Genomic DNA, 57671 nt, shown 5'->3' on the forward strand with positions numbered 1-57671 from the left:
TTTCTTGCGCTGCTCATTTTCACCAATTTCTTTAACCAACGTATCTAAGGCTTCTTGGGTATCGGACTGGCGATTTTCAAACTTTTCTTGGACAATTTTGGCACGTTCCGCCATTGCAATGAGAAAAGGGTCATCGGGATTTTCTTCGGCAGTTTTTTCGATGCTTTTGATGAGGTTGATGACTTTGGTGGTTTCACCTCCTTGCTTGTCTTTGATGACTTCGAGGGTTTGAGCATTGATTTCTACAAAATCTGTTACAGTTGCGATCGCTGTTGTGCCAATATGTTTTTGTACGAGTTCATCAGTTTTGCGCTGCAACGCTTTATCGACGTAAACCCTTTTGCTGTAAGCTTTGCGGATTACTTCATAAATAGAGGAAAGGGTGGCGTAATCGTCCATGTAGGGACGTAGGAAAGCATCAGGGGAAATAACTTCATAGAGCATTTCTAGTTCTTTATAGGCTTTAGAAAATGCTTTTCTGCGTTCTTGTTCTCGAAAATGCTCAATAATATCATCTACATCTTTATCGTTAAAATTGTTCTGAATCAAGCTCAAATAAGTTGAGGCTTGCTGCTCCATTTTATTTTTGAATAAAGTTTTGAGCAGTTTCAAATCTTTGATAATAGCGTTGATTTCATCGCTGTCAAAGGCAAGTGCTTTTTCTAGTTTGTTGAAAATGCCTACAAAATCCAGCACAAAACCATGCGGTTTCACCATCTCTTGAGCTTCGCTTTCGTAGGGACGATTCACACGAGCGATCGCCTGTAACAAGGTATGATCTCGCATGGGCTTATCGAGATACATGGCATAAAGCAGGGGAGCATCAAATCCTGTCAACAGTTTCTCGGTAACAATCAGGATTTTGGGGTATTCTCCAAATTTGGCGAAGTTTTTACGGATTTGTTTTTCTGTCTTGTCGTCGAGGTGGTAGGTTTTGAGTTCTTGAGTATCGTTATTGTTTCCGGTATAGACAACTGCGGAGTATTCAGGAGGTAAATATTTATCTAAAGCTTGTTTATATTTAGCACAGGCAGGACGGTCAACAGCGACTAAAAAAGCTTTATAACCTAGTGGTTCTACGTTTTGAGTGTAATGCTTGGCAACATATTTTGCTACCTGATCTACTCTTTGATTACCTTTGAGGAAGTTTTTTAAATTAACGGCACGATCTAAAATTTTATTTAATTCGGCAATATCGCTAATCCCCTCAGTTTCTGCCAAGTTGAGAAACTCCTTTTCCATGAGTTCCTTTGGCACAATTATCTTGCTGGGAGCAATATTGTAGTAAAGGGGTAGTGTTGTTCCGTCTTCAATACTTTCTGCAATGGAATATTTATGCAGATACCCCTTTTTATCGTCTGTGCCGAAGGTTTTAAATGTGCCTTTACCGTAGCTAGTTTTATCTACAGGTGTACCAGTAAATCCGATAAAAGTGGCATTAGGGAGTCCTGCCATTAAGAAAGTTCCTAAATCTCCTCCGGTGGTGCGGTGTGCCTCATCAATCAGAATATAAATATTTTTTCTTAGATTAATATTGGCAGGCATATCGCGGAATTTGTGGATCATGGTGACGATAATGCCACGATAATCATCTTTTAGTAGTTGATTAAGGGTGGTAATGCGATCAGCGTGTTGAACGTTATTCAGTCCTAAGTTAATTAGGTTTCTGAGCATTTGGTCTTCTAGCTCGTTGCGGTCAATCATCAGCAGAATTGTCGGTTTATCGCTCTGTGGGGCTTTAAAGAGCATTTCCGCCGTCTTAATCATTGTGAAAGTCTTACCACTGCCTTGGGTATGCCAGACAAGTCCTTTGCTGTGTTCAGGATCGTGACAGCGTTCAATTACCTTTTCAACTGCGGTGGTTTGGTGTTGACGCAGAATAAATTTTTGCAGAGTTTCTTCTTTCTCTGCAAAGAGAATATAATTTTGCAGGAATTGGAGAATATAGTTAGGTTGACAAAAACTCTTAATTTTTGCTTCTAGTTGACCGATTTGTTCTGCTTTCCAGTTAAAAATGTTGCGCCTGACAATATTCCACGTCACCCCATACGAAAAGCCAATGGCTTCAGTGGCGGTAAAAATCATCTGGGGAACGAATAACTCTGGTGTTTCGGTGTGGTAGCGACGAATTTGATCAACACCTAATGCGATCGCTTCATCTTTAGTAGCGTTTTTGCATTCGATGACGAGGATAGGAATACCGTTGATTAAAAAGACTACATCTTCCCGTGTACCGTACTTGCCGTTATGAATGTAGTATTCTTCCGTTACTTCGTAGGAGTTTTCGGTGGTGTCATCGTAGTTGATGAGTTTTAGATCGAGTTCCCGATTTTCAGGGGCATAAAAATATTTGCCTTGGTTGCGGAGATAAGTTAGGAAGTCTCTATTTCCGTAGATGTCGGCAGGTAGGTTACTCAGTAGCGCAATAAGTACGCCTTGAGCTTCGGTATACTTGGGGTTAAACTGGCGGACTTTTTGATAGAGGGTATCGTCAAAAAACAGGGATGCTTGTTGTGCCTTCTCTTGAATGTTACCACTGTGATTATTAAAACCCCGTCTGGTTTCCGCTTCTTCACGAGATACAAATGTCCAGCCAATTTCTTGAGCGTAAGTAATTATCCTGCTTTGAACAGTTTTCTGTTCCCCTGGTTTTGGCATAAGTTGGGATAGAAGTATAATTTATTTTCGAGTCGTGCGGTAAGTTTGATGAGGGTCATTGGGTTTTTCTGGATTTGTATATTCAAGCAAACCCTCATCAATTAAAGGTTTTAAATGTTTATGTAGCAGATATTTTCGTTCTCGGTTTAATAAAGAGGCTAATTCACTAGAGGAGTAAGGTTGTATCTCACATAATTCAAGGATGATATTTTTAATTTCCTCATGCTTTGTTCGACTACCAATCTTCCCTATTTTTTCTTGTAAAGATGCTTTTCTCGTATCAGGAAATAATTCAAGAGTAAGTTGTTCAGGTATAAAATTGCTACTGTCTTGACTAAGGGTTGAGGACTGTCTTGATAAGGTTTCCCCCTCTACTGTACTACTGTCTTGACTAGGAGTTGAGGACTGTCTTGATAAGGTTTCCCCCTCTACTGTACTACTGTCTTGACTAGGAGTTGAGGACTGTCTTGATAAGGTTTCCCCCTCTGCTGTACTACTGTCTTGATTAAATTTATCTACTTGGGATTGTTCTTTAGACTGAAACTCAGGGTTAAGAGTATAATAAGTTGCTGAACTTTTTCCGTGTGATGCAATTAAACCAATATCCCTCAATCTTTTTAAGTTTTGACTAGCCTTTAGGGTATCTACACCATTGATTAAACGAGAAATGGCATTATTAATTGTTCCTTTTTCTCTCAAAACAACTAATATTTTTGCTTCTTCATCAGTCAGATTATGGATTCTGAATTGTGATAACCATTGTAGGGCTTCTGTATCAAAAAGATTATGAGAAAAAAGAGTAACATTAAATTTATCTAAGTTACGATTAGATTCAAAAGATGGTAAGCTCAAATTAGCTTCTAGCATAGCTTCCAACATGACTCGAATACCTGATCCTTTAGTTTCAGCGAATCCTGTTTCATGAAGCACTGCGGCGATCGCTTCATTACGAATCACAGAACCAGGTTCGCCTAAAGTTTCTCGGCTAAGATTTTTCAGGGAATAACCAGGATTGCGGATTTCTAGACGGTTAGAATACTTAATAATCTGGATAGGACTACGTTGGCTATAGTCTCGGTGCATGACAGCATTAACTATTGCCTCTCTAATAACTTTACGAGGAATGAGAGGAATTTCACTGCGTTGAACACTATCCTCAGCTAGTCCAAATCTTGTAGGTAAGTCATTGAGAACATTTGTTACCAGTCTAGGAATAGCCAACAGTAGTGGTTCACGGATTTCAAGAGTCTGATATCTATCTTGATAGTCAGTGATCCATTCTGTACCTTCAATTAAAATATAATCTACACGATGCAGAGGACAATAACGCCGTAGAGCGATCGCATTGCCAAACAAGATTAATCCAGCAATTGTTGGACAGTAGTGATTTTGATGTTTAACGATGACATTTAAAGAATACAGTAAATCTTGATCTGAATAGTTCAATTCAGGAGCATTAGGTTTAATTTTCGCTCGTGCTTGTCTATAGGCGTTAATAGCTTGGGGTTCTAAATCTTCTAGGGTTGCTTCTAAAATTGGAGTTGTATCGTAGCTAGAAAAACTATTTTCTTGATAAAGACGTTTGATATCTACATCAGTACAACGTTGATCTGTGGAAGAAATACGCCTATATGCTCCCTTTGGCAGTCCTGTACTCACAATATATACAGGCTTTTCTGTGGGTTGAGCTTCAGAAATATATGCAATTAAGACAGTTTTGCCTTCTTTAGTAGCTAACTGGATTTGGGGACGAATAATAATATTAAATTTTTGGCTGCAATGGCTGGTTAAATCTCTCTGGATCTTATCAGGATCTTCAAGCCCTTCTATTTCATACTGATTGCTATCACTATCTTCCGGTGCTTTGATTCCCAAAATCAAATATCCGCCTCTTAATCCAGGTTCGTTAGCAAATGCACTGATTGTAGTTAAGCAACTTTTACCAACTTCTGAGCCTTTTTTGGCTTCGATTTCTACACTTTCGTCTTGGGTGGTAAGGAGTTCCCAAAGTTCATCAAAGGTCAGCATCTTTATTCATCTCCTCCCTATGATACGAGGTTGAGGGCAGAAAGATTAAGGTCATCAACTCGTATTTGGGCAGTCATGAGTTGGTGAAGAAGGATGCGAAATAGGTCTTTTGATGTAGATAGGTTTTGATACGCTGTATTTATTCTTTTATCACATAGATCAAGAGCATAACTAATTTCATTTTGCTCTAATAATGAAGGTCTTATTAAAAGAGTTGAGCCTAACTGCGCTCTATTAATTTTAGGAATACCAGTTCTATCTTGAAAAGATATTGCTTGATTTCTAAAAATATCAGACAAAAGAAAATGAAATAAAAAATTACGATTAAAACACCCATTTTTTGAGCGGATAGGATACATATCAGCACTACAAGTTCCTTCAAAGTCAGGTAATGCGACCTTATTTAAATAAGGTCGGATTTTTGAATAAAGAATATCATCATTATTAAAATAATAGTTGCCACTTGAAATATTCAATTCTTGATTTGTTTGCAGGCATAATAGCCTTCCACTATTAGATTCTATATTTTCAGAGCCAACATGAAGCATTTCGCTATAAGGTTTTTCTTTAGGATTAACCTGACCACTTGTGACACTGATAGCATCAGCAAATCTAATAACCTCCCAACTTTTAGGAATAAAGCCTATTTCCGTCATCTTTTGAGGTTCACCACGAGTTCCCTCGGTGAATAATTTCTGCATTAGGACTTTTTTCAGTTCGGTAGTGAGGGAGATAATTTGCTCCTGTTGTGTGATCGCATCCTGCACCAGTGACAAAATCCATGCAATTTTTCGCTGTTCTTCCAGAGGAGGAATTAAAACATTTAATGTCTTAATTGTATTTGTTGATAAATTAGCTTGTTTCATCCCCTTTGCCGTTAAATACAAAGGGGTTAAAAATATTCTGGATCGTAGAAAGTAAAAAATGTAGTCATGATTAATATCTGCTGAAATAACATCAATTCTTGCTACACGTTGATTTAGCAGTAAATTTTTATCAGTTCTATTTATTTTGACTGTAAAACCATAATCTTCTTTTTCGCTAGTCCCAGTTAATGATATTATTAAGTCTCCCTCTTTTAGAAGATACTTAGAATATTTCTGGGCGTAATAGTCAGGATAAAAAACAGGACTGCGCTCTAGGTCAAGTTTATTTTGATATAGGTTTCCCATCCTTATTAGTTGAGTGTTGGAAGAATCTACAGCGTCGGTAGATTTGAAAGCATATCCATTAAAAATACTTAAGATATTTTCAAATTTAACTATTTTCCAACTTTCAGGAACGAAACCAAAATCTCTATTTTTATAAGACTCATCTGTTTTATTACTTATTTTAAATTCATGAAGATGTTCATCAATTGTGGGAGTTTTTCTTTTCATCATTGATATCTCCCTAAAACTTTCATTAATAATTTATTCGTTTCCGCAGCTTCCTTCTCTAAAACCTCTAACTCCTCCAAAATCTCCGCAATGGGTCTGAAATCCTCCTCTTCTGTTATATGAATATAACGAGATGGCGAAATATTATAATCATTATGGGCAATCTTATCCTTATAGACAATGAGGCTGAATTTCTCCTCCTCCCGCCAAGTTAAAAACGTGTTGGCAATGCGCTCAATTTCCTCATCAGGAATATAATTTTTCGGATCGCCTTTAGCAAATACCAAACTTGCATTGATGAAAAATAGCTTACCTTGTCGTTCTTTCGGTTTAGCTCTATTCAAAAATAAAAGAATACCTGGGGCAGAAGTGTTATAGAACAGATTTTGTGGTAGATAAATCACCCCTTCAATCAAATCCTGTTCTACAAACCACTTCCTAACTTCCTTCTCCTTATTCTTATTAGCATTCCCTGAACCCCGTGACGCTGCACCTGTATCTAAAACGATCGCTGCCTTTCCCGTTTTATCTAAGGATGCCAAAATATGTTGTACCCAACCCCAATCAGCTGATGAACCTGGATAACCTGCTCCTTTGGGGAAACGTCCTAACTCATCACCGTCATAATCTTTCTCTGTGAACCATTTCTGATTCCACATGGGATTAGCCACCACTCGCTCAAACTGAGCTAATTTCCCTGCTTGCATGAATTTCGGATGGCGAAAGGTATCCCCAATTTCGATTTTTCCCTCCATATCATGGATAATCATGTTCATGTTTGCCATTGCCCAAGTATTCGGAGTGTATTCCTGTCCATACAGTTGCAACGGTGCAAACTTTTCCGTTGCACCTTGTGATTCTTGCAATACCAACTGACACTTAATCAACAAACCTGCCGAACCACAACAGGGATCATAAATCGTCATCCCTGGTTCTGGTTGCATAATCTTCGCCATGATTAGCCCTACTTCCTTCGGGGTGTAAAATTCTCCTGCTGACTGTCCTGAACCTTCAGCAAACTTGCGAATCAAATACTCATAACTGCGCCCAATGATATCTGGCTCTACATCCTTTAACCCTAGACGCTTCTCCGAGATTTTTTCAATCAGGTTCGAGAGGCGATCATCATCAAGGTCACGCTGTCCATGAGTTGTGGCATTAAAATCAACTCGATTAATAATCCCATTCAACAAAGGATTCGCCTTAGCAATTTCTCGCAAATAGTCTGTTAACTTCTCCCCAATCTTGTCTGAAAGCTTGCGAATCACTGACCAAACCGGATCATCAGGATTCTGTGGTTGCAGTGGCAAATAAAACCGCACTAAATTATGATCCATTGCCACTAACTTAAACGCCTTGGCACGAGAACCTACCTTCTCAGCAATCCGATTTAGTTCATCATCGAATACATCACAGAGTCGTTTAGTAAAAATCAACGGCAGAATAAAATCCTTATACTTCGCTGCTTCCTGCGCTCCGCGAATACTACAAGCAGCATCCCATATCCAATTTTCTAGGGATTTGTCCCCATTACCATTACGTTCACCCATCTATGTTTACGTAGCTCCTTTAAGCTTTTAATTTTTGTTGTAGTTGCTGATAAATCTCATCCAACCACACCGGAATTACAGGTTTGCCTTCATCTAAAGATGCGATCGCTTTTGTTCTGTCAAACTCCATAAGCTCAAGCGATATCTTTGGCGCACCTAACGGCGATCGCTCCTGTGCTTCTGACAACAACATAAAGCGTCTACCTGTACCCGAACTAAACAACTCTGGCTCTTGGTCTTTCAGTGTTTTCAAAGTTTCGCAAGCAATATCAAAACTCAAACCTACAGACAGCCAATATACCATAGCTGCCAATTCTACTAAATTGGTTTTTGAGTAATAAATACTACGTCCTGTCCCCGTATCACTAATAACAGGAACAACCACCCCTTTTTCCCGCCAATACTGGAGTTGACGGAGTGTACAACCTGTAATTTTAGAAGCTTCCTTACTTGTAAAAAATGTCTCCTGCATAGATTTCCATTTTACAGAAGACTCGTTTAATACAAATATGTTAGTATTGAACAAAATTGTTTTAAGGGTATGAGCCAAATCACTATTCAGTGTCGTCTTGTAGCTTCTGAGCCATCACGTCATCAACTATGGAAGTTGATGGTAGATTTAAATACGCCACTGATTAATGAATTATTGGTTCAGGTAGCCCAACACCCTGAATTTGAAACTTGGCGACAAAAGGGCAAACACCCAGCCAAAATTGTCAAAGAATTATGCGAGCCTTTGAGAACTGATCCTCGCTTCATCGGTCAACCTGGACGTTTTTACACAAGTGCGATCGCCACAGTAAATTACATCTACAAATCTTGGTTTGCATTGATGAAGCGATCGCAATCCCAACTAGAAGGTAAAATGCGCTGGTGGGAAATGCTTAAAAGCGATGCCGAATTAGTAGAAGTTAGTGGAGTTACTTTAGAGAGTCTTCGTACTAAAGCTGCTGAAATACTGTCTCAATTTGCTCCCCAGCCAGATACAGTTGAAGCACAACCAGCGAAAGGAAAGAAACGTAAGAAAACCAAAAAATCAGATGGCGATTGCGCGGAGCGCACGCTACGCGAACGTAGTATTTCTGATTATTTGTTTGAAGCTTACCGCGACACAGAAGAAATATTGACACGTTGTGCAATTAACTATTTACTGAAAAATGGTTGCAAAATCAGCAATAAAGAGGAAAATGCTGAAAAATTCGCTAAACGCCGCCGCAAACTGGAGATTCAAATTGAACGCCTAAGAGAAAAACTAGAGGCACGAATCCCCAAAGGTCGAGACTTAACGGATGCCAAATGGTTAGAAACTCTTTTGCTGGCCACTCTTAATGTTCCTGAAAATGAAGCGGAGGCGAAATCTTGGCAAGACAGTCTGCTAAAAAAATCTATCACAGTACCTTTCCCAGTCGCTTATGAAACCAACGAAGACATGACTTGGTTTAAAAACGAAAGGGGACGTATCTGTGTAAAATTTAGCGGACTGAGTGAGCATACTTTTCAAGTCTATTGCGATTCTCGCCAACTCCAATGGTTTCAACGTTTTTTAGAAGACCAGCAAATCAAACGGAACAGTAAAAACCAACACTCTAGCAGCCTATTCACTCTCCGTAGTGGACGTATTGCATGGCAAGAGGGGGAAGGTAAAAGTGAACCTTGGAAAGTTAACCGCTTAATCCTTTACTGTTCTGTAGATACTCGCCTGTGGACGGCTGAAGGAACAAACCTAGTCCGAGAAGAAAAAGCAGAAGAAATTGCTAAAGCTATCGCCCAAACAAAAGCCAAAGGCAAACTCAACGATAAACAACAAGCTCATATAAAACGGAAAAACTCTTCTCTAGCCAGAATTAATAACCTCTTTCCCCGCCCCAGCAAGCCCTTATATAAAGGTCAATCTCATATTCTTGTTGGTGTTAGCCTTGGTTTAGAGAAACCTACAACACTAGCAGTGGTTGATGGCTCTATAGGTAAAGTGCTTACTTACCGCAATATTAAACAACTACTAGGCGATAATTACAGACTTTTAAATAGACAACGACAACAAAAACACACCTTATCCCATCAACGCCAAGTAGCTCAAATCCTGGCTTCACCGAATCAACTTGGGGAATCAGAGTTGGGACAGTATGTAGACAGATTACTAGCTAAAGAAATTGTAGCGATCACCCAAACATATAAAGCTGGCTCTATTGTCCTGCCTAAATTGGGCGATATGCGAGAACAGGTGCAAAGTGAGATTCAAGCTAAAGCCGAACAGAAATCAGACTTAATAGAAGTTCAACAAAAATATTCCAAACAGTACCGAGTTAGCGTCCATCAGTGGAGCTATGGTCGATTGATTGCAAGTATTCGCTCGTCAGCAGCTAAAGTTGGAATTGTGATTGAGGAATCGAAACAACCGATTCGAGGTAGTCCACAGGAGAAAGCGAGAGAATTAGCGATCGCTGCTTATAATTCTCGCCGAAGAACCTGATTGACAAAAAGCAGAACCTTGAAAATAGAATAGATATAACTAATAGCGCCGCAGTTCATGCTTTGTTCAAAGCCTCTGTACTGTGTAAATGTGGGTTAGTTTGACTGTTGGAAAACAGTCTTGCTTTCTGACCCTGGTAGCTGCCCACCTTGATGCTGCTGTCCCTTGAGGACAGGAATAAGGTGCGCCCCCAGTAATAGAGGTGCGGGTTTACCGCAGTGGTGGCTACCGAATCACCTCCGATCAAGGAGGAACCCACCTTAATTATTTATTTTTGGCAAACCACAAGCGAGGTCAATTTTCCAGGGAGGTTTGCCAAAAGTCCAAATCCCTTGTCTAGTCTGCGTTTTATTTATTGGTATGTTTCGATGATTCGCCTTGAAGGGTGAAGTCGAGAGCAGATTTAGACACCTTTGCCAAAATCACTTTTGGAAGTGTCTCTAGATAAGGGTTTGGTCGGGCGGAGTTTCAACACCCCTCCCGAAGTGGGGCGGGTTGAAAGGACAAAGGTAAAAAGACTTGGAGTTTGGAGGAACTTGTTTCAACACCCCTCCCGAAGTGGGGCGGGTTGAAAGTTCTCCTCCCTCCAGCGTCGCACCACAGGAATACTCAGTTTCAACACCCCTTCCGAAGTGGGGCGGGTTGAAAGACCTTCATGCAAGGATATAAAAAATTTTAGGTGGGTTGAAAGGCGCACTTCGTTCGGGATTTTCCCTGACCGAAACAGTACCAATAAATCAAAGCTATTATAATAACAGCTTCTAATGCCAATACACCTTGATGACTAAGTAATTTGGCAACGCGGACAACAACTTGGCAATACGGACAACAATTTGTCAACGCAGACAAAGAATTTGGCAATCGACAACAATAATCGGGATGACTGGATTCGAACCAGCGGCCCCTTCGTCCCGAACGAAGTGCGCTACCAAGCTGCGCTACATCCCGTTAAAAAATTTATACGCCTTTTTTAGCATAACATAAATAATAGTCAATACAGAAAAGACATCTACATCTATATATATAGATGAATCGGAACGGGATTTGCTTGCTAGGATTAGATTTGTATAACATTCAGTGGTAAAAGCGGATTGTGACTGTAAAACCAGACTGGTTGCGGGTAAAAGCGCCTCAATGGGAGCGCGTTGGTAACGTTAAAGAAATTTTGCGGGATTTAGCGCTAAATACAGTTTGTGAGGAAGCGTCATGTCCGAACATTGGTGAATGCTTCCAAGCTGGTACAGCCACATTTTTGATTATGGGGCCAGCCTGCACCCGTGCTTGTCCTTATTGCGATATTGATTTTGAGAAAAAACCCAAAGCTCTCGACCCCACAGAACCCACACGATTAGCTGAAGCTGTGCGGCGGATGAGACTAAATCATGTAGTCATCACTTCCGTAAACCGAGATGATTTACCAGATGGTGGTGCATCGCAGTTTGTTAAGTGTATAGCAGAGGTGCGCGCGGTTTCGCCTCAAACCACAATTGAGGTGCTAATCCCTGATTTGTGCGGTAACTGGGAGGCGTTAAAGATAATTCTTCAAGCATCACCAGAGGTATTAAACCATAATACAGAAACAATTCCTCGCCTTTATCGACGAGTCAGACCCCAAGGCAACTACGATCGCACCCTAGAATTATTGCAGCGATCGCGTCAAATTGCTCCCTGGCTCTACACAAAATCCGGTATCATGGTCGGCTTAGGCGAAACTGATGCCGAAGTTCGCCAAGTTATGCAAGACCTACGCGCTGTAGATTGCGATATCCTCACAATCGGGCAATATCTCCAACCCAGTCAAAAGCACTTGCAAGTTAACGATTTTGTTACTCCAGAACAATTTGCTGCTTGGCAAGCCTATGGTGAAGAAATCGGATTTCTACAAGTTGTATCCTCACCTTTGACGAGAAGTTCTTACCACGCCGAACAAGTACGACAATTAATGGAGCGTTACCCCCGGAACAAATAGAAACCTAATCAATCGTGTCTCTAAAATTTTGAATTTTGAATTTTTGAACCGGTGCAAGAAACTACCATATTAATTTTAGGTGCAGGTGCTTGGGGTGCATCTCTAGCAAACTTAGCACTAGCCAACGGCCATAGGGTGCGTGTATGGTCACGGCGAGGAACTGAAACACTAGCAGCACTCTTAGAAGATGTTGATATAATTCTCTCGGCGATTTCCATGAAAGGAGTGAGAGAAGTTGCTTCCCAAATTCAATCTCTCACTCCTTCACCAGAAACTATTTTTGTCACGGCTACCAAAGGTTTAGAACCAGAGACTATTTATACGCCATCCCAAATTTGGCAATCATGCTTCCCCAATCATCCAGTAGTTGTCCTCTCTGGGCCAAATTTATCTAAAGAAATTGACCAATCCCTACCAGCAGCCACGGTAGTAGCTAGTCGTATAGCTACTGCCGCCGCTACAGTGCAGCTGGCATTTTCTTCATCTCGTTTTCGCGTCTATACAAATCCTGACCCCATAGGTGTGGAATTGGGGGGTACACTCAAGAATGTAATTGCGATCGCATCTGGTGTATGTGACGGTCTACATTTAGGAACTAATGCCAAAGCCGCTTTAGTCACGCGCGGACTCACAGAAATGGTTCGCATTGGCAATTGTTGGGGTGCAAAGACGGAAACATTTTATGGTTTATCTGGTCTAGGGGATCTGTTAGCTACCTGTAACAGTCCCTTAAGTCGCAATTACCAAGTTGGTTATCAATTAGCCGGTGGTCAAACACTGGCACAAATTCTAGCAAAATTACCAGGAACCGCCGAAGGAGTAAACACTTGTCAGGTATTAGTCCAACTAGCTAGGCAACAAAATATAGTTATCCCTATTACCGAGCAAGTCTACCGATTACTACAAGGCGAAGTTACACCACAGCAAGCCCTTGATGAACTCATGCTCCGAGACATTAAGCCGGAATATAACTGATTGTTAATTGGTTAATAGTCAACCGACAACCGACAACCAACAACTGACAACTGACAACTGACAACAAGTCCCCAATTTAACTCACTACTACTCATCATCCCCATTACTCCTTACCATACTGAGTCCTAAAAAATCCTGAGAAAAAAATTAGAAAATCGTCAGGAAATTACTTATGTATCCCTGTAGATGTGACTATGCCGATAATAAACATAATTTTTACTGAAATATGTTTATACAACATACTCAAGTCTCAGCTAATAACCAACAAGGTGAAAATGCTGACTAGGTAATTCGGAATTTAAAATCTAATCGTAAATTTGAATAGCTATTGGTTCAATCAGACTCTCAACAGCCAACTATAGTTAGGCTGTGATATCTGAAAACAACCACTAAGGTTTTTTTGTAAAAAAAATTTTAGTGAAAACCTTAACCGTGTTAGTTCATCTAGAATCACGGGAACAATAGCAACAGTTAAATAGCTGACCGCAATCTATTGTTACCTGGAGCCATAGAGACGATCTTATGCCAGCAACATCTTTTTACGCAGATGCCGCCTACAATACCCAAAAATCCCGCCAGGCTTTAGACCCTGATATTGCCATTGATGACAGTGATTTGTCGGTGGATGAGATCCAAGAATTGGAGATAGCTGCTGCTGATCCCGCTACTTTTGGTGCTAGCGCTAACCGTCGTAGTACAGACTTAGTACGTCTATACCTTCAGGAAATCGGTCGAGTCCGTTTGTTAGGACGGGACGAAGAAGTTTCTGAAGCTCAAAAAGTCCAGCGTTACTTAAAGTTGCGGGTAGTGCTAGCTAATGCTGCCAAACAGGGAGATGAAGTTGCTACTCCTTATCTGCATTTAATTGAAGTTCAAGAGCGTCTAGCATCAGAACTTGGCCATCGTCCTTCCTTGGAAAGATGGGCTGCTACTGCTGGTATCAACCTATGTGACCTGAAGCCAATTTTATCGGAAGGTAAACGTCGCTGGGCAGAAATTGCCAAGATGACGGTGGAAGAATTGGAGAAAATGCAATCTCAAGGTCTTCAGTCAAAAGAACACATGATTAAGGCTAATTTGCGCTTAGTTGTGTCTGTGGCTAAAAAATATCAAAATCGTGGTTTAGAATTATTAGATTTAGTTCAAGAAGGCACTCTCGGCTTGGAACGAGCTGTAGAGAAATTTGATCCAACTAAGGGATATCGTTTTAGTACCTATGCCTACTGGTGGATTCGCCAAGGGATTACAAGAGCGATCGCTACTTCTAGTCGTACGATTCGCCTCCCTGTTCATATTACAGAAAAATTAAACAAAATTAAAAAGGCTCAACGCAAAATCGCTCAAGAAAAAGGTCGCACTCCTACTTTAGAAGACCTAGCAATTGAGTTAGATATGACACCTACCCAAGTGCGGGAAGTTTTATTAAGAGTACCTCGTTCTGTTTCTTTAGAAACCAAGGTAGGTAAAGATAAAGACACTGAGTTGGGAGAACTATTAGAGACTGACGGCGTAACTCCTGAAGAAATGTTAATGCGGGAATCTCTACAAAGAGACTTGCAACATTTATTAGCTGATTTAACTAGCCGTGAACGTGATGTCATCTTGATGCGTTTTGGTTTAGCTGATGGTCATCCTTACTCATTAGCAGAAATTGGCCGCGCTCTGGATTTATCACGGGAGCGAGTACGCCAAATCGAATCTAAGGCCTTGCAAAAGCTCCGCCAACCGAAGCGCCGCAACCTTATCCGTGACTATTTGGAATCTCTGAGTTAGATAGTTAATAGTCAATAGTCAATAATCAATAGTAAACAAAATCCATACTATAGATTATTGACTCTGGACTATTTAGTCATCACAACCAATTAAGCATAACGGCAGAGCTTGCCACTGGTAACTCAGGAAAACTCATTACCTTGTGATTGGAGTTTATACATTAATTAACATTAATGTGATTTATTCTCGCCTAGTAACTTAACAGCTACTTGTTGCTTATAGGAAAATTTTGCAGTTAATTAAAATGTATTTTTGCAAAGCATTGCTGGAAAACATAAAATAGTAAACATTGATATTACATAAAGTCAATAACTAAGATGCCTGTGTAGCTTGCGATTCACCATTAAGATGGTATATTCTTGAACTAGTAATTTTTGATTTCAAATTGTTAATAATAAGCATTATTACTAGGTTTTTGTAGGTGATTTTCACTAATCTTGATTAAAATTATAATAAATATTCTCAATAAGCGATGTTTGTTGCAAATCACTCCAAATATTTGTTATATTCTCAATTAACAAGCTTTGTTGAGAAAAATTAGTATGACTGTCTACACAAATACTTCGCTCAAGGCAGAATTAAACGAAAGAGGCTGGCGTTTGACCCCTCAACGGGAAACTATCTTACATATCTTTCAAGAACTTCCTCAAGGCGAACACCTGAGCGCAGAAGATTTATATCATCGTTTGGAAGCTGACGGTGAAGGAATTAGCCTTTCAACGATTTACCGGACGTTGAAGTTGATGGCTCGGATGGGGATTTTACGTGAACTGGAATTAGGCGAAGGACACAAGCACTACGAAATTAACCAGCCTTATCCCCATCATCATCATCACCTAATTTGTGTCAAATGTAACTCTACTATTGAATTCAAAAACGATTCAATCTTAAAAATTGGGGCAAAAACTGCCCAAAAAGAAGGTTTTCACCTACTAGACTGCCAAATGACAATTCATGCAGTCTGTCCCAAGTGCCAACGCGCGCTCATGCCACTTTAGCACCTGGGTAAGATAATAAGGGGAAGTGACTCAATAATCCAAAAATGAAGTTTTGAGAAATTCCTGATTAGTCGTTATCGGAGGTAAGCAAACTGTTAAGGAATCATAGTAAAAACATGGAAGCGGATGCTAAAAGCGTCCGCTTCTGACATCAGTTAGACTGATACCGTAGAATTCCTGAGCTTGCTTGATGGCTTTTTTCGTATCATCTGCCATCACTCCATTGAGTTGTCCTTTATAGAAACCCTTTTCTTGTAGTCGTCTTTGGATTTCTAAGACATTAAAATCACTTTTGGTAGCTTTAGCTTGATTAAGTGAGCTATGTAATTTTGCTCTGGTCGTGGGGCCAGCAATACCGCTGGCACTGAGATAGTTAGCAGCTTGAAATCTTTTGACTGCTTCTGCTGTGTAGGGGCCAAAATAACCATTTGGCTGTCCCTGTAAATATCCTGCTTGAATTAACTGTTCTTGTAGAACTCGCACAGCTTCGCCGCGATCGCCTACAGTCAGTTTATCTTTGACAGTTGCAGTTGCGCGCTTAGGGGGATTTTCTCCACCAACACCTATTGGCGGTAATCTTCTGATTGTGGCTGGTCCAACAATACCGTCAACATCTAGTTTATAAGCGGTTTGAAATCTTTTGACTGCTTCCTCGGTAATGGGGCCAAAAACACCTGTAGCATTACCGTAATAAAAACCTGCAACTCGCAAACGTTGTTGCAGTGATCTCACCGCTTCGCCTTCATCTCCTTTGACAAGGTAGTTAGGATCACGGCGCTTGTTTGTGACTGCATTCACATTAGCAGTTGTGCTGTTTCTTGTAGTTTGTGTACGTGCGGTAGCAGTTGTGGTGTTTCTTGTAGCTTGTGTACGTGCAGCAGGAGTGGTTCTGACTTGAGTAGCAGTTGTGCTGTTTTTTCTCGTTGATGTATTGGGAGTAGTATATTGTTGGACTTGGTTAGCCACCGGAGTGGAACGCCACTGGTCTAATTTTTCCAGAGTGCTAGCTCCTACAACGCCATCAACTGGTAAGCCAGCCGCCTCTTGAAAACGTCGAACCGCTTCTTCTGTGGAAAAATCATATACCTGAGTTACAGGAGCCTGATAAAACCCTGCTTGCTGTAGTTTTTGTTGGAGATTTCTGACGGAAGGCCCTTGATCTCCTCTTTCCAATGCCCAGGCGCTACTAACACTGCTGAGAACAGATAATGTCAGAGCTAGGGGTAGCATATGCTTCCAAGCTCTACTTGATAGGCGTTTCCAGTCTGGTGCAGCTGCTTTGTTAAATAAGTAGCTTAAAGACACCAACTCACCTGGTTCACTATCTTCGTAGGTGAAAGCTAGGTGCAAATACGCTATGTTGTCCATATTTGTTTCCTACACCATTTATTTTGCTTCGATGGTTGCTTCGGCTTGATGTACTAAATTACGTAAATTTTCAAGTGTTTCTATATTTACATTTTCCCATAAACCGCGTTGGTTTGCTTCTAACAGTCTTTCAGCAATATCACGCAGTGCATGGGGATTTTTATTCTCAATATACGTGCAAACTACTGGATCAAGCAAGTAGGCCTGCATAACACCTTGATACATATAGTCTTCCACACATCTGGTAGTGGCATCATAGGCAAAGAGAAAATCTACGGTGGCTGCCATTTCAAATGCACCTTTATAGCCGTGGCGCATCATTCCCTCAATCCACTTGGGATTAACCACACGAGAACGATACACTCTGGCAATTTCTTCTCGCAGTTGGCGGACACGGGGTTGGGATGGAATGGAATTATCACCAAAATAAGTTTCGGGATTTTTACCTTGTAGGGAACGTACCGCAGCTGTTAAACCACCTTGGAATTGATAATAGTCGTCCGAATCAAGCAAGTCGTGTTCGCGGTTGTCTTGATTGTGTAGGACAATTTGCATCTGTCCTAAGCGCTGGGTGAAGGCTTCGGGAGAGGGGATTGGGGATTGGGGACTAATTTCTGTGCCTGCTTCCTTACTTTTGCCTGAAGAATAGGCGTAGCAGCTCCAGTTGATATAGGCGTTGGCTAAGTCTTGGTCGTTTTGCCAGTTTTGTGATTCGATTAGGCCTTGGAGTCCGGCTCCGTAAGCCCCTGGTTTAGAACCGAAGAGACGATAGCGCGATCGCTCAAAGGCTGTTTCTGGAGTTAAGCCTTGTTGTATCCAAAAATCAGTGTCTTGGCGGATTTGGGCGGCTAGGGGGTTTTGTTCTGGGGGTTCATCTAGAGCCGCAACTGCGTTGACAGCTTGCTCAAATAAATCCATTAAGTTGGGGAAAGCGTCACGGAAGAAGCCGGAAATGCGTAAGGTGACATCGACACGAGGTCTACCTAAGACGCTTAATGGCAGTATATCTAAATCAATAACGCGTCGTGCTGCACCGTCCCATACTGGTTGTACGCCTAATAAAGCCAAAGCTTCGGCTATGTCATCGCCACCAGTCCGCATCGTTGCAGTTCCCCACACAGATAAGCCTAGTGTTTTGGGATACTCACCATGCTCCTGGGTGTAGCATTCAATCAGGTTTTCTGCTGCCTTTCTACCAATATCCCAGGCGGTCTCTGTGGGGATAGCGCGAATATCAACAGCATAAAAGTTTCTACCTGTAGGCAAAACTTCTGGTCTGCCCCGTGTGGGTGCGCCAGAAGCTGCACTGGGGATGTATCCACCATCTAGCCCATGTAGGAGGTTGGTAATTTCTGCTGGGGTTTGTTGTAGGGATGGGAGGAGTTTGGATTTGATCCAGTGGAGGACTGTGTTAAGTGGGGAGGTGGGAGATGAGGAGGGCAGGGGGGAGGGGGGAGAATTGATGAGGCTTTCTACTAATAGGGAGGCGTGTTCTTCTAGGGCTGTGACGGCATCGCCGACTGTGCGGCAGGGATTTTGGGTTTTTTCGGCTAACAGTTTTTGGTCTTGTGTTGATAATGGGGTGCTGAAGTTGTCTGTGAGGGGGTCGAAGTCTAAGCCCCAAGTGTTGGCTAAAGCCCTGGTAATACCTGGGGAATGGCGGTTGGGGATACGGGCGATCGCCACTATTAAATCCCTGAGTTGTCGTCCTTGGGGACATTGCCCAAAAATGTGCAGGCCGTCTCTGATTTGAGCTTCTTTCAATTCGCAGAGATACCCATCTAAGGAGTTCAAAATCAGAGATTCAAAATTAACGATATCTTCTTCGTTTTCAATTCCTAAATCTTTGTAAAGATTTTCTTGGATAACTAAATCACGAATGCGATCGCGGATTGCTCCCAAGCGAGAAGGATCTAAACTTTCCGCCTCGTAATACTCATCAACTAAATTTTCCAGCTTTTGCAAAGCACCGTATAATTCAGCGCGGGTCATCGGGGGCGTAAGATGGTCTATTATTACCGCCTGAGCGCGACGCTTGGCTTGGGAACCTTCACCAGGGTCATTAACAATAAATGGGTATAGGTGAGGCATAGGGCCAAAAACTGCTTCTGGATAGCAATTACTAGATAAAGCCAAGCTTTTACCAGGGAGCCATTCTAAATTGCCATGTTTTCCCATATGAACAACAGCATCAGCACCAAAAGATTCTCTCACCCAATAATAAAAAGCCAAATAAGCATGGGTAGGTTCTAAATCTGGCGCATGATAATTCAAGCTGGGGTCAATATCATAACCCCTTGATGGTTGAATGCCTACGAAGACATTGCCGAACTGGATACCAGGAATGGGAAAGGACGATGAGGTAAAATGATTAGCTGGTTCTCCCAGTCCCCAACGCTCATTAATACCTTGCTGCACTGCTGTTGGTAAACAAGCAAAATACTCTTGATATTCCTCATTAGATAAGCTTTGCCGCACTGGACGTAGTTCTCTGCCTTCTGGGTCATTTGTTACGCCAGCCGTGAGCATTTGAATTAATTCGTCGCCATTGGTGGGCAGGTTTTCCACGAAATAGCCTGCTTGCTGTAAAGCTTTGAGGATTTCTACACAACTTTCTGGCGTGTCTAGCCCCACACCGTTGGCTAGGCGGCCGTCGCGGTTGGGATAGTTTGCCAAAATTAGGGCTATGCGGCGCTGTTGGGGCGGTTGGGAACGGAGGTGTACCCAATTTGCTGCGAGTTGGGCTACAAAGTCGATGCGATCGCTTATTGGTTCATAAACTACCACATCTGTTTCTAAATCGGGATTGCGAGTTTGTATCGCCTTAAATGAGACAGCCCGGCTGATAATTCTGCCATCTACTTCCGGTAAGGCGACGTTCATTGCTATATCACGGGGAGAAAGTCCGTTTAACTGTGCTTCCCATTGTTCAACAAATCCGCCACTGAGAATCACTTGTAAAACTGGGACATCTAATTTTTCCCAAAGTTCGGTTTGGGGTGCTTCAGTTTCTAAACGGGCTAATGAAAAGCTTGTGGTATTAAGTAAAAGTGAAATTTGTTGTGAATCTTTAGGCTGAAAAAAATCAATCAACTCTGCTTGCACATCAGGATCACGCAAAGAAGAAATAAACACCGGCACAGGCTGTAAATTTCTCTGCCACAAAGCCGCACACAACGCATCAATTACCTGAATATTTCCCGCCAAATAGTGGGCGCGGTAAAAGAGAATGCCTACTTTGGGAAGTGGGGATTGGGAAGATGTGGGAGAAAATTCTACTTCGTTACCTTCGTTTCCTCGTCTATTCGTCCCCAGTTCCCAGTCCCCAGTCCCCAGTCCCCAGTCATACAACCCAACACGAGGAACCCTTTGTGGCGCGGGGGGATTGTATGTAGTTTTTAAAGATACGTCGGAAATAAATTGCAGAGCGTTAACAATATTTTGTACGCCACCTTCATAAAAATACTGCCATATTTGGTTAACAGTACCTACAGGCGCGGTAGACTGAGAGATCAATTCAGGATCGAGAGCATCGTCACCAGGCATTACAATTAGGGTTATACCAGTGCGTTCCACGATTTCTTGGACAACTTCTAAACCATACGCCCAATAGGAACGTCCTCCTAGTAGGCGCAAAATAATTACCTGGGCAAGTTCTAAAACTTGTTCTGCATAAGTATCTATACTTATTTGTTGTTGCAATAACAACAAGTTAGCTACTCTAATTGCAGGGAATGTTGCAGGTAATTTGGGGACTGCGGCTGCGAGGGTTTGAATATCGGTATCAGCAGCCGTAATCAACACAAAGGGAGCTGGGGTTTGTTCCAGAAAAATCACACCCTCTGACTGATTCCATCCTACCGATGTGGTACTTATACGATGCATAATCCTTTATTGCCGCTTTAAACTGTTGGTTAGAACATAATCAATAAATTTGTCAGCCCAGCCCCTCTTACCAGACTATCGAAAATGCTGAGTTCTCCTGATTTGAGCTTTTCTCGAAATTTGCCTTTAGTTGTATTCAATCAACTCGGAGAATTGTTGCAGCAGATGGCTCAATCAGTAGAAACTAGTACTTTGTTACTCACTGAATCCTTGTTATCACGGGTTTTCGTGCCAATGGAGTGGCACAGTCAGAGGTTTACTTTGGTGGTTTCTGAGGGATTTAGTGCGCTTTTGCTGGGAAACTGGGAGCAACAAGAATTACCAGAGTCGGAAAATTGGATTCTGGCTATGCCTTCCCCATTGAATCAAGGCATCGCTGGAGATAGAGAAACACAAAAGCAAGAAATATACTCAGCTTCCAGTATTCCACAGGCTGCTCAATCCCCGTTAACACTAACAGAGCTTAATACTAGGTTGACATTTAATTCAGAGGCGATCGCTTCCTTCCTGGCAAAATTGAGAGACTTGTTTGGGGATGATTCCCCTACTCACCAGCATCTTGAACGCTATCGGCAAATTTTAAAGCCTAATGATGCTACGCGCCAAAGCCAATTTACTTTGTTGTTATTAGAACATCTTTTGCCTAAGAACAATGAGGAAGTAACAGCTTCTGCCAGTGTAAATAATTCTGAAGAAGTTTATGCTTGTCAAGCAGTCGAAGATGCTCTGAAAAAACAGATTTCCCAAGAACGACTGTTAAATCAAGTTACCACCCAGATTCGCAAAAGCCTAGACTTGCCAGTAATTATGGCAACAGCGATCGCACAAGTACGGGAGTTTCTAGAATTAGACAGGTTAGTAATATATAAATTCGAGGGTTCCAGAGTCAATACGCAAAACACAAGGCCACCCCGCCTTGAAGACTGGCAAAATTACGGTGGTTGTATAGTTTATGAAGCTCGTGCCACAGATATCATCCCATCAGTATTAGATTATCAAGAAAAAACCTGCTTCAGTCGTCATTCTCAATGTTGGGAGAAATATCGTCAAGGATTTACCTTAGTAATCGATGATATTGAACAAGCTTACGCCTTAGAAGAATGTCTGGTCAATTTTTTAAGGGAAAACCAAGTTAGAGCAAAATTAGCAGCACCGATTATTTTTGAAGATAAACTTTGGGGTTTATTAATTGCCCATCAGTGCCATAGTCCCCGCCAGTGGAATGATAGTGATAAGAATTTACTGATTTCCATTGCCGAACAATTAGCGATCGCCATTCATCAATCAGAATTAATGCGATCTCTGCAAGATGCTGCCCACAGGCTCACTCAAGAAAAACACACCCTAGAACAGCGAGTTATTGAGCGGACGATGGCTTTGCGGGATGCCCTCTTGGCGGCGGAAGCTGCTAGTCGCCTAAGGAGTGAATTTCTCGCCACCATTAGTCATGAATTGCTCACACCTTTAACTTACGTCATTGGGATGTCTTCTACTTTATTACGTTGGCCTTTGGGTGAGTTGAGTCAACGACAAAGAGATTATTTACAAACAATCCACGATAGTGGCGAACATTTGCTAGACATGATCAACGACATCCTTGATTTATCGCAAATTGAGGCGGGGAAAACTGTTTTAAATATTGCCGAATTTTCTTTAATCAAGGTAGCAGAAAATACTATAGAATCTCTGGTAGAAAAAGCTCTATCTGAAAAAGTCAATCTCAAACTGGATTTACAAATAGATCCTAGACGCGATCGCTTCACCGCCGACGCTGCACGAATAGAACAAATCCTCTGGAATCTATTAACAAATGCCATTAAATTCACACCAGAAGGTGGCAATGTCACCTTACGGGTTTGGGTAGAAGAAGATACCTCTATATTTCAAGTAGAAGATACAGGTATTGGTATTCCTGAAGAACAATTACCATTATTATTTGAAAAATTCCAGCAACTTGATACACCCTATCGCCGCCGCTACGAAGGTACAGGCTTAGGTTTAGCTTTAACTAAGCAATTAGTAGAACTGCACCGAGGACGCATTGAGGTTGAGTCCACCGTAGGTATTGGCTCAATTTTCACCGTGTGGATACCATATCAAGAAATTAGGGAGTAGAGACGTTGTAAGCTAATGCGAGCCTAAATTGCATAATTACTAATAAGGGCTGTTAACTGTTGACTGTCAACTTAAAAGCAGAATAGCCGATACAATGTCTCTACTGACCAATAACCCGTCGTTGAAAAATAATCATTTCGTTGCCGATAACTGGGTTACGGGCTATTAACTTATCTTGAGAATCAACCATTTCTAAGTGAGAAAAATCTAATTCTTGAGAACGCTGTAGGATTTGGGATGCTATTTGGTTCTGCTCAGATTCTTGGAGTGTGTACCAGTCGTCATTGATTTTTACAGTCAAATTGCTGGTGCGGAAATTGGCTTGAATTGATTTTATGATGCCAGAAGCGATTTGATTGCTAATTTCTGCCACTTGATTTTCAATGGCTGCAATCAAGGTTTGTTCTGGGGTTAATTGTATTGGTGGTGTTGGTGTAGGCGTGGCTTCTGGTTCTGGAGTAGCTTCTGGTTCCGATGTAATTTCTACTTCTGGTTCTGGCGGCGGAATTTGTGCTTCTGGTTCCGGTGTAATTTCTGCTGTTGGTGATGGTTCTGGTACGCTTGGCTCCGGTGGAGTGGAAATTGTGGGTGTTGGTGTGGGAACTTCCTCAACAGGGGGAAGCGTGGCTACTTCTGTAGGTTTGTTAGAGAAAATACTGGTAGTTGTCCACACTAAAAATACGGCGATACTAGCAATAATCCCTGTCAGTGCCGTATCTGATAATTTGGTTGATAAATTGGATGGGATAAAAGCACGGGTTTTCAGTAAAAACCTACTCCATCTAGACTCTAGCTGTTGTAAAAAACTGGGAGTTGCTTCCGTACCTGGCGGCGGTGCTGTTTCTAGTTTCTCTACAGTGGTTTCTAAGACCCCTATTGTACCTCGCAGAAATCCGATAATTACCGCTTTCCAAACAGGCTGCGGAATTCTCCTCTGGCGGGGTTGATTGGCCGGCGTAACTGTCGGTTCCGGTTGATTGGGTTGTTCGGGAGGATTGTCTTGTGACATGGAACTTTTACCAAAACCAACAAATCAAAGACAAACGAGCTGCATCTTTTTGCTTGTTTCTCTTTTGCCCTAATGTATCATTTCATGGGTAATAGCTTCGGCTAATTTGACTATTGATTAATTTGGTGATTTATGAATCTCAAACGTCGTCAATTTTTATTTTTAAGTAGTCTCAGCGCTTTTGGAACTGGATTATTAGCCTGGAAATTCGCCCATAAATATTACCAAAGTAGTGATTTGGCGATCGCCTCACCACCCAAAAAAGATTTACTTTTACGTTTTGTATCGGTGGCTGACACGGGAACTGGGGCAAGAGGACAGTATGCTGTGGCTAAGGCAATGACGCTTTACCACAAGCAAAATCCCTATAATTTAGTCGTTTTAGCTGGCGATAATATTTACAATAACGGTGAAATTGAAAAAGTTAACGCAGTTTTTGAGCGTCCCTATCAAGATTTACTCAAACAAGGAGTGAAATTTCAGGCTTGTTTAGGGAATCACGATATTCGCACTGATAATGGTGATCCGCAAGTCCGCTATCCTAGTTTTAATATGAACGGACGGCGATATTATACATTTCGCCGCGATCGCGTACAATTTTTCGCTTTAGATACTAACAATAATGCCGATTGGCAAAACCAGCTAACTTGGTTAGAAAAAGAATTAAGCAGTAGTAATGCCCCGTGGAAAATAGTATTTGGGCATCATCCCATTTATTCATCCGGTGTCTACGGCAGTAATCAAGCTTTTATTAAAACCTTCACACCACTATTTCAGAAATACGGAGTCCAGCTTTATATCAATGGACACGAACACAGTTACGAACGCACTCGTGCTATCGACGGGACAACCTATTTAATTTGTGGTGCTGGCGCGGGTAATCGTCCTGTAGGGCGTTCAAAATGGACAGAATACTCAACCAGTGATTTAAGTTTTGCTACCTATGAAGTTTACCCAGATAGGATAGAACTAAATGCGATCACTACTAATAATCGGGTTTTTGACAGGGGAATTATTAGAAGGGTAGGGGTGTAGGGGTTTAGGGGTGTAAGAGACAATCGCTGTTGACTGTTGACTGTTGACTGTTGACTATTGACTATTGACTATTGACTATTGACTGTTGACTATTGACTATTGACTGTTGACAACTGACAACTGACAACTAACCACTGACTAATGTAGTATCTACATTACCACTTACATACAGCTTTCTCCTGCAACAATGTCAGAGCATCTTACCCTTCCAACAAATAAACCTCAAGTTACTCATTTCTCCTCTGGCCCTTGCGCCAAGCACCCTGGTTGGTCTGTGTCGAATCTGGAAAACGCCTGCTTGGGTCGTTCTCACAGGTCTGAAGATGGCAAAGCCAAGTTATCTGAAGTGATTGAACGTTCCAAACAAATTCTCGGCTTACCGGCTGATTATCGCTTAGGTATCGTTCCGGCTTCTGACACGGGTGCAGTGGAAATGGCCTTATGGTCGCTACTGGGACAAAGACCTCTAGACATCTTGGCATGGGAAAGTTTTGGTCAGGAATGGGTCAAAGATGTTGTCGATGAGTTGAAGTTACCCGATGTGCGTCTGTTGAAAGCACCCTATGGCGGGTTGCCTAACTTAGATGAGGTTGATTTCAGCCATGATGTGGTGTTTTTGTGGAATGGCACGACTTCCGGCGTGAGAGTGCCGAATGGTGATTGGATCAAAGACGATCGCCAAGGTCTAACCATTTGCGATGCTACATCTGCCGTATTTGCGATGGATATTCCTTGGGAAAAAATAGATGTATTGACTTACTCCTGGCAAAAAGTATTGGGTGGAGAAGCCCAGCACGGTGTGATTGTCCTCTCACCCCGTGCTGTGGAAAGACTCCAAACTTATGAACCAGCTTGGCCTATACCAAAAATTTTCCGCCTGTCCCAAAAAGGCAAATTAATTGAAGGCATTTTTAAGGGAGATACCATCAATACACCATCGATGTTGTGTGTGGAAGATGCCCTAGATGCGTTGATTTGGGCGGAAAGTGTCGGCGGTTTACCTGGTTTAATTAGTCGTAGTGAAGCCAACTTAGCGGCGATCGCTCAATGGGTTAAACAAAGCAATTGGGCTGATTTCTTGGCTGAGAAACCAGAAACTCGTTCTTGTACTTCAATTTGCTTAAAAATCGTTGATGCTGCCTTTGCTAGCTTGAGTGCAGAAGACCAAGGTAAATTTGCTAAGAAACTAGCAAAACTACTGGAAAAACAGCAAGTAGCTTACGATATTGCCCCCTATCGTGCTGCGCCTCCCGGACTGCGAATTTGGGGAGGCGCTACAGTAGAAACTGCTGATATTGAAGCTCTGCTTCCTTGGTTAGATTGGGCATACGCGAATGTGAAGGCTGAGTTTGTGCCAGTAGCTTGAAGTAATTCGTAATTGCTAATACGTAATTCGTAATTAACACTCTTAATTACGAATTGCGTATTTTAAACAATTGAGAAATTAATTACGAATACCGTAGTGAAGAAAAAGATTTACTCATAAAACCAATAAAAATTAGCTTGATTATAGAATTTATTAATAGTTATTATATTTATTTGTCCTTTATCTTCAATGAAAGGATTTAATTATCTGTCTGTATTTTCTACGGAAATCGTAAAAAATATACTAATCTCTATAAGTTAAGTAGCTATAATTGTCAATTTGTATTCATCACAAGGGTTGACTCTGTGAAGTTGTTAAGTAAGTCTTGGGAACTGCTTGACACAAATTGTCATAGTAGTTAAATTTACATTAACCTAATAAAAATCAAGGTCATAAATAGCTGAATGTTGTGCATGACTCATATAGTGGTTGCACAATTTCTGGGAGTTTATATCAGAAAACCTGATTCCGAGTTAGGATGAATGCTTAGTAAGCAATTGTATTAACATCGAGTTCAATTTTTTAGATTTTATGGACAAAAGTCCACCAGATGGCAGTATAATCCTCCCCTGAGTTTGGTGAGCTAGTCTCCCGGCGAGGGGGAGACAATAGGAGGTAAAGTCATGCTCACACAGGATGTTCGCATTGCGCTCATGGATGTTGCTGATTTAAACCAGCTCAAGTGGGATTTAAATCGGTTACAACCTGTAGATGTAGGCGAGTATATTACTCAATTGCCAGAAAAGCAGCGAGCGATCGCCTTTCGTCTCCTCAACAAAAATCAGGCAATTGATGTATTTGAATATTTGCCGACAGAAGTTCAGGAAGAACTAATTAACTCCTTACACGATGCACAGGTGGTGCAACTTGTGGAGGAAATGAGTCCCGATGAACGGGCAGAATTATTTGATGAACTACCGGCTGGTGTCATCAAGCGGTTATTACGAGAACTCAGTCCCGAACAAAGACAAGCAACCGCCACTATTCTTGGTTATCCCGAAGGTACAGCCGGGCGGGTGATGACTACTGAATATGTGCGTTTGCGTCAAGGTTTGACGGTGGGAGAAGCCCTGAGTAAGATTCGCCGTCAGGACGAAGACAAGGAAACAATCTACTACGCCTATGTTACAGATGACAACCGCAAACTAGTGCGGGTTGTTTCCTTACGACAATTGTTATTTACCTTTCCCGATGTTTTGATTCGTGATATTGCGAGCGATCGCGTTGTTAAGGTCAGAACTGATACACCCCAAGAAGAAGTCGCTCAAATTATGAAGCGCTACGACTTAATTGCTATCCCTGTAGTTGATCGGGAAGAGCGATTAGTGGGTATTATTACTATTGATGATGTAGTCGATATTTTAGAAGAAGAAGCAACGGAAGATATTCAAAAGTTAGCTGGGGTCAGTGGTGATGAAGCCGCTTTGTCTTCTCCACTACGGACTATCTGCAACCGCTTACCCTGGTTGTTAGGAATAATGGCTTTGTATATTGGTGCAGCTAGTGCGATCGCCCCTTTTCAATCAATCATTGCTGCTGTACCAGTATTAGCCGTGATTATGCCCATATTTTCCAATACAGGGGGAACAGTCGGTATCCAAGCATTAACAGTTACCATTCGTGGTTTAGGTATAGGCGAAGTCACGCCCAAAGATACTATGAAAATCTTGCGGAAAGAAATTTTCGCAGGTTTAGGGACGGCTGTAGTGTTAGCAATGACCATGTTTGCCCTTTCCTTAATTTGGGCTAAACCCCAAGAACGATGGGTAGCGGTAATTGCCGGTACAGTTATGGCAACTAATACAATAGTGGCTGTAACACTTGGTACTTTGTTGCCAATGGGTTTGAAACGCCTAAAATTAGATCCTGCCCTAGTCAGTGGTCCATTAGTCACCACAATGCTTGACACCATCGGCTTTTTAACCTTCTTAACTCTGATTTCTACAGCCTTAAATGTGTTTCACTTGCCAGCTTAGTTGTCAGTTGTTAGTTGTCAGTTGTCAGTTGTCAGTTGTTAGTTGTCAGTTGACTATGGACTAATGACTATGGACTAATGACTAATGACTAATGACTACTGACTAATCACCTGTTATACTGAATAGGGAAAGGTAGTATCATTTGAAGCAGAGGGAAAAAGGCTAGAAAAATGGTACGTCCCAGGATAAAACTAACAGAGCATCTATCAACAGAAGAAATAGAACAAAGTTATCGCCGATGTGAAGATGCACAAGAGAAAACCCGATGGTTAGTGATTAAATTGCTCAATCAACAACCACAGTTGTCAGCGCAAAAGGTAGCAGAGATTGTGGGATTCTCAGGGGACTGGGTGAGAAAAATCGTGCGGCGATACAACAAGCTAGGAGCAAACGGAATCATCAATCAACAGAAACTGAAACCAGGAGGAAAAAAACTTGCACTCACAAACGAGCAACAACAGTGGTTGCGCCAAAGGTTAGCTTCACCACCAGAAGATGGGGGGTTATGGAGTGCGCCAAAAGTAGGGGAATTGATCCGAGTACAGTTTGGAATTACACTCCATGTCACTACAGCTTGGGATTACCTCAAAAGGCTAGGATTTAGTCTGCAACAACCACGACCTCTGCATACTGAGGCGGCAACTTTTGTTCAAAGACAGATGTTTAAAACTGAGTTAACGGAGTTTGTGCGATTGTTACGTTTCCTCCATCCGCACAAATCAGTTGAAGTTTGGGCAGAAGATGAAGCTCGATTAGGCCTCAAACCCATCGTCCGTCGAGTTTGGACACCAGTAGGTCATCGTCCCAATGCTGTGCATCGCACTCGTTACCAATGGCTTTATACTTATGGATTTGTCCATCCAGCTACTGGCGAGAGTTTTTTCTTGATTTTACCCAGAGTCAACATTGCTGTCATGCAAATGGCTTTAGATGCTTTTGCCGCTGAAGTCAATCCTCATCATCACAAAATCATTGTTTTGCTTGTTGATCAAGCTGGTTGGCATACCAGTAAACAATTAATGTTGCCAGCTGGTATCATTCTGTTTCCTCTGCCTGCTTATACACCTCAACTCCAACCGACTGAGTGTGTTTGGTCGCTTCTACGTGAAGCTGTTGCTAATCAGATGTTTTCTACTCTCGATGAACTAGAAACTGTGTTAATTTCTCGTTGTCAATGGTTAATGTCTCACCCTCAAATTGTTCATGGCAAGGTTGGGTTTGATTGGATTTGCCAAATTTGACCTCAGTTATTCAATTAATACTTCCTTTCCCAATTTAGTATTATGCCTACTTCGACTTGGAATCGTCACCACGTCCTTTCCTTAGCTGACTTTACTGCTGCTGAATACGATATTGTTTTAAAAACTGCTGCCAGTTTTCAAGAGGTATTATCTCGGCGGACAAAGAAAGTACCAGCGTTGCAGGGACAGGTGGTGGCAAATTTATTTTTTGAACCATCTACGCGCACTCGGAGTAGTTTTGAACTTGCTGCTAAACGCCTTAGTGCAGATACGCTAAACTTTGCTGCGTCTACTTCTTCCATGACTAAGGGAGAGACAATTCTCGATACAGCAAAGACATATTTGGCGATGGGTACTGATATTATGGTAATCCGCCATAAAGAAGCAGGTGTACCAAATGCGATCGCTCAAGAAATGGATCGTCTAGGTGTACGTGTTAGTGTTCTCAATGCTGGCGATGGTCAACATGAACATCCCTCCCAAGGACTACTGGATTTATTTACTATTTGTAGTTTAGTTGACCCGGCTAATCCTAGATTAGAGCTTTTGCAAGGGAAAAAGATAGCGATCGTTGGTGATATTTTACATTCCCGTGTAGCGCGATCAAATATTTGGAGTTTAATTGCTAGTGGCGCGCAAGTGCATCTAGCCGCACCACCTACTCTATTACCCAAGTTATTTGCTGAGTACATTTTTGGAGAAGAAACAGCACCTCCAGGGCAATTATTTATCCATTGGCAATTAGAACCTGCTTTGCAAGACGCTGATTTTGTCATGACCTTACGCTTACAAAAAGAGCGGATGACTGCTCATTTATTACCCAGTTTACGAGAATATCATCAATTGTTTGGCATTACCCGCGCTAAATTGCAACTATGTCAGCCCAATGTCAAAGTTTTACATCCAGGCCCTGTTAATCGTGGTGTAGAAATCAGTTCTGATTTGATGGATGATCCAGAATTTAGTTTGATTCAGTCCCAAGTTACCAGTGGCGTAGCGGTACGCATGGCATTGTTATATTTAATAGGTAGTGGTAAGACTTGATCATCAGTAATTGGTAATGGGAAATAATACTAATTACCTATTACCTATTACCAATGAGACAAACTATAACTCAATAACATCAAGGTTATACCAATTCTCTATGAAGTTGCGCCAAGTCGCTTCTCTACGAGACGCTACGCGAACGCTCCAATTCAAAAAAATTCAAAATTCAAAATTCAAAATTAAAGACCCCACGGATAAATCCGGGGGATTGAATTAATGTTGTTTCACTTCTTTTTTTCGCCATAAATAAATTTAGCGCGAAGTCAGATCGGAGGTTTCCTCCGATCTGAACTTCGTAAGAGAGGGGCTTGTATCCTTTTTTTGTTCGGTCGAATAAATGATGTAGAGACGTTGCATGCAACGTCTCTACAGTACAGAATGAAGTGCATATTCATCAAGAAACGGCATTAAGATAAAAATCTTGGTAGACAAAACCAAAAGCAAGAACCACCTTCACTACGAGGCACATAACCAATACTACCGCCCCAACGCTCAACTGTGATTCTACAAAAATAAAGGCCTAAACCAGATTTTCCACTACTTTTATCTTTACCTTGAGAAAACTTCTGAAATAAAGTGTTAACTGTTTCTAGTGGTACTCCACTGCCTTCATCATCTACAGAAACGTATACATAATTTTCTTTTGATTGTAATCGGATAATTACTGTAGATTCAGGTGGGCTGTAGCGGACAGCATTCTCCAGTATATTAAAAATTACTCTATCTAAACGAGATTTATCTCCCTGTACTTTCCAGTCTGCTAAAGGATCAATAGCATCAGCTAAAATTAGGTTTATATTGTTTAATGTAAAACTAGGTTTTAAGGTTTCAACGACATCATTTACACAACTTAAAATATTGGGAGCTTCTTCACTATCAACAACGAAGTTCTCTAATGCCATCATTTCCGCAGAAAATGTATCTAAAACTTTCCTCATGAGATTTTCTTGATTGAAGGATTGCTGTTGACAAACTTCTAAATAGTTTCTTCCTTGGGGAGTTAAATTTTCAAATTCTAATAAAGATAAGCATCCATTCATCGCATTTAATTGACCCGCAATATCATGAATTAAACAATGAATTAGTATTTCTTGTTTTTGATTATTTTTTATTAGTTTTTGATAATTTAGTTGTCGTTGTCGAGCTTCTTGTATAATATTTTGCCTATGCCTATAGCTTTCCTCTAAAACTTCAATTAATAATATTTTTTTATCTTCGACAAAAGTTGCACGGGCTTCAAATTGATATTCTTTGCCCTGCGGGTCTATTTGTATCCAGATACCTGAAGTTAAGTTTTTACAATTACTATTACTCCAAAATTCTTCGGCATCAAATAGAAAGTTTTGTAAAAAATAAAATTCTTCTTGCAGAATTGATATCTCCATTCCTAAACTGTATTTGTGCTGACAAAATTCTCTAAACCAACTAGGTAAATTACTAATAATTTTAAATAAGCCATCATTAATTCTCTCTAATACAACAATGTTTAAAGCCGCAAATAGGTTTTCTGTAATATTTGCATTCATAATGATCAAGAAAGTTCAGCATGATAGTGCAGTTTAGCAGAAATAACTATAGGACTACTATTTGATTTGTGAATTATACGTAGGGGAGCCACTGCGTTGGAAGGGTTTCCCGGCAGTCACGCAAGTGGCGTTGGGCAATGCCCACCCTACAGATACTTATGTTTGTTCAATAATCGAATCGGATTACTATATGCAGCAGAAACAAAGTTTAAGATGTTCAAGAAATGCTTTACATGGAAAGAGCAAGCATTTTTGTAATTGGTTATATTCTAATGCTGTAACTTAATTCCAGCCTTTAGTTGCTAGTTTTTTTTTTGGATAAAATTTAATAAAAATTATAAATAATTATACAAGATTATCTGGTGTAATCAAGGGTTATTGGTATTATTTTGATGCACTGACGCTAGACCAAGATGAATGAACATCAACGGCACTCTTATTGGCGTGCTAACACGGCTTTAATTAGAAATCTTTTAATTATTTGGATGCTGGTTTCCATAGTGTTCAGCATTCTGTTAGTTCAACCATTAAATGGACTACGTTTTTTTGGCGTGCCTTTTGGCTTCTGGATGGCACAGCAAGGATCAATCCTGACTTTTGTGGTATTGATTTTTGTTTACGCTTTCCAAATGGACAAGCTAGACCGCAAACATAATATTAAAAAGTAAGGAAAAACTGTGTCAGTTGAAATTTGGACGATTCTCATAGTTGGACTCTCGTTTGTTGCCTACATTTATATTGGTTGGCAATCACGAGTCAAGAGTAGTAAAGACTTTTATGTGGCAGGTCAAGGTATTCCTTCCATTGCGAATGGTGCAGCCACCGCCGCCGACTGGATGTCTGCCGCGTCGTTTATCTCAATGGCGGGACTGATTTCTTTTTTGGGTTATGACGGTTCTATTTACCTCATGGGTTGGACTGGTGGCTACGTGCTGCTGGCATTATTATTAGCTCCATATCTGCGTAAATTTGGTAAGTATACTGTGCCGGATTTTGTAGGCGATCGCTACTATTCTAATGTGGCGCGTCTAGTAGCAGTGGTAGCCGCAATTTTCGTCTCTCTCACCTACGTTGCTGGGCAAATGCGCGGTGTGGGTATTGTTTTCAGCCGCTTTTTGCAAGTTGACATCAACACGGGTGTCATCATCGGGATGGTGATTGTCGGCTTTTTTGCGGTGTTGGGGGGAATGAAAGGTATCACCTGGACGCAAGTAGCCCAATATGGAGTTTTGATTGTAGCTTACTTGATTCCAGCGATCGCGATCGCCTGGAAACTCACAGGCAATCCCATTCCTCAGTTAGCATTTACCTTTAGTGATGTTGCTACGAAGCTGAATCAAATCCAAGTAGATTTAGGCTTTCAAGAATATACCCAGCCTTTTGTCAATAAGACAATGCTGGATGTATTATTCACCACAATCGCCTTAATGGTAGGTACTGCTGGCTTACCTCATATCATCGTCAGATTTTACACAGTTCCCAGTGTCCGCGCTGCCAGATTTTCAGCAGGTTGGGCGCTGTTATTTATCGCCATTCTCTACACCACAGCGCCGGCGCTTTCCATGTTTGCCCGTTACAACCTAATTACTACCCTGCACAATCAAACGATTACAGAAGTACAACAGCTAGACTGGGCGAATAAATGGGAAAAAACTGGACTGCTGAAGTTTGAAGATAAAAATAATGATGGCCGTCTCCAGTTAACCCCCAAAAAAGACACCAATGAAATTACAATTGACCGAGATATTATCGTGCTGTCTACACCAGAGGTCGCAAAACTAGCACCTTGGGTAATTGCTTTGGTTGCGGCTGGTGGTTTGGCGGCTGCTTTATCTACAGCATCAGGGTTGTTACTCGTAATTTCCAGTTCCGTAGCCCACGATATTTATTACCGTATCCTCGATTCCAGCGCTTCGGAAAAAAAACGAGTGTTTGTTGGGCGCGTCATGGTGGGTTTGTCTGTTGTTCTCGCTGGCTACTTTGGTGTCAATCCACCGGGGTTTGTGAGTGAAGTAGTAGCTTTTGCCTTTGGTTTAGCGGCTGCAAGCTTCTTCCCAGTTATTGTACTGGGAATTTTCGATAAGCGTACCAATTCCGAAGGTGCGATCGCCGGGATGTTGTCAGGGTTAATTTTTACGATTATTTACATCATCGGCGTGAAGTTTGCAGGTATGCAGCCTTGGTTTTTTGGTGTATCCCCTGAAGGAATTGGCACTTTGGGTATGCTGATTAACCTAGTAGTGACACTAGTAGTTTCACGCCTTACCCCACCGCCACCAGCAGAAATTCAGGCGATGGTAGAAGATTTACGTTCACCATCTATCGAAGAAGAAGAAGTGCAACCAATTGGGCATTAGGAGTAATTCTTAATTTTGAATTTTGTAGCTTTAGCTTCCCGTAGGGTATTTTGAATTTTGAATTGATACTACTGTCCCAACTCTTTGATATTATTCATCGCTTGCTGGTATAAGTCGTTATTGTTTTGGCGCTGGAAGATATCTGCTGCTTTTTGTAAGTCTTCCAGCGCTCCTTGTTTGTCACCTTGGGCTGCACGGGCATTACCTCGATTATTATAGGCAGGGCCAAAGTTAGAGTTAAGGCGAATGGCTTGATTGTAGTCGGATATGGCTCCTTGGCTGTCCCCCTGGGATGCACGGGCATTACCTCGGTTGTTGTAGGCGATCGCATATTTGGGGTTGAGGCGAATTGCTTGGTTAAAGTCTTCTATAGAGCCGCTTTTGTCCCCTTGGACAGAACGAGCATTGCCCCGGTTATTATAGGCTTCGGCGTAGTTGGGTGAAAGGCGAATGGCTTCGTTGTAGTCGGTAATCGCTCCGGCGTTATCACCTAGAGAGGCGCGGGCGTTTCCCCGACTGTTAAAGGCTTCGGCATCGTTGGGGGAAAGGCGAATGGCTTCGTTGTAGTCGGCGATCGCTTTTTGTTTGTCTCCCAAATCAAAGTAAGCTAATCCTCGTCCCCTATAGGCAGCGCCATAGTCAGGATCTAAGCCAATTGCTTTATCATAGGAAGCGATCGCCCCTTGTGAATCACCTTGAGCGTGCTGTCTTTGCCCTTGAACGTAAAATTGCCCAGCTTGAGAATTGTTGGTTGTCCGACGGCTAGGAGGATTTACTCCTATTTCTGTTACCAACACTTCTTTATTATTACTACAGGAAACGCTGGTAATTGCGCTCAGTGCGGTAAGCACACCTATAGTTAATACTCTTTTTAACTTCACCCGCCCTTGCTCCAATAACCACCGTTTCATAACTTGTTCTAAACCGCCATGATAACTGGATAAAATTAGTACCAAACTCAGTCAATTATCCAACTAAATATTGGTTCCTACTGTATACAGATATCCCTAGTCAATGAATTTTGGAGTTTAGATTGTTGATTTTAGATTAAATAAAGTTAGGACTTACGCACCCAGATTTTCTGTTTAGACCGGGTGTAAGGGTGTAAGGGTGTAGGGGGGTCAGGGTTTCAAACATTTATACCCCTACATCTCTATACCCTTCTCCAAACCATTGGTCTTTCATTTTCATGCGTAAGGCCTAAAAGTCTTTTCATCAAAAATCAAAAACCTAAAATTATCATGATCAATTGACGTGCTGATCTCTTTCACCCACGGTTTAATTAACAGTTAATCACTGGATCAATCGGGAAATTTAGCAAATAAATTATTGCAGTAGAAAATTTACGGTGCTATGTATTAGAACTTACGCACTCAAGTTATCTGTTGAGACTGGGTGTAGGGGTGTAAGGGTTTTAAACATTTACACCCCTACACCCTTGATTTTTCCAAGCCCATTAGCGATGTTAGGCGATCGCTGGTATTTTGATCAGGGACTTCCAGATAAAAAAATATCTCAAATGTAGGGTGCGTCAGTATGAATAATTTCTGAGTATAGTTAGGTTCTATGGCACTGACTCACCCTACTAAACCATGAATTTTGGATAATTTATTTTTTGTTGTTCCCTAAGCGTACCCACAGGGTATTTTGAATTGATTTCCCTTCCTACCCATTGGCGGAAGATTCAAACACACCCACAGGACAAGCAACGTTTGTCCCACCTAAACCACAATAACCATTGGGGTTTTTCGCTAAGTACTGCTGATGATAAGCTTCCGCGTAGTAGAACTCTGGTGCATCTAGGATTTCTGTCGTAATCTTTTCATATCCTGCGCTGCTGAGAGCTTGCTGATAAGCGTCGCGTGAAGCTTCTGCTAGCTGTTTTTGCGCCTCTGAATAGACGTAAATACCTGAACGATACTGAGTCCCCACGTCATTGCCTTGGCGCATTCCTTGAGTAGGGTTATGGCTTTCCCAAAAGACTTTAAGTAGCTGAGTGTAACTAATTACTTTAGGATCAAATACGACCAATACAACTTCGTTGTGACCTGTCAAGCCTGTACATACTTCGTCATAGGTGGGGTTTGGTGTAAAACCAGCCGCATAACCAACAGCAGTGGTGTAAACTCCCGACTGCTGCCAAAATTTACGCTCGGCACCCCAAAAGCAACCCAAGCCAAATAATGCTTTCTCGAAACCTTCAGGAAAAGGGGGTTTTAGTGGGTTTTTATTGACATAGTGGTTAGCCGGTACAGGCATAATTTGCGCCCTTCCAGGTAAGGCTTTTTCAGGGGTGGGCAGTGCTAATTTTTTGCCAAATCCAAATAGTGCCATTGATTTTGAGTCTGTGTTTTTACATATATCTTTAATTTACTTAATATTTTAAGCCTTCTGCCATCCCCAGTCATTTTTCTGGGGGGTCAACTTTCGGCAGTTTCTAACTCCATCGATACTGAAGCATGAACTAAGGGTAACAGAGGGCCTAGTTGCTCTTGTCCATTGACGGCTAAATCACTATGACAGAGATAAATTTTCTGTGATACACGAGATAGCAAATCAGTCAAAATTCTTTCTAGTCGGGTTTGTTCTGCTAATTTTTCATCTTCTGCTGTCCAAGGTTGTCCTAACCTGTCTTGTAAGAACAATGGCGCACCGAACAAGGTAGCTGCACCACCTTTTGCCCACAGGGGAGAACCTACATCGAGCCAAAAATGCCATTGGTGAAATCTTCGACTAGAACGGTATTGGAAAATGGTGGCGATGGTGACAGCTTTTTTCACTGAGCCAATGGGGCGTAAGGGGTAAGGATTGGCGGTAATCGTACCCCGTCTTAGCAGTTGAATAAATTCTACGATGGGTGTGTTGACTGGGGAGTCCTGAGTGATAAATTCTTTCCCTGTCTCTCCTACTCCTTTGCTTTGCCGTAACCTAGTATCGATTTCCCAATAATGCTGGGCTGTCTCTAATAGTTCTCGTAGTGCGGCTAACTGATCATAGGGTAGGTTGCTGCCATTCCACAAAAAGCGTTGAATTGCTCTATCTAATAGGGATATAGGGCTGGGAATCAGGCGCAGTTCTTGTTGCGATCGCTGCTCCTCTAACCACTGTAATATTTCACTATAGGCTGTGGTGGCTGCGTAACCAATCCGATCCCAACGTTCAAAGCTTGTCACTGGTAGTAAGTTGGGGTGGTCGGGATGGGGGACAAAGCAATAGTCAGCGATTAATCCTGCTCGTACTGGGTCGATTTTGGTGGGGAGTGGGGAGTGGGGACTGGGGATTGGTGAGTCAGCGCGGTCTTGGGGGTTTCCCCCATAAGCGACTGACGAACCCCGAAGGGGGGACTGGGGATTAGGGGGTATTGTTAGGGTTTCGGGGGGTTCTGGTTTTCTACTTAAAACAACTAACATCTCAGCTACTGCATCCCGGTCTACTAAGCGTCCCAAACCTGGATAAACTAGCGCCAGCATGGTGAGCAAAGCTCTGATGGGTGGTGAACTAATGAGGGGGCGTTGATCGTTGAGGGATTCGACGGGGATATTTTGTTTGGTGAGGATTTCTGTCAGTGTATAACGGGCGATCGCATCTAAACCAGGAGCGATGATTGCCACCTGTTCTGGTTGTACTTGCCCTGACTTGATGGCGTTAACAATTACTTCGGATGTTTGCCGTAATAGTTGGGCGCGGGATGTGGTTTGGACTGATTGCACCATCGGTGGCAAACCCGACGATAATATTATTGGTTCGCTGAGGGATTCGATCATTGGCGTTGCTAATCTTTCTGCCAATGATGCTGGTGCTAACCCCATTAAGGTTTCGATTTGACAGCGTCTAGCCAATCCTGCCATATATTCGGGATCAGCACCCAATCCTAAGCGCACTCCACCATCAGGATTGTAACTAAAAGCGGCGATCGCCCCTTGATCTAACAACAACTCAAATAATTTCCGCACTACACCCGGATATTCATCTACATCATCGGCTATCACTACCTGATATCTTTTAGCTAGGTGTTGCTGGTAATTTTCATGCTTTAACAAGTGCTGAGTGTAGAGTTCAGTAATAATGCCATAAGTCAGTAATCCTCGTTCTAAACACCAATTGCGCCAATCTAGTAATAAAGATGCCAAAAATTCTGGCTCTAAATTAACGTTATTATCCTCTAAGCCTGTTTGCAAAACCTGAGCAATGTTTTCACAAGGTGTACCACTATAAGCCGCTAGCTGCATCAAGTCCAAAATACGTCTAACCAAACGATATTCATTCACTCCCGCACGTCGTAATATTTCTTCATCTAAATGCGATCGCCAGAGTTTTGTTGCCAGTTCTTGCTCTGTTTCTGGGCGCAATCTGACGGGAAATTGTGCTTTTAGATTCAACAATTGAATCAGCAAAGGCCAAAATAAGATAATGTCATCCTGAAAAAATCCTAGTGGTGTTTTCGCCCGAATTGGGTATTTACCTTGAGTATTAGTAACAATTTTGTCACCTAAATCTCGGCGATTATCATCATTCGCCGATAAAACTAAAACTCCGGGTTTAGCTTGTTGAATATCCCAAGATAAAGATGTGCTTGCTTTTAATTTTGCTTTTTTAGTATAAAATAATTCATGAACTTGGTTGTCATGTTGCACCCAATCACAAAATTGTTTTACCAAACGAGTAGTCTTGCCACTACGGCTAGTACCAACAATCCAAATAGAATGAGAAAGCACAAATTATCTCCTGAGCAGATTTGTTAATATATTTTTTGAGTTAATTTAAAGTAAATAAATCTTACTTAATCATTAATTTACAGATAAATGCCTACAATGAGGAATTCTATTTTTAGCGAAAAAGTTTATCCTATTCTCCTGTCTGCTTATCGCTGGTATTTACGAACTCCAGAACGTTCTTTAGAAGAAGCTTACAAAGCTGCATTAAATATTAAAGCCATAGAAGATGAACACTTCAATGGTAACAAAATAGACTTTAACTCAGCCATCTACAGCAATAGTGTGATGGACTATTTCGAGTCTGATTTAGCCCAAGAATTAAAGACAGCTAGAATGCGGCTAACTGAATTTCGTTTTAGTCGTTGGTTTTCTAATGAATCTCATCAAAAAGCTGCTCGCAAAGCAGGAATAGAGTATCCAAGTTCTACCGTAATCTTAGAAAAATTAAAATTTATTGATGAAATTATCTCCAAATATATCATCACTGATTACGAAATAGCTGCTCCATCCGGAGCTTCAGACCTACAAGTTAGAACAACGAGTTTACAACCACCTGAAAATCCATCGCTCACTGATTCTTTAAGAAATAACGATATTAATAAGAATAATTTAGTCGAACGCATTTATACACCAACATCACCACCACAATTAATCAGACCAAGGACAGAACAGAATAAAAAGCCGAGAGGAAAAGCAGATACAACAGGCATTTTACCCCGCTCTATTTTGAGTACCATTGGGCGTTTACAAATTGAATTAGACCCCAATTCCGAACAGGATGTTATTAACAATTTCCGGCAAGCTCAAAAAAGAAGCATTATATCAATTAGATTTATTTTACTACTAATTATAGTACCTCTTTTAACCCATCAATTATCAAAAGCTCTCATCGTTAGCCCCATTTTTAACCATTTTAAAAAGGCTGATACAGAGCAGATATTTCTGAACTCTGAGATGGAGGAAGAAGCATTATCAACCCTGCATAGGTTTGAAGAAAGAATCAAATTTGAAAACCTGATTAGTAATGCACCTCCTTTGTCTGCTGAAGCCATAGAAACTCAGATAAAAGAAAAGGCAGAAGAAATTGCAGCAGAGTTTCGAGGTGAAAGCGCTAATGCAATTAAAAATGTGTTTGCTGACATCTTTTCTGTTGGTGCATTTATCTGGTTACTGCTCGTGAGTAAGCCTTCGATTATGGTACTCAAAGAATTTTTTGATAATGTTGTTTATGGTCTCAGTGACAGTGCCAAAGCATTTATCATTATTTTATTTACTGATGTATTCGTCGGGTTTCACTCTCCTCATGGCTGGGAAGTAATTTTAGAAGGTTTATCTCGCCACTGGGGACTACCAGCTAACAGAGATTTTATTTTCTTATTTATTGCAACTTTTCCCGTAATTTTAGATACTATCTTCAAATACTGGATTTTCCGTTACCTCAACCGCATATCGCCTTCCGCCGTTGCTACATACCGTAACATGAATGAATAAAAGGCATAAAAAAGTGCGTTGCCATGATCTCTGCCTCACTATATTTGTATAGTTTTTTACTCATCTCTTCTGTAATTTTAAATATAAATACTGTCTATATATGGGTGGGTGTTAGATGATCTGGTCTGATACCCCAACCCGCACATAAAGTGGTTTTTACATATCTTTGCCACTGACTACTGACCACTAACTACTGACAAAACTCTATCCCCTTGTGGGTAGAGTTTTTATTTTAGCTAGGAACTACTCACAGGTCTATCTCGTCATTTTTGCTGACTGTGAGTCGAGTAATAAACTGTGTCTAATAAAGTAATTATTTAGACATCAGTGCCGTTCATAGCACTTGGCGTAGTCACATACGAAGACTCATATCATGGAAATGCCGTGTTTTTACGACTGTACTAACCTTATTCAGAAGGTTTGCGGTATTTTTAGTGTCTCTTGTTTTTTAATTTTTACTTGTTACCGAAATCAGGTTATTGCGGGTTGTATCTAGTTAATGTTCCTGCTTACATCAGTTACCAGCGAAATAACGACACCAACTAATCTGGACAAAGCAGTCCTGATAAAAAATTTCCCTGACTCATCACAATCTCCGCTACCGTTAGCAGTACTCATTGCTTTTAAATCCGTAGTGCAGAATCTTTATGTAACAAGGCTTTTGAGCCTAAGTAGAACGACTTGAAAAAAGCAACCTATGTTAAGTGATGTAAAAATACTAGGCTTTCGTTCGTATTAAGGACTTTAGTCCTGGTTTGAGAACTTTAGTTCTCACTACAAACATTTAATTATTTACCCTGTTCTACTTATACCTTGGTAAAACTAGTAGGCTTTTGTTTTCCTGACTGACAGCAAAACTAGTTTATTGACAAAACCTAAGCAACCGTCACGCCAAATCATCTATTCCACTGAATTTTGGCATTTAACTACTGATATTTTATGTGAGGTGAAAAATGTTCAAAATTTTATTTGATAGCGATTTAATATTAGATGCCGTTATGAATCGTACCGAACTTGCGGATGATGTGAGAACTTTATTAGAAAATTTACATCCATCTATTCGGTTATACTTAACGGATGTTGGGTTGCAGAAAGTTTCTGCTTATACTTACTGTTTAAAAAATAGCCAGATTCCTGAGATCATAGTTGATTGGTTACAAGAGCAAATTCAAATTTGTCCTATCGATCAAGGTTTGCTACAGAAAGCACGTTATTCGCCTCTCAGAGATTTTGAATCTGCTGTAGAACTGGCTTGTGTTAACCATTACCAATTAAATGCGGTAGTTACTAATAAACCAGAAGATTTTATTGTCGCTGCTCACCCATTATGTGTATGGTCGTTTGCTGACTTGTGGTTACGCATCAACTTAGAAAGTCAATTACAAGCGACTATACATAGTTGATGTATCACGAATCTAGACTGAAAATAGTACTATCATGATTTTAAAATCTTTATCTCAAAACTAATTTAAACAAAAATTCTGTCATTTTTGATAGATGTTACTATAGGATTCATACTTGATTTTTTAAATATACGCAGAGAAACCACTGTGTTGGTAAGGCAGTCCCATCTTGTGGGTTTACCCCACGAGGAACTGCCGAAAGGGTTCCCCCGCTTGGAGCGAGTGGCTGGGAGCAATACCAGCCTAGAGATACTTGGATTGTTATGCACAAGCATAGGCTACACCAACAATAATCAAATCCGATTTTCATATAAGAATAGGTAATAATTAATGAAATTTTTCTTCGACAATTTTTGAATATCAGCGAAAATTCATAGCTAAATTAAAATTTGGCTTAAGATATGTTAACGAAATCTTATTCGCTCAAGAAGAGACAAGACTAAATTTTTTTTTGTAATTTGATAGCGCGGGTTTTCTTTGGTGCTAGGATCTAGCACTATAGGTAAGATTAAAGTGCTGTAGCTGTGAAACAAAAGCCAAAACCAAGAATCGCTTTGTTGCGGGAAAAAGCAGGACTAACTCAGTTGGAACTGTCCCGTCTTGTTGGTGTGACTGAAAGCACTATTCAAAACTGGGAAAGTGGACGGACTGGAACAGACCACATTGAAAGAATTATTAGGTTTTGTAAAGCCTTGAATTGTCAAGTAGAAGACCTAATTGAGTATAAAGATGAAACAACAGAAACGTCTGTGAATAAACCAACTTCTTTAAGCGACATTCATCATCTGTTAGGAACTGAAGAGGCTACTTTTGCTAATAATTCTGAGGCTGGGTTTTCTCAACAGCCAAAAGCACCTGAAGCCAGTTTCTAGCTTTCCAATTTAAATTATCACCTCCGACCAATTACTGGCATTATGCTTAGTAATTGGTAATTGTTTATCTGTGATTATTTATAGCAAGTCTAATTGGGAATTCTCCAAAGGAATTGATTGTTGCCATAGAGCGTCAACTGTAATAAATTGGTAGCCTTGTTGTAATAGTTGCGGAATCAGGATTTGAATGGTTGCAGCTACATCTTGTCCACCACAAGCACCATCGTGTAGAACAATTAGTGAACCGTTTTGTACTTGGTTAATAACTCGCTGTACTACTTGTGTAACGCCAGGTCTTACCCAGTCTTCTGGGACAACACTCCACATCACTGGACGATATTTCCATTCCTGTAAGAGATTTAATGTTTTGGGTGTGAACAACCCATTAGGAGGTCTAACGTCACGCACTTTTTCTGGTGAGAGGTTACAAGCATTGTAGATGGCTGCTTGGGTTTTTGCTAAACTCTGTTGAAGTTCGATGGGCGATAACATGGGGAAAGAGCGATGATCGTAACCGTGTAAGCCGATCCAATGACCACGATCGCATATTGCTTGAGCAATACTTGGTGAACGGTTAACGCAAGCACCTAACAAAAAAAAGCTAGCAGTGATGTTGTAGTAATCTAAGACTGCTAAGACTTCGGGGGTGTATTGGGGATGGGGGCCGTCGTCAAAAGTCAAAGCGATCGCTTGACAATGGCGATCGCCACTCCAAAGACAGCCAGGAAAAGCTGGTTGCAGAATCCGATGAACAATAGGGAAAATTGGAGCTAGCTGAATTTTTACCATTCCCTCACCTCAGCTATGGAGGTTAAATCTTAACAGATTTTTTCTGCTGAGATGGTGCTAAACGAGTAATTTTCGGTTTCGTCTTTCCCAATAACTCAAAAAATAACTCCTCATATTGCTCAATTGCTTGCTCAAAGGAGAAATTTTCTTCTGCGAATCGTCTACCTTGATTGCCTAACTTTGTCGCTAATGTCGAATTATTATATATATCCAATACTGCTGCTGCTAACGCTTCCGGTGATTCTGGTTCCACAATCACACCGCCACCACTTTCTTTAATCACCTTGGCTGCTGTACCCGTTGCAGGAACCGAACCAATAATTGGACGACCAGAAGCTAATGCAAGTGGGATCTTAGAAGGCATATTAAAAGCAATCACGTTGCCTTTCTGCACAACTAAGTTAACATCAGCCGTTGCTAACATTTGCGGTACATCTTCCCTTGGTTGCAACGGTAAGAGTAGAACATTATCTGCTCCACAAGAGAGACAATATTTCTGTAACCTAGATAAAGCCTTTGATTCACCAATAATGACAAAACTAATATCTGGAATATGCCGCAAATAGGTGGCTGCGGCTATTACTGTCTCTAAACCTTGCGTTAGTGCGATGTTCCCAGAATACATCACAACAAATTTGCCATCGAGTTGATGAACTGTTCTCCACGAATTGTTTTTAGCTAAGGGACGGACAAAATTAACATTCACCCAATTAGGAATACAAAGAACTTTTTTAGCACTTACTCCCTTATTGATTAAATTCTCACGAAAGCCCTCGGCTATGACGCTAATCTTAGTGGCATTTTTATAAGCAAATTTTTCTATAATTTCGCAAAAGCGAATCATTAATTTATTGGTCATCAATCCAACGCGCACAGCCGCTTCTGGTAATATGTCCTGCACATTTAACACGACGGGACACTTATAAAACAATCCCAGCAGAGTTGCTGGTAGTGAAACTAAAAGTGGCGGTACTGTTAATAAAATTAAGTCTGGTCTTTCGCCGTTAAAAGCTTGTGGCAAGCTAGTGAAGATAAAACTTAACTCTAGTAATAATCTATCTATTAATTTAGGTTTAGACTTAATTCGTAGGTAACTACGCTGGATAGTTACGCCATTCTTTTGTTCTGTAACATACCACTTACCTTTGTATCCGTCGTAAATTTCCCGTTGAGGATAATTAGGCATTCCTGTAATCACTCGCACCTGATGTCCTCTCTCTACTAAACCCTCTGCCAGTTCAGTCATCAAAGGTGCAATACCGATTGGCTCTGGATAATAATTGTAGGAGTAGATGAGAATGTGCATGATTTATTAGTAATTTTTCTAATGTTTAACGGAAATTATTTTCGATATAGTTGGAACACTTAAGTTAATTAACAATATATTATTTGTAGATTTGTAATCGGAAACTATATTTAATATTAAAACTGATATTGATATTGCCTAGTTTTTTAGGATAAAAACATAAGAACATATATATTTGGACACCTCATTGTCAGCTATCCAATTTTAAAATACACATTACATATTATTTATAATAAAAATACTGTAGGCATAAATTTATCTTATGTTTTAATTATTGCTTTTCATTACTCAACTCGTATTGTAGCTTTGTAGCTCAGTTTTTTGAGGGTTTTTACTGATGGTTTATCAAATCTTTAAATTTTTCACGAAATTTCACTTAAATCTTAAAATCTTATAAATATATATTATTGGTGGACATTTCCCTTATATAAATAGACTTTTATGTAAAAAATTTTTAGAATTTGGTAAATTTATAATACTTTTAAGCCTAAGAAATGTGAAATAAGCCAAATATTTACGCATTTATTTGTGCATTATCGAGCGAATTGATTAGGTTTACCACTCATTTATTCATCACTACCTATTGAAGCAATTCCTGAAAATGATCACTCCAATACTCGAACTGGGGAAACGTGAAACAACAATAGGGTGTGTTGTCTTACCATGCGCCGCGCCATGTTGACATTTGGCGAAACGCGTTGGTCTACGAACACACCCAAAACTTCTTGTTTTTTAATGTTGATCTAGTTTGAAAAAGGCAAGAGGCAGTAGCCGGAGGCAAGCCGTAAAGCTGGGCAAGATATATCTACGACACACTCCGCATAAGCAACGCTTCCCCCAGAGAAGGTAGAGAAGGAAAGACAGCTTTTTTCATCAGTTCGTGATGGCTACTTATGTTTGCAGTAACCTACCTGAATTTGGCTATGCTAGTCTTGCCGTAGCCAAATCGCGGATTAAATTTGTTCTGGACGATAGGTAACTGTTTACAGAATTGATTTCTTCAATACTGAGGGCTTGTTGACTATTAAGCTGCCTCAACAACTGCTTGACCAAATCTGTATCACTGAGGCGAAGAAGAGTGCTGGACTGAGTTTGTTCAACCAAAGACCAAATTTGACGTAGTGTTTTTGAGTTTACGGGGCAGACTTTCATCGCAATCACTCCCTTTACCGCTACCGCATATAAATGCTGTTAACAATCTAAAAAGAATCTTAAATTATAAAATCTAAAGAAAACCTTAAATATTACAAATATTTACTAATTAGATGTAAATCTAAATGAAAGCTTAAATATCGTTATTAAATCGGGGTCAGCTATTATATAGACCCCAAACATAAAATCTTTCGGGGGTTAACTTCTGTGTAAATAGAAGTTAACCCCTTATTAATACTCAGTTCAGAATATTTGTAATAGTGCTGTCTCAATACCCCTGATATTGCTTCACGCTATGAAACATTTAATGCTCACGAAGTCCATCGTTTGGCACGACGTTTAGTCTTGTTTGATTTATAACTAGTCAACTTTCCTTTGATGAAGAATGATATACCGCATAATTACTGAAGTTACTATCTCTGCTAATTACGTAAAGCTGATAAATAATTTGCATAAAAAAATACAATTATTTTAATTAAATAAGTAATAATACACTAGCTTAGTGGTATTCTATTTTTCTAGATATTTCTTCGCTGTCAAAACTAACTGACAGTATGTGTCCAAGTATAAATTAGGAAATTCCGTATAAATCGGAAAATAAAGTTAAGTATCTCAGCCTAAGTATTTATGGGTTGGCAAAATAGTGATAATTTTACTTTGGGCATTTACTGATGAAATTTCTTGTGTATTTATGTAGCACTCACTAACGATTCGATCTCGCTGAGTTATGTACATATACGGTACTGTTGTCTGGATGAAGGTCTACATTTTGATCTAAAAAATCTCAGTCAGGTTAGTTTATTAGGTTCTCAGTGAAATTCTTTAAAAATAGATGAGTTTAATAAGACAAATGACACCTTTGTCTTAGTAGTGAGCCAAAAGCTATGTATAAATTAAATGAAAAACTTTAAATTGTACCTTTGTAGTAAAAACTTACTAAAGCTGGCTTAAGCATAGATAAATTAGTTAACTGAATTAGAAATGACTTATATTAAGAGCGCTTTTCAAGAATTTCTTGTCACCATTGAGGGTTTTGACCAGTTACCAAGTGAGGAACTGACTCAAATCCTCGATAATCTACAGCCATTTCGCTATCGCATTGGTCAAAAAATTATTGGCAAAGAAAGAACACCCGAACGAGTAACAATTATTTATGAAGGTCAAGTGCGGCTGTTGGGATTTGATCCGCAAACGCAAGTTCCGACAACCCTCAAGTTGATGAAACCAGGGGAAATCATTGGCGAAATTGGGTTATTGCGGGATGTGGCTTGTGAAACTGCGATCGCCTCTGCCGATGAAGTGATAGGCTTAACCTTAAATGCCACAGACTACCTACGTTTGTTGGAGTCATACCCAGGTTTTGCTCACGCACGCCAAAACCAAAGTTACATCATTGAGGTTTTCGATGTTCTGAGTTCCCAGTTAGCTAACCAAGCTAACGTGATTAGTAACCTTGATGAACTGGCTGCACAAGCTCTAGAAAATGCCAAAATAGATTACCTTCCACCAGGGAGAAATTTCTTCCATCAATTAGATAGTGAAAGCATTTGGTTTGTTAGTGGCGGAACAGTCACAAATTACCCCATAGGTTCTCGCCTAGAACCTAGTGATGGAAATCGGGTAATTGAAGTCCAGGGAGAAAGTCCGGCGCGGTTAGTTGGTTTAGAGCCTTTAGATTTATTGTTTTTAGAGAACGATTATCACCAAGGTGGAGAACTTACCGTCTATGATAGTTCACCCAAAATTACAGAAGCTTTAGATATTCCCTATGCTAGCGAAGAAGAACTTTCGCAATCAAGTTCTGTTCCCAGCAATGCTAAACCAAGACAAAAATTCCCCTTTGTTCGGGGTAAAGGTGAACTAAATTCTACCTTTGCCTGTTTTCAAATGCTCACCAAGCACCTACAAATTCCCTTCCGCAAAGAAGTAGTGCGGCGCATTTTAAATGAGCAAATGAAGCGTCAAGGAACCATCTCCTTCCCCGCTTGCGCTTACCTCTCCGAGTTAATTGGACTCAAAGCCAATCTAGTTGATTTACCGGCGGCGGCTATTACCCGTGTTCCTACCCCGGCCTTAGTCCGTTATGGTGATGGTTATGCGGTTTTGTATGCGGCGGATGCCAATAATGTAGTTTTAGGTGTACCGTCCCAAGGGATAGTACGCTGCAAACCCGCACAGATACTTGAGCATTTAAATATTGTCGAAGACAGTTATCCCCCACAAATTAGGGTATTGCTGCTGTCTGCTACCAAAGAAACGCCACAAGAACGCTTTGGTTTACGTTGGTTCATACCTTACTTATCCCGCTACCGCCGAGTTCTGATTGAAGTTTTTATCGCTTCTTTCTTTGTGCAGTTAGCGGCCTTAGCCAATCCTTTGGTTATTCAGCTCATCATTGATAAAGTCATCGTCCAAAACAGTATTAGCACCCTGAATGTTTTGGGAGTTTTGCTGTTAGCCGTTGGGGTATTTGAAGCAGTTCTCACCACCTTAAGGACTTACTTATTTGTCGATACTACCAACCGTATCGATATGGGTTTGGGTTCAGAAATTATTGACCACCTATTACGGCTACCACTGCGCTACTTTGAAAAGCGTCCAGTGGGTGAACTGGCTACCCGCATCAACGAATTAGAAAATATTCGGCAGTTTCTCACTGGGACAGCGTTGACAGTAGGTTTAGATGCGGTCTTTTCCGTAGTTTATATCATTGTCATGCTGTTTTATAGCTGGCAACTTACCTTAGTTGGTTTAGGAACGATTCCCATATTTATCGTTATCACCTTAATTGCATCGCCTACGGTGAGTAGACAGTTACGTTCCAAAGCCGAACGCAACTCAGAAACCCAATCCTATTTAGTTGAGGTGATGTCTGGGATTCAAACAGTGAAGGCGCAAAATATCGAATTGCGATCGCGCTTTTCCTGGCAAGAACGGTATGCTCGATATGTAGCAGCAGGGTTTAAAAATGTCATCACATCAACCCTCGCTAACTCTACCAGTCAATTTCTCAACAAACTCAGCAGTTTACTTGTGTTGTGGGTAGGTTCTTATTTGGTACTCCAAGGTGAATTAACTTTAGGGGAATTAATCGCCTTTAGAATTATCTCTGGTTACGTCACCAGTCCTATCTTACGCTTAGCTCAACTCTGGCAAAGCTTCCAAGAAACAGCATTATCCCTAGAACGGTTGAGCGATATCGTTGATACGCCCCAAGAAGCCGAAATTGACCGCTACAATATTCCCTTACCGGAAATTCAAGGCTCTGTTAAATACGAGAATATTTCCTTTAGGTTTGCACCAAGCGGCCCTCTACAGCTATCCAACGTCAATTTAGAAATCCCCTCTGGGAAATTTATCGGTATTGTCGGACAAAGCGGCTCTGGTAAAAGTACGATGATGAAATTACTGCTGCGCTTGTACGACGTAGAGTCCGGCCGAATTTTAATTGATGGTTACGATATTGCCAAAGTAGAACTATATTCATTACGTCGCCAAGTCGGTGTAGTACCCCAAGAAACCCTGTTATTTGACGGGACAGTGCAAGAAAATATTGCTCTGACAAATCCTGATGCTAGCACTGACGAAATTATCGAAGCGGCGCGAGTAGCAGCAGCCCATGAGTTTATTATGAGCTTACCCAACGGGTATAATACCCGCGTCGGCGAGCGTGGGGCTGGACTTTCTGGGGGACAAAGACAGAGAATAGCGATCGCCCGTTCTGTCCTCCAAAGACCTAAACTATTAGTATTAGACGAAGCTACCAGCGCTCTAGACTATCCTACAGAACGACAAGTTTGCCTCAACTTAGCTAAAGCCTTTCAAGGTAGCACAGTATTCTTCATCACCCACCGCCTCAACACCGTCAGTCATGCAGACATGATTGTGGTCATGGACGCAGGGAAAGTTATAGAACAAGGAAGCCACCAAGAATTAATGGCGGCTAAAGGTCATTATTTTTACCTGTACCAACAACAGGAAGTAAATTTGTAATTGGTTATTCCCAGTCCCCAATCCCCATTCCCTTCTTCAAAACTACTATGACTCAACTCAATAGCGATCGCCGTAACGGTAATAATAGTAATGGGAAGCAAAATAAGATTATCAAAATTGATGATCAAGCTTCACCACAGGCAAGCAAAGCTTTAGTTAAATTTAATCAAAACGACTTTGAGCAATCTGTTGTACTGCGCCAATCTCCTCTTTGGTCACGCACAATTATGCTCACCCTGATAGGGTTAGCTTGTGTAGGTATTGGTTGGGCATATTTTGCCAAAATCGAACAGGTAGTACCAGCTACTGGTCAACTGAAACCAGAAGGTACAGTGAAAGAAGTACAAGCACCAGTTAATGGTGTAGTGAGAGAAGTTTTTGTTAAAAATGGAGAGACAGTTAATAAAGGTGATCTACTATTAACCTTTGATCAAGTTACCACCGTCGCCCAGTTAAATTCATTAGAAAAAGTTAGACGTGCCTTAACTCAAGAAAATCAGACATATCGCCGCTTGATGAGATCAACAGGTGGCATTGCTTCTGAACTAGAATTTGTTCGTAGTCGGTTACCACAAGAAGCAGCTTTTCTGTTGAGAAATCGTGCAGCGCTAGTTGCAGAAAATGAATTGCTACGTACTCAATTAAATAATGCTACCACGGGTATAGGTTTAGATAGTGACGAACAAAAACAGCTAAAAGTTGCCAAAACTGAATTAGAGTCTCGTGCAGCCGCCGCAGGACTGGAAGTTTCCAAAATTGAAAGACAACTAACTCAAACAACGGTAAAACTCCAAGATACTCAATCTAGCTTGGCAATCCAACAACAGATTTTAGATAAGATTAAAATCTTAGCAGAAGAAGGTGGTATTTCTCAGCTACAGTATCTCAATCAACAACAGCAGGTACAGACTACAGCAGCAGAAGTTGCCCAATTAGTTGAAGAACAGAAACGCCTGCAATTTGATATTGAAAAAAACCAGCAGCAAGTTACTAATACTGTCGCTACTACTGATAAAAATATTTTAGAGAAAATTGCTGATAACAAAAAACGCATTGCAGAAATTGATAGTCAATTCATGAGAATTGTCCTAGATAATGAACGTAATTTAGCCGATATCACAAGCAGAATTTCTCAAGCTCAACAGGAACTTAAATACCAAGAATTACGCGCGCCTGTAGCTGGTACAGTCTTTGATTTGAAAGCAAATAATACTGGATTTGTGGCAAATCCTACACAAAAATTATTGCAAATCGTCCCTAATGAAAACTTTATTGCTGAGGTTTTCATCACCAATAAAGATATTGGTTTTGTCCGCAAAGGAATGAAAGTAGATGTCAGAATTGACTCTTTTCCTTTCAGCCAGTTTGGTGATATCAAAGGTGCAATAATTGATATTGGCTCAGATGCGTTGCCACCAGACGAAATATATAAGTTTTATCGCTTCCCTGCCAGAATTAAACTAAATCAACAATACTTACAAATTCAAGATAAGCAGATTTCCTTGCAGTCGGGTATGTCAATCAGCGCTAATATCAAAGTTAGGGAAGAACGCACAGTCATGAGTCTGTTTACGGAAATGTTTACCAATCAAGTTGATAGTTTAAAACAGGTGCGTTAAATAGTTCAGATGTCAGGCATTTAACTTACACATATTTTCGTGTTGGCAGTTGACAGTTGACCCTTATGCTGTATGGGCTTTCCTAATTTTGAATTTTGTTGGCACAGCCTTGCCGTAGGCTATTTTGAATTTTGAATTTTGAATTTTGAATTGACATAAGCTGATGTACCCTCAACGTATTGAACCTCAACCGGGACAAGAATCTGTTTGGGACTATCCTCGTCCCCCTCGCTTGGAGGACACAAGCAAACATATTCAGATAATTTTTAATGGGGTAATCATCGCCGATACCCAAAATGCCAAGCGTGTTTTAGAAACAAGCCATCCGCCTTCCTATTACATTCCTCCAGGGGATATCAAAATGGAACACCTCATCCCTACACCACAATCGAGTTTTTGTGAGTGGAAAGGATTAGCCGGCTACTATACCATCCGTGTGGGGGATAAAGAAGTGCAAAATGCAGCCTGGTTCTACCCCAATCCGACAACAGCATTTGCATCGCTGCGAGATCATGTCGCATTCTATGCCCACCTTATGGATGCTTGCTATGTTGATGGTGATCAGGTGGAACCACAACCGGGGAATTTTTATGGTGGTTGGATCACGAAAGATGTTGTCGGCCCCTTTAAGGGTATCCCTGGTAGTTGGGGATGGTGAAACGTTTTTTAGCGCCTGGCTGAAGGTGTTTTTTCAGTAGCAATGATGTGTAAATCGATGTTTTTTAGCAAGCGGACTAACTTGTGAGTTAAAGAACCTTTGAGGAGAATTTGCCAGCGCGATCGCTGACTTTCACCGATGACGATTTGTGTAATCCGATATTGTTCTGCGACCTGGGCGATCGCTGTACCAATATCACCACTAGTTACGCGAATAAAAGTACCTGCGAATTCTTTACACAATTTCTCACAAGTGTCGATGTGCAGGCTTTCTTCTTTGGTGAGGAAGTGTTCAGGATTAGCAACAAATACTACATATAAGGGTGCATTCATGTAGTTAGCAAGTCTTGCACCTCGACGCAACAGTTGTAAGGATTGGGGATAGGTAGAGACGCACACTAAAACTCGTTCGTGAATATTACAGAATTGACCATTGGGCGTAGTGGCGTTTACCCCAGGTATCGCTTCTTCTTCTACATTGTCTGCTACTTCCCGCAAAGCCAATTCCCGCAAAGCAATGAGGTTACGACGTTGAAAAAAGTTATCTAGGGACTGTTGAATTTTTTGTGGTGCGTAAATTTTCCCTTCTATTAACCTTTCTTGTAAGGTTTCCGGTGTAACGTCTACAACCACAACTTCATCGGCTTCTTTCAGAATCCTGTCAGGTACACGCTCTCTGACAACCACACTAGTAATTTTCGCTACCACATCATTGAGACTTTCCAAATGCTGCACATTCATGGTGGAATAGACATCAATACCTGCGGCTAAGATTATTTCTACATCTTCGTAGCGTTTTTCTCGTGGTGAGCCGGGGACGTTTGTGTGAGCTAGTTCATCAACTAATACTAACTGGGGTATAGACCCGTAGCGGCTTGTCGATAGACATCGCTTTAAAATAGCGTCCGTATCCATTTCAGTTAGTATTAATCCCCCTCTGGCTATTTGCTGACGTGGAATAATTTCTAGCCCTGCGGCTTTATCAGCTGTCTCTTTGCGTCCGTGAGTTTCCAATACACCAATAACAACATCAGTTCCCTCTTGTTTAAGAGCCTGTGCTTCTTCCAGCATCCGGTAAGTTTTCCCTACACCCGGAGCCATACCAATAAAAATTTTATGTTTGCCCCGTTTTACTGGATACATAGGAATTGGTCAATAGTTAAAATTTCAAAGTTAACCGTCAACAGTTAACAGTGCAAACTCCCAATCTTATCAGTTTTGTTGACGATTAATATCTTGCAAATCGAGAGCATAATTTAATCGCAGAACATTAACTCCTGGTTCACCAAAAATTCCTAAAAATCTACCATCAGTGAACTTATTAATTGCTAGCATAATTTCATCTGGTTGAACACCACGGGCGCGAGCAACTCTCTCTAACTGTTGTCTTGCAGCTTGAACAGAAATATGGGGATCTAAGCCTGAACCAGAACTATAGATTAAATCGGCAATAGGTTGAATATTATCATCGCGGAGTTGATTTGCTTCCTCTATGATGCGCTCAAGTAATGCAGGGTTACTAGGAGCTAGATTGCTACCACCAGATATACCTGTTGGCTTGGCTTTTCTGCCTTGACTATATCTAACTGCGCTAGGACGACTGTGAAAATATTTTTCGGAAGTGAATACTTGACTAATTAAGCTGGAACCTATTGGTGTTCCTTCGATATTTTCCATAATGCTACCGTTAGCTTGGCTGGGAAATAAACCCTGACCAACTACCAAAATAGCTAGAGGATAAATAATGGCTGTCACCAACCAAAAGATTAGAGTAATACGAATTGCTCTCAAAATTTCTCGAATAAAAGACATATTAATCAGTTCAAAATTCAAAATTCAAAGTTCAAAATGAAAGATAGTTACCCAAAGTTCCACTCGGTTTTAGGGACTTCTAAGTCAAAAAATGTTCTATTGGGATTGTTGACCGTTGACGGTTCACCGTTAACAGGTAACGGTCAACAACTTTAAACAGAATAATTTCTTTTTTGGATTTCCCTTAAACCCAAATTTCCTCATAACATTTTTCCGTTACTATCAGAATTCAATTTCAGATTTTGTAGGTGTAGATTTACCCCAGCTTTGTTGCCATTATTAAAATCGCTCTGGTTGAAAAACGACGACAAATAAGTAAATAACAAGTCCGGCAATCACCGCGCCTAAAATACCAAAAGCCCAGCCGGAGTTTTGATTTAGTGTAATACTGGTAGCTGCATAGACTCTGGGGTTAATGATGAGATGGCAACATAAAATAAGAGCGATCGCTAATGTTAGCCGTTGTTTTGGCGATCGTGACCAAATATAGGCGATCGCCTCCGTAAAGTCTGCGGTGATTGCCTGTATCAAATCCATAATGAAAAACTTGTCATATCTATCAATTCCTTTTTTCATACTTTTTCTTATACACCCGCTTAAATTATTATTTAGTTAGAGACGCGATTAATCGCGTCTGTACAATTGTCTCGAATCATTTTTTCATGCCAACCCAACGATAGTAATTAATATATCTATCAACTTAATAGCGATAAATGGTGCAATCACTCCACCTAAGCCATAAATGAGAATATTACGTTGGAGTAACTGATTGGCTGTTAATGGTCTAAACTGCACACCTTTTAAAGCTAAGGGTATGAGAGCCGGAATAATTAAGGCGTTGTAAATTAACGCCGACAGCACAGCAGAATTAGTACTAGTCAAATTCATAATATTCAGGCTTTGCAGATTAGCCGCCGCAAAGATGACCGGAATAATGGCAAAGTATTTAGCAATATCATTAGCAATGGAAAATGTAGTCAACGCACCACGGGTAATCAGCAATTGTTTACCAATACTGACAATATCAATCAATTTTGTGGGGTCTGAATCCAAATCTACCATGTTGGCGGCTTCCTTAGCGGCTTGGGTTCCCGTATTCATGGCTACACCGACATTAGCTTGGGCTAAGGCTGGTGCATCATTGGTTCCGTCTCCCGTCATGGCTACGAGTTTGCCTTGTGCTTGTTCTCGTTGAATGACGCTGATTTTATCTTCTGGTGTGGCCTCGGCGATAAAGTCATCAACTCCGGCTTCTTGGGCAATGACAGAAGCAGTAATGTGGTTATCACCAGTGAGCATAATGGTACGTACTCCCATCCGCCGCAACTGGTCAAATCGTTCTCGAATGCCAGATTTAACAATGTCTTTCAGGTAGATGACACCATAAATTTCGTTATCTAGGCAAACTGCTAAGGGTGTACCACCCTGTTGGGAAACTCGCTCATAGGCTGCATCTAATTCTGGGATAGTTTGCCCATTACGGGAACGTACAAATCCTTGAATTGCGCCAACTGCTCCCTTCCGCGCTTCCCGTCCACCAGGTAAATTAGTACCACTCATCCGTGTTTTGGCGGAAAATTCTACTGCTTGGGCTAGGTTGGGATCAAGGTCATACCTGATACCTAATTTTTCAGCTAGGCGGACTATTGATTTACCTTCTGGTGTATCGTCAAAAACGCTAGCAGCCCAAGCAACGCTGGCTAATTGCTCTACAGAGTAACCATTAATGGGAATAAACTCTTCAGCCAAGCGATTACCTAAGGTGATTGTGCCTGTTTTATCTAACACCAAGGTATTAATATCACCGCAGGCTTCTACTGCCCGTCCAGAGGTGGCGATGACGTTAAATTGAGCGACTCTATCCATACCAGCGATACCAATAGCGCTGAGTAAGCCGCCGATGGTGGTGGGGATTAAGGCGACTAACAGGGCAATTAAAGTCGGGACATTAACTGGTGTATCAGCATAGTAGGCAAATGCAGGTAAGGTGGCAATCACAAATAGAAATACCAAGCTCAAAACTGCCAATAAAACTGTCAAAGCGACTTCATTAGGTGTTTTGCTGCGTTCTGCGCCTTCTACTAAGGCAATCATTCGGTCAATAAAACCTTTACCTGGGTCAGATGTCACCCTGACAATCAGTTCATCGGAAATGATGCGTGTCCCACCAGTGACGGAACTGGCAACATCTGAGCCTGATTCTTTGAGGACTGGGGCAGATTCTCCCGTAATTGCCGATTCATCGACGGAGGCGACACCCATAATTACTTCCCCATCGGCGGGGATAATATCGCCAGCCACTACATATACTGTGTCGCCTTGTTTGAGGTTAGTAGAAGGGACTTCTCTAATTGTGCCATCAGGAGAAAGTTGTTTGGCGATCGCCTCTGATTTAGTTGAGCGCAATGTATCAGCTTGGGCTTTACCTCTACCCTCAGCAATGGCTTCGGCAAAGTTGGCAAACCAAACGGTAAAAAACAAAATCCCGGTTAATAGACCGTTGAAAAGATGGGGATTTTTCTGTTGATTGGGGCCGAATAAGTCGGGATTAATTGTCACGGATAAGGTAACAAGTGTTGCTACCCAAACCACGAACATGACAGGGTTTTTAATGGCAGATTGAGGATTGAGTTTAACAAAAGCATCCTTAATTGCCCTGGGGTAAATTCCTTTGGTTTTGATTCTAGCTTTCTTACGTGCTTGTCGGCGATCGCTCGGACGATTACGGGGGGGTTTAGCTTTCGGGGTAGGTGCCACTGGATTCATATACAATTCAAAATTCAATAGTCGGTTGTCGGTTGTCAGAGACGCGATCAATCGCGTCTGTACAGTTGTCATTAATCATTAGTCATTAGTATTCTCCTTTGCTTCCCCTGCTTCCCCTGCTTCCCCTGCTTCCCCTGCTCCCTGCCCCCTGCCCCCCACCCCCTGCCGCTTCTAACTACCAGAGGCTAGTTTAAAACCTTCGGCGATGGGGCCTAAGGCTAGGACGGGAAAGAATGTTAAAACTCCCAAAATCAAGACTATGCCGGCGGTGACTGTCGTAAATAGCAAAGAATCGGTTTTGAGCGTTCCTGGGGTTTGGGGTACGGTTTGCTTACGAGACATACTATCAGCAAGTAGCAGCATGGCAATAA

The 57671-nt window shown here is 41.1% G+C and carries 39 protein-coding genes and 1 tRNA gene (2 of these 40 running past the window's edge); 19 read left to right on the forward strand and 21 right to left on the reverse strand.

Annotated elements, in window-relative coordinates; all coding sequences use genetic code 11:
• The 5 genes in view from GSQ19_RS11040 to GSQ19_RS11060 are tightly spaced (at most 21 nt apart) and all read right to left on the reverse strand, a layout consistent with a single transcriptional unit that may run on beyond the window.
• Positions 1 to 2658, reverse strand: partial view of a type I restriction endonuclease subunit R gene (locus tag GSQ19_RS11040; protein ID WP_011318003.1) — the 5' portion only. It extends 267 nt beyond the left edge of the window; only the first 2658 of its 2925 coding nucleotides appear in the window; the start codon lies at positions 2656 to 2658; the stop codon falls past the left edge of the window.
• Positions 2659 to 2679: 21 nt separating this feature from the next.
• Positions 2680 to 4686, reverse strand: coding sequence for an ATP-binding protein (locus tag GSQ19_RS11045; RefSeq protein WP_159368350.1), 2007 nt, complete (start codon positions 4684 to 4686; stop codon positions 2680 to 2682).
• Between the two features lie 17 nt (positions 4687 to 4703).
• Complete coding sequence (locus GSQ19_RS11050; protein ID WP_011318005.1) at positions 4704 to 6068, reverse strand: restriction endonuclease subunit S; 1365 nt, start codon at positions 6066 to 6068, stop codon at positions 4704 to 4706.
• The gene (locus tag GSQ19_RS11055; RefSeq protein ID WP_011318006.1) at positions 6065 to 7615 is read right to left on the reverse strand and encodes a type I restriction-modification system subunit M; all 1551 of its coding nucleotides are present in this window, start codon (positions 7613 to 7615) and stop codon (positions 6065 to 6067) included. Before GSQ19_RS11055 ends, GSQ19_RS11050 begins: the two co-directional genes overlap by 4 nt.
• A gap of 19 nt (positions 7616 to 7634) precedes the next feature.
• A complete protein-coding gene (locus GSQ19_RS11060; protein WP_011318007.1) occupies positions 7635 to 8087 on the reverse strand; it encodes a MerR family transcriptional regulator in 453 nt (150 codons plus the stop codon).
• A 69-nt stretch (positions 8088 to 8156) separates the two neighbouring features.
• Between GSQ19_RS11060 and cas12k the strand changes: the two genes are divergently transcribed.
• Positions 8157 to 10085, forward strand: a complete 1929-nt coding sequence (cas12k, locus tag GSQ19_RS11065) for a type V CRISPR-associated protein Cas12k (RefSeq protein WP_011318008.1) — start codon at positions 8157 to 8159, stop codon at positions 10083 to 10085.
• A gap of 874 nt (positions 10086 to 10959) precedes the next feature.
• Here the strand turns inward: cas12k and GSQ19_RS11070 are convergent.
• Positions 10960 to 11033: transfer RNA gene (locus GSQ19_RS11070), tRNA-Pro, on the reverse strand.
• Between the two features lie 145 nt (positions 11034 to 11178).
• On the opposite strand from GSQ19_RS11070, the gene lipA reads away from it, so the two are divergent.
• From lipA to GSQ19_RS11090, 4 genes are all read left to right on the forward strand, one after another.
• Positions 11179 to 12054 carry a lipoyl synthase gene (gene lipA / locus GSQ19_RS11075; RefSeq protein WP_011318009.1) on the forward strand — a complete coding sequence of 292 codons (876 nt, stop codon included), beginning with the start codon at positions 11179 to 11181 and terminating at the stop codon, positions 12052 to 12054.
• 51 nt (positions 12055 to 12105) lie between these two features.
• Positions 12106 to 13029: an NAD(P)H-dependent glycerol-3-phosphate dehydrogenase gene (locus GSQ19_RS11080; RefSeq protein WP_011318010.1), complete on the forward strand. Its 924-nt coding sequence runs from the start codon at positions 12106 to 12108 to the stop codon at positions 13027 to 13029.
• Between the two features lie 522 nt (positions 13030 to 13551).
• Positions 13552 to 14802, forward strand: coding sequence for an RNA polymerase sigma factor SigC (gene sigC / locus GSQ19_RS11085; protein ID WP_011318011.1), 1251 nt, complete (start codon positions 13552 to 13554; stop codon positions 14800 to 14802).
• Positions 14803 to 15344: 542 nt separating this feature from the next.
• Positions 15345 to 15800 carry a Fur family transcriptional regulator gene (locus GSQ19_RS11090; protein WP_010995860.1) on the forward strand — a complete coding sequence of 152 codons (456 nt, stop codon included), beginning with the start codon at positions 15345 to 15347 and terminating at the stop codon, positions 15798 to 15800.
• 129 nt (positions 15801 to 15929) lie between these two features.
• Here GSQ19_RS11090 and GSQ19_RS11095 read toward each other — a convergent pair whose 3' ends face one another.
• Positions 15930 to 17168 (reverse strand): peptidoglycan-binding domain-containing protein, encoded by a 1239-nt coding sequence (locus GSQ19_RS11095; RefSeq protein ID WP_011318012.1) that lies wholly within the window; start codon positions 17166 to 17168, stop codon positions 15930 to 15932.
• An 18-nt stretch (positions 17169 to 17186) separates the two neighbouring features.
• Complete coding sequence (gene cobN / locus GSQ19_RS11100) at positions 17187 to 21053, reverse strand: cobaltochelatase subunit CobN (RefSeq protein ID WP_011318013.1); 3867 nt, start codon at positions 21051 to 21053, stop codon at positions 17187 to 17189.
• Positions 21054 to 21137: 84 nt separating this feature from the next.
• On the opposite strand from cobN, the gene GSQ19_RS11105 reads away from it, so the two are divergent.
• Complete coding sequence (locus tag GSQ19_RS11105) at positions 21138 to 23168, forward strand: GAF domain-containing sensor histidine kinase (protein ID WP_011318014.1); 2031 nt, start codon at positions 21138 to 21140, stop codon at positions 23166 to 23168.
• A 100-nt stretch (positions 23169 to 23268) separates the two neighbouring features.
• On the opposite strand, the gene GSQ19_RS11110 is transcribed toward GSQ19_RS11105, so the two are convergent.
• Complete coding sequence (locus GSQ19_RS11110; protein WP_011318015.1) at positions 23269 to 24177, reverse strand: hypothetical protein; 909 nt, start codon at positions 24175 to 24177, stop codon at positions 23269 to 23271.
• Positions 24178 to 24309: 132 nt separating this feature from the next.
• Between GSQ19_RS11110 and GSQ19_RS11115 the strand changes: the two genes are divergently transcribed.
• From GSQ19_RS11115 to GSQ19_RS11135, 5 genes are all read left to right on the forward strand, one after another.
• Positions 24310 to 25212 carry a metallophosphoesterase family protein gene (locus tag GSQ19_RS11115; RefSeq protein ID WP_011318016.1) on the forward strand — a complete coding sequence of 301 codons (903 nt, stop codon included), beginning with the start codon at positions 24310 to 24312 and terminating at the stop codon, positions 25210 to 25212.
• A gap of 187 nt (positions 25213 to 25399) precedes the next feature.
• Positions 25400 to 26578 carry a phosphoserine transaminase gene (locus GSQ19_RS11120; RefSeq protein ID WP_011318017.1) on the forward strand — a complete coding sequence of 393 codons (1179 nt, stop codon included), beginning with the start codon at positions 25400 to 25402 and terminating at the stop codon, positions 26576 to 26578.
• A gap of 623 nt (positions 26579 to 27201) precedes the next feature.
• Positions 27202 to 28554, forward strand: coding sequence for a magnesium transporter (gene mgtE / locus GSQ19_RS11125; RefSeq protein WP_011318018.1), 1353 nt, complete (start codon positions 27202 to 27204; stop codon positions 28552 to 28554).
• Between the two features lie 170 nt (positions 28555 to 28724).
• Entirely contained in the window at positions 28725 to 29795 is a 1071-nt protein-coding gene (locus tag GSQ19_RS11130; RefSeq protein ID WP_011316335.1) for an IS630-like element ISAva6 family transposase, read from the forward strand.
• A 42-nt stretch (positions 29796 to 29837) separates the two neighbouring features.
• Positions 29838 to 30839: an aspartate carbamoyltransferase catalytic subunit gene (locus GSQ19_RS11135; protein ID WP_011318019.1), complete on the forward strand. Its 1002-nt coding sequence runs from the start codon at positions 29838 to 29840 to the stop codon at positions 30837 to 30839.
• Between the two features lie 410 nt (positions 30840 to 31249).
• Here GSQ19_RS11135 and GSQ19_RS11140 read toward each other — a convergent pair whose 3' ends face one another.
• The gene (locus GSQ19_RS11140) at positions 31250 to 32368 is read right to left on the reverse strand and encodes a sensor histidine kinase (protein ID WP_011318020.1); all 1119 of its coding nucleotides are present in this window, start codon (positions 32366 to 32368) and stop codon (positions 31250 to 31252) included.
• Between the two features lie 413 nt (positions 32369 to 32781).
• On the opposite strand from GSQ19_RS11140, the gene GSQ19_RS11145 reads away from it, so the two are divergent.
• Positions 32782 to 33036 (forward strand): DUF4212 domain-containing protein, encoded by a 255-nt coding sequence (locus GSQ19_RS11145; protein ID WP_011318021.1) that lies wholly within the window; start codon positions 32782 to 32784, stop codon positions 33034 to 33036.
• Between the two features lie 9 nt (positions 33037 to 33045).
• Positions 33046 to 34725: a sodium:solute symporter family protein gene (locus tag GSQ19_RS11150; RefSeq protein WP_011318022.1), complete on the forward strand. Its 1680-nt coding sequence runs from the start codon at positions 33046 to 33048 to the stop codon at positions 34723 to 34725.
• Positions 34726 to 34793: 68 nt separating this feature from the next.
• On the opposite strand, the gene GSQ19_RS11155 is transcribed toward GSQ19_RS11150, so the two are convergent.
• From GSQ19_RS11155 to GSQ19_RS11165, 3 genes are all read right to left on the reverse strand, one after another.
• Complete coding sequence (locus GSQ19_RS11155; protein ID WP_011318023.1) at positions 34794 to 35636, reverse strand: tetratricopeptide repeat protein; 843 nt, start codon at positions 35634 to 35636, stop codon at positions 34794 to 34796.
• A 754-nt stretch (positions 35637 to 36390) separates the two neighbouring features.
• Positions 36391 to 37059, reverse strand: coding sequence for a peptide-methionine (S)-S-oxide reductase MsrA (gene msrA / locus GSQ19_RS11160; RefSeq protein WP_011318025.1), 669 nt, complete (start codon positions 37057 to 37059; stop codon positions 36391 to 36393).
• Between the two features lie 86 nt (positions 37060 to 37145).
• A complete protein-coding gene (locus GSQ19_RS11165; RefSeq protein WP_011318026.1) occupies positions 37146 to 39440 on the reverse strand; it encodes a PD-(D/E)XK nuclease family protein in 2295 nt (764 codons plus the stop codon).
• Positions 39441 to 39527: 87 nt separating this feature from the next.
• Between GSQ19_RS11165 and GSQ19_RS11170 the strand changes: the two genes are divergently transcribed.
• From GSQ19_RS11170 to GSQ19_RS11180, 3 genes are all read left to right on the forward strand, one after another.
• Entirely contained in the window at positions 39528 to 40931 is a 1404-nt protein-coding gene (locus GSQ19_RS11170) for a proton extrusion protein PcxA (RefSeq protein ID WP_011318027.1), read from the forward strand.
• A gap of 953 nt (positions 40932 to 41884) precedes the next feature.
• Positions 41885 to 42334, forward strand: a complete 450-nt coding sequence (locus tag GSQ19_RS11175) for a hypothetical protein (protein ID WP_011318028.1) — start codon at positions 41885 to 41887, stop codon at positions 42332 to 42334.
• A 524-nt stretch (positions 42335 to 42858) separates the two neighbouring features.
• On the forward strand, positions 42859 to 43206 hold the full coding sequence (locus GSQ19_RS11180) for a helix-turn-helix transcriptional regulator (RefSeq protein WP_010995839.1): 348 nt from the start codon (positions 42859 to 42861) through the stop codon (positions 43204 to 43206).
• 78 nt (positions 43207 to 43284) lie between these two features.
• Here the strand turns inward: GSQ19_RS11180 and GSQ19_RS11185 are convergent, their stop codons facing one another.
• The 3 genes from GSQ19_RS11185 to GSQ19_RS11195 all read right to left on the reverse strand — a co-directional run bounded on the left by GSQ19_RS11185 (position 43285) and on the right by GSQ19_RS11195 (position 46453).
• Positions 43285 to 43986, reverse strand: coding sequence for a polysaccharide deacetylase family protein (locus GSQ19_RS11185; RefSeq protein ID WP_041456645.1), 702 nt, complete (start codon positions 43984 to 43986; stop codon positions 43285 to 43287).
• Between the two features lie 31 nt (positions 43987 to 44017).
• Positions 44018 to 45301, reverse strand: coding sequence for a glycosyltransferase family 4 protein (locus GSQ19_RS11190; protein WP_011318030.1), 1284 nt, complete (start codon positions 45299 to 45301; stop codon positions 44018 to 44020).
• Positions 45302 to 46222: 921 nt separating this feature from the next.
• On the reverse strand, positions 46223 to 46453 hold the full coding sequence (locus tag GSQ19_RS11195) for a hypothetical protein (protein ID WP_185479096.1): 231 nt from the start codon (positions 46451 to 46453) through the stop codon (positions 46223 to 46225).
• Positions 46454 to 47434: 981 nt separating this feature from the next.
• On the opposite strand from GSQ19_RS11195, the gene GSQ19_RS11200 reads away from it, so the two are divergent.
• The 3 genes from GSQ19_RS11200 (at position 47435) to GSQ19_RS11210 (ending at position 52723) form a co-directional block, all read left to right on the forward strand.
• Positions 47435 to 50446 carry a peptidase domain-containing ABC transporter gene (locus GSQ19_RS11200; RefSeq protein ID WP_011318032.1) on the forward strand — a complete coding sequence of 1004 codons (3012 nt, stop codon included), beginning with the start codon at positions 47435 to 47437 and terminating at the stop codon, positions 50444 to 50446.
• A gap of 47 nt (positions 50447 to 50493) precedes the next feature.
• On the forward strand, positions 50494 to 52065 hold the full coding sequence (locus tag GSQ19_RS11205; protein WP_011318033.1) for a beta-barrel domain-containing protein: 1572 nt from the start codon (positions 50494 to 50496) through the stop codon (positions 52063 to 52065).
• A gap of 163 nt (positions 52066 to 52228) precedes the next feature.
• On the forward strand, positions 52229 to 52723 hold the full coding sequence (locus GSQ19_RS11210; protein ID WP_011318034.1) for a DUF427 domain-containing protein: 495 nt from the start codon (positions 52229 to 52231) through the stop codon (positions 52721 to 52723).
• A gap of 8 nt (positions 52724 to 52731) precedes the next feature.
• Here GSQ19_RS11210 and GSQ19_RS11215 read toward each other — a convergent pair whose 3' ends face one another.
• From GSQ19_RS11215 to kdpA, 5 genes are all read right to left on the reverse strand, one after another.
• Positions 52732 to 53865, reverse strand: a complete 1134-nt coding sequence (locus tag GSQ19_RS11215; protein WP_011318035.1) for a universal stress protein — start codon at positions 53863 to 53865, stop codon at positions 52732 to 52734.
• Between the two features lie 69 nt (positions 53866 to 53934).
• On the reverse strand, positions 53935 to 54534 hold the full coding sequence (kdpC, locus tag GSQ19_RS11220; RefSeq protein WP_011318036.1) for a K(+)-transporting ATPase subunit C: 600 nt from the start codon (positions 54532 to 54534) through the stop codon (positions 53935 to 53937).
• Positions 54535 to 54813: 279 nt separating this feature from the next.
• Positions 54814 to 55110, reverse strand: a complete 297-nt coding sequence (gene kdpF, locus GSQ19_RS11225; protein WP_011318037.1) for a K(+)-transporting ATPase subunit F — start codon at positions 55108 to 55110, stop codon at positions 54814 to 54816.
• Positions 55111 to 55194: 84 nt separating this feature from the next.
• Entirely contained in the window at positions 55195 to 57300 is a 2106-nt protein-coding gene (kdpB, locus tag GSQ19_RS11230) for a potassium-transporting ATPase subunit KdpB (RefSeq protein WP_041456647.1), read from the reverse strand.
• Between the two features lie 171 nt (positions 57301 to 57471).
• A protein-coding gene (gene kdpA, locus GSQ19_RS11235) for a potassium-transporting ATPase subunit KdpA (protein ID WP_011318039.1) crosses the window boundary here: on the reverse strand, positions 57472 to 57671 show its final stretch. Its footprint extends 1486 nt past the window's final position; 200 of the gene's 1686 nt are visible here — the last part of the coding sequence; its start codon lies beyond the right edge, outside the window — the gene reads right to left on this strand; the stop codon is at positions 57472 to 57474.

This window comes from Trichormus variabilis 0441, from assembly GCF_009856605.1.
GTDB lineage: Bacteria > Cyanobacteriota > Cyanobacteriia > Cyanobacteriales > Nostocaceae > Trichormus > Trichormus variabilis.

Bases quoted from the DNA above. Each gene is read 5' to 3' on its own strand.
- GSQ19_RS11045 (WP_159368350.1), bottom strand. From the start codon at position 4,686: ATGCTGACCTTTGATGAACTTTGGGAACTCCTTACCACCCAAGACGAA.
- GSQ19_RS11050 (WP_011318005.1), bottom strand. From the start codon at position 6,068: ATGATGAAAAGAAAAACTCCCACAATTGATGAACATCTTCATGAATTT.
- GSQ19_RS11055 (WP_011318006.1), bottom strand. From the start codon at position 7,615: ATGGGTGAACGTAATGGTAATGGGGACAAATCCCTAGAAAATTGGATA.
- GSQ19_RS11060 (WP_011318007.1), bottom strand. From the start codon at position 8,087: ATGCAGGAGACATTTTTTACAAGTAAGGAAGCTTCTAAAATTACAGGT.
- cas12k (WP_011318008.1), top strand. From the start codon at position 8,157: ATGAGCCAAATCACTATTCAGTGTCGTCTTGTAGCTTCTGAGCCATCA.
- sigC (WP_011318011.1), top strand. From the start codon at position 13,552: ATGCCAGCAACATCTTTTTACGCAGATGCCGCCTACAATACCCAAAAA.
- GSQ19_RS11090 (WP_010995860.1), top strand. From the start codon at position 15,345: ATGACTGTCTACACAAATACTTCGCTCAAGGCAGAATTAAACGAAAGA.
- GSQ19_RS11095 (WP_011318012.1), bottom strand. From the start codon at position 17,168: ATGGACAACATAGCGTATTTGCACCTAGCTTTCACCTACGAAGATAGT.
- cobN (WP_011318013.1), bottom strand. From the start codon at position 21,053: ATGCATCGTATAAGTACCACATCGGTAGGATGGAATCAGTCAGAGGGT.
- GSQ19_RS11105 (WP_011318014.1), top strand. From the start codon at position 21,138: ATGCTGAGTTCTCCTGATTTGAGCTTTTCTCGAAATTTGCCTTTAGTT.
- GSQ19_RS11110 (WP_011318015.1), bottom strand. From the start codon at position 24,177: ATGTCACAAGACAATCCTCCCGAACAACCCAATCAACCGGAACCGACA.
- GSQ19_RS11115 (WP_011318016.1), top strand. From the start codon at position 24,310: ATGAATCTCAAACGTCGTCAATTTTTATTTTTAAGTAGTCTCAGCGCT.
- GSQ19_RS11120 (WP_011318017.1), top strand. From the start codon at position 25,400: ATGTCAGAGCATCTTACCCTTCCAACAAATAAACCTCAAGTTACTCAT.
- mgtE (WP_011318018.1), top strand. From the start codon at position 27,202: ATGCTCACACAGGATGTTCGCATTGCGCTCATGGATGTTGCTGATTTA.
- GSQ19_RS11130 (WP_011316335.1), top strand. From the start codon at position 28,725: ATGGTACGTCCCAGGATAAAACTAACAGAGCATCTATCAACAGAAGAA.
- GSQ19_RS11135 (WP_011318019.1), top strand. From the start codon at position 29,838: ATGCCTACTTCGACTTGGAATCGTCACCACGTCCTTTCCTTAGCTGAC.
- GSQ19_RS11140 (WP_011318020.1), bottom strand. From the start codon at position 32,368: ATGAATGCAAATATTACAGAAAACCTATTTGCGGCTTTAAACATTGTT.
- GSQ19_RS11145 (WP_011318021.1), top strand. From the start codon at position 32,782: ATGAATGAACATCAACGGCACTCTTATTGGCGTGCTAACACGGCTTTA.
- GSQ19_RS11155 (WP_011318023.1), bottom strand. From the start codon at position 35,636: ATGAAACGGTGGTTATTGGAGCAAGGGCGGGTGAAGTTAAAAAGAGTA.
- msrA (WP_011318025.1), bottom strand. From the start codon at position 37,059: ATGGCACTATTTGGATTTGGCAAAAAATTAGCACTGCCCACCCCTGAA.
- GSQ19_RS11170 (WP_011318027.1), top strand. From the start codon at position 39,528: ATGCCTACAATGAGGAATTCTATTTTTAGCGAAAAAGTTTATCCTATT.
- GSQ19_RS11175 (WP_011318028.1), top strand. From the start codon at position 41,885: ATGTTCAAAATTTTATTTGATAGCGATTTAATATTAGATGCCGTTATG.
- GSQ19_RS11190 (WP_011318030.1), bottom strand. From the start codon at position 45,301: ATGCACATTCTCATCTACTCCTACAATTATTATCCAGAGCCAATCGGT.
- GSQ19_RS11195 (WP_185479096.1), bottom strand. From the start codon at position 46,453: ATGAAAGTCTGCCCCGTAAACTCAAAAACACTACGTCAAATTTGGTCT.
- GSQ19_RS11200 (WP_011318032.1), top strand. From the start codon at position 47,435: ATGACTTATATTAAGAGCGCTTTTCAAGAATTTCTTGTCACCATTGAG.
- GSQ19_RS11205 (WP_011318033.1), top strand. From the start codon at position 50,494: ATGACTCAACTCAATAGCGATCGCCGTAACGGTAATAATAGTAATGGG.
- GSQ19_RS11210 (WP_011318034.1), top strand. From the start codon at position 52,229: ATGTACCCTCAACGTATTGAACCTCAACCGGGACAAGAATCTGTTTGG.
- GSQ19_RS11215 (WP_011318035.1), bottom strand. From the start codon at position 53,865: ATGTATCCAGTAAAACGGGGCAAACATAAAATTTTTATTGGTATGGCT.
- kdpC (WP_011318036.1), bottom strand. From the start codon at position 54,534: ATGTCTTTTATTCGAGAAATTTTGAGAGCAATTCGTATTACTCTAATC.
- kdpF (WP_011318037.1), bottom strand. From the start codon at position 55,110: ATGAAAAAAGGAATTGATAGATATGACAAGTTTTTCATTATGGATTTG.
- kdpB (WP_041456647.1), bottom strand. From the start codon at position 57,300: ATGAATCCAGTGGCACCTACCCCGAAAGCTAAACCCCCCCGTAATCGT.